The sequence below is a fragment of the Pseudomonas sp. Kh14 genome, from assembly GCF_900291005.1.
Lineage (GTDB): Bacteria > Pseudomonadota > Gammaproteobacteria > Pseudomonadales > Pseudomonadaceae > Aquipseudomonas > Aquipseudomonas alloputida.
Map to the genome: position 1 here is coordinate 114,050 of NZ_OLKJ01000029.1, position 54,866 is coordinate 168,915.

A 54,866-nucleotide genomic window follows, 5' to 3' on the forward strand; every position below is an offset into this window, starting at 1 on the left:
CCGCTCGGCACCGATCAGCGCCCCCAGCACCAGGGCAATGCTGACGCGCAGCAGAAATACTTTCCAATCCATAGCAAACCTCTTCCGCAGGCACACGCCCGCATGAACGCCATCAGTTGGCGCGGTTGAAATAACCAGAAAATTGCGCAGGACCACGAGGAGGGAAGGAGAAGCGGGGTTAAAGGAAACCACCGTCTTGCCAGCGCGGCCAGACAGTGCAGAACACTGCCGGGCTAGCGCGCCACGCGGGCCTGTCGCAAGCGACTGGGGCTACTGTCCAAGGCAGGTCTCCTGTTGAGGAAGGCAAAATTGCGTCGCGGACCATACGCCGCAGGGCAGAGCAGGTCAAGGGCAAACACATGACAATGGCTTCATCCGGGAACGGCCTGCAGCCGGTCACGCCCACATGGAAAAAAACCTGGGCAGCCGGTAACCTTGCGCCTCCCTTTGCCATCACCCGGACCGTTCCATGCTGTTCAATCTCGCCGTATTGTTCGGCACCCTGGTGGCCATGGAGGGCGTCGGTACGCTGGCTCACAAGTACATCATGCATGGCTGGGGCTGGTGGCTGCACCGATCGCACCATGAGCCACACCTGGGCATGCTCGAAACCAACGACTTGTACCTGGCGGCCTTGGGGCTGATCGCCACGGCGTTGGTGGCGCTGGGCAAAAGCGGTTATGCGCCTTTGCAGTGGGTGGGCGGTGGTGTGGCAGGGTATGGGGCACTGTATGTACTGGCCCACGACGGTTTCTTTCACCGGCATTGGCCGCGCAAGCCGCGGCCAGTCAACCGCTACCTGAAACGCCTGCACCGCGCGCACCGCCTGCACCATGCGGTGAAGGGGCGCACGGGGAGCGTGTCGTTCGGGTTCTTCTATGCGCCGCCGCTGAAGGTGTTGAAGCAGCAACTGCGCAGCAGGCGCAGCAGGCGCAGCCAATCGTGACGCATCCCTGGCACGCACGGCACCTTCCGGGCATTGGGTGACGTCAGTTCACGGTTTCACGCTTGGGCTCTGCCGCCACATGGCCGCGGCTCACCCACCAGCCAAACCCGGCCGCGGTAAAGAACATGATCAAGCTGTACAACGCAGCCGGCACTGCCATGGTCGCGTTGTTCAGCAGCGAAGGGCTCAACGCCAGGGCAATTGCCAAGGTCCCATTATGGATGCCAATTTCCATACCAATGGCAATCGCCTGGCGCTTGGGAATGTTCAACAGCCGCGGCACCCAATAGCCCACCGTCAGGCTCAGTAGGTTGAACAGCAGCGCCGCCAGGCCCACCACCGGTGCGTACTCGACCACTGTCTGCCAGTCCTTGGCCAGTGCCAGGACGATGGTGAAGGCCAGGAACAGCGCAGCCACCAGCTTCATCGGTTTTTCCATGCGCGCAGCGAACGCCGGGGCGAAATGGCGAATCAGCATGCCCAGCGCCACCGGCAACAAGACGATGGCGAACACTTGCATGACCTTGGCGAACTGCAGTGGAATAGCCTGGTCCGAGGCCATGAACCAGCTCAGTGACAGGTTCACCAGCAACGGCATGGTCAGGATCGCGATCAGTGAGTTGACCGCCGTCAGGGTGATGTTCAACGCCACGTCACCGTGGGCCAGATGGCTGAACAGGTTGGCCGTGGTACCGCCCGGCGAAGCAGCCAGCAGCATCAACCCCACTGCCAGGGCAGATTCCAGGCCAAAGCCGTTGGCAATCAGGAAGCACACCAGCGGCAACAGCAGGATCTGGCACACCAGGCCCACCACCACGGGCTTTGGATACTTCACCACGCGAGCGAAGTCGGCCAGGGTCAGCGACAACCCAAGGCCAAGCATGATGATGCCCAGGGCAAGCGGCAGAAACGCAGTGAGCAGGGGCGAGGCGGTCATGAGGGGTATCTCGGGCGAAGGATCTGAAGCAGTGTAGGTCGGCCTTGATTGATAGCTAATTGCAAAGGGCCAGCTCTTGGTAACCGTTTGTTACTACGTGCAGCGGCTGGCGAGGCTGCATGCCGCATTGCAGCAGGCATGCAGGCGAAGTAGCATTCCGTTTTTACCTTAGGATTAGCCTGATATGCCGTTCCAGCAAGGTCTGCTTGCCACCCCGGTGCCGGCCCACGCCCGTCACCTGTTCTTCACCCTGCAGTCGCCCGAGGCGTTGCCTGCCGCGCTGGATGCCTTGCTGCCGCAGGTCGATGGCAAACAGTTGCTGCTGGGCGTAGGCGCCCCCCTGGTCAAGGCCCTGGGCCGGGAAATACCAGGGCTGCGCCCGTTCCCGCTGCTGGATGCCGCGGTGGAGAACCCCAGCACCCAACACGCCCTGTGGCTGTGGCTGCGTGGCGACGAACGTGGCGACCTGCTGCTGCGCGCCCAGGCCCTGGAGCAGGCGCTGGCACCCGCGCTGGGCCTGGCCGACAGCGTTGATGGCTTCCTGCACCGGGGCGGTCATGACCTTACCGGTTATGAAGACGGTACCGAAAACCCGGTAGACGAAGAAGCGGTGCAAGCGGCCATTGCCGCAGATGGCTCCAGCTTTGCCGCGTTCCAGCTGTGGAAGCACGACCTGGATTACTTCAAGTCGCTGCCCCAGGCAGACCAGGACAACATCATCGGCCGTCGCTTGAGCGATAACGAAGAACTCGACGACGCCCCCGAGTCCGCGCACGTCAAGCGCACCGCCCAGGAAAGCTTTGAACCCGAGGCGTTCATGGTCCGTCGCTCGGTAGCCTGGGCCGACCAACGCGGTGCCGGCCTGGCCTTTGTCGCCCTGGGCAAGAGTTTCGAGGCATTCGAAATGCAGCTGCGGCGCATGAGTGGCCTGGAAGACGGCATCATCGACGGACTTTACCGCTTTAGCCGCCCGCTGACGGGGGGCTACTACTGGTGCCCGCCAATGAGCGAGACGGGTGTCGATCTGAGCCCCTTGCTGCGGGCCTGATCTCTAAACATCCAGATACAGAAACACCCGCAGGCGAGGGACAGAGCGGCTAGGCTTGAAAATTTCCGATTCATGACGGGAGATTTTCCATGTACGCACGTCGTGAAGTCCTACGCGCAGGTGCAACATTGGGATTGCTGGCCGCCGCCAGCCCTTGGCTGCACGCTGCCGTGCCGGCGGGTTTGCTGGCCCGTAAAGTCCCGTCCACCGGTGAAGCGTTGCCGGTGATCGGTGCCGGTACTTCGGGCAGTTTCGAAGTAGAAAGCGGTTCGCCCCAATACCTTCAGCTCAAAACGGTGCTGAAGGCATTTTTCGAAGGCGGCGGCCGGGTGATCGACACCTCGCCCAACTACGGGGGCGCCGACAGCATTCTCGGCCAGTTGCTGGAAGAGGGCGGCTGGCACCGCCAGTGCTTCCTTGCCACCAAGATCGCCGCCAATAGCCGGGCTGAAGCCCAAGCGCAGTGGGCCGGCAGCCTCAAGAGCCTACGTACCGACAAGGTCGACTTGCTGCAGATTCACAACCTGCGTGACTGGCAGACCCAGCTGCCTTATGCCCGCGAGCTGAAGCAGCAGGGCGGGACACGTTATGTCGGCATCACCCATTACCTGAACAGTGGCCACGACGACGTCGCCCGTATCGTGCGCCACGAGCCGCTGGACTTCATCCAGATCAACTACTCGGTCAACGCCCCTGACGCCGCCCGGGAACTGCTGCCGCTGTGCCAGGACAAGGGCGTTGCGGTGTTGATCAATCGGGCCTTCGACGATGGCCGGCTGTTCGCCCGGATCAAGGGCCAGGCCTTGCCGGGCTGGGCAGCCGAAGCAGGCATCGGCAGCTGGGCACAGCTGTTTCTCAAGTTCGCCATCAGCCACCCGGCAGTGACGACGGTCATACCCGCTACCAGTCGGCCTGACCGCCAGCTCGATCAGCTCAAGGCCGGGCATGAGCCAATGCTCACCCCGGCGCAGCAACAGGCGCTGATCACGCAGTTTGCCTGACATCATGCAAACCTGGCGGCGGCGCCTGGGCCAAGGGCTGAACATCCAGCCTGGTGAGGGGCCGGCGGTCATCGCCGGCTTGCTGCTGTTCTACCTGCTGTTCACCGGTTACTTCATGCTACGCCCGGTGCGCGAAACCATGGGCGTTGCCGGTGGCGTGGAAAACCTGCAGTGGCTGTTCACCGGCACCTTCATTGCCACGTTGGCGTGCCTGCCGCTGTTTGGCTGGCTGGCATCCAGGGTGCAGCGCAGGCATATCCTGCCTTGGACTTATGGTTTTTTCGCCAGCAACCTGTTGCTGTTCGCGGCACTGTTGGCCGGTAACCCTGACGATCTCTGGACCGCCCGGGCCTTCTACATCTGGCTGTCGGTGTTCAATTTGCTGACGATCTCGCTGGCCTGGAGCGTGCTCGCTGATCTGTTTTCCACCGCCCAAGGCAAGCGGCTGTTCGGTCTGCTGGCAGCCGGGGCCAGCCTGGGCGGGCTCAGTGGCCCTGTGCTTGGCACGTTGCTGGTGGCGCCGCTCGGCCATGCCGGGTTGCTGGTGCTGGCGGCGGTATTTCTGCTGGGCAGTATCGGCGCGACACTGTTCCTGCAACGCTGGCGAGCAGGCCAACCCGTTGCGATACAAACCGAACATCAGGACTCGCGGCGATTGGGTGGCAACCCCTTTACCGGCGCCACCGCAGTCCTGCGCTCGCCCTATCTGCTGGGCATCGCTTTGTTTGTGGTATTGCTGGCCAGCGTCAGCACATTCCTGTACTTCGAGCAGGCGCGTATTGTCAGCGAAACCTTCACGGACCGCACCCGACAGACACAGGTGTTCGGCCTGATCGACACGGTTGTGCAGGCCCTGGCCATCCTCACCCAGGTCTTTCTTACCGGGCGCCTGGCCCGTCGGCTGGGTGTCGGTGTGTTGCTGGTTGCAGTGCCGCTGGTAATGGCTGCCGGCTTCTTGTGGCTGGCACTGGCCCCGGTGTTTGCCCTGTTCGTGGTGGTGATGGTGGTGCGCCGGGCAGGTGAATACGCACTGGTACGGCCAGGGCGGGAGATGCTGTTCACCGTGCTGCCCGCCGAGGACAAGTACAAAGCCAAGAACTTCATCGACACGGTGGTATACCGTGGCGGCGATGCGCTGAGCGGCTGGGTCAAGCGTGGGTTGGACGTCATGGGCGAGCACCCGCAGTTGGCGATGCTGATCGGCGCGCTGCTTGCCGTGGGCTGGGCCGCGACGGGTGGCTGGCTGGGCCGGCGCCAGGCGCGCATGGATAGCCCGCCGCACCACTGACAAGCGCACCAAATACGGCGATGCCATTTATTTAACGCCACCGGTCCGAACCTCTCGTAATAAAGCGAATCTGCCGATATCGCCGAACTCCGAATCTGTGTACGGCATCTTGCCGTGCATTCCGAAGTCATATGAGGTTTGAACACCATGGCCACTAAAGACAACAGCCGCACCGGCAATCAACAAGGCAGCCAAGGCGGTAACAAGAACCCGGGCAATTTCGCCAATGACCGTGAAAAAGCTTCCGAAGCCGGTCGCAAGGGCGGCCAGTCCTCGGGCGGCAACATGCCCCACGACCGTGAGTCGGGCCACAAGGGCGGCCGTTCGTAACTGACCAAGGCGCAGTGCCGGGGCGACCTGGCACTGCAATTTTCCAAGGGGGTACTCCATGCGACTGACTCCACTGATCATCCTGATGGCCGCGCTGAGCTTGGTCGGCGGCTGTTTCGACCGCGACAATGACCACCCCGGCAAAGATTCCGACCCCAGCAAGCCTTCGCTGCAGATGCAGCAACCTGATTCCAAGCCTGCACCGCAGCCTGCGCCCGACCCCGAGCCGATGCCTGGCCAAAAGCCGAGCCAGTAAGAAGACAAGGAGCACGGCATGACGGTGATGAACCGCAATACTGCAAGAGCTGCGCAAATGGTCACCGAATCGACCAGCCTGCGACAACGCTACCAAGCAATGCTCGCAGGCCAGGATGCTGGCAGCGGCTCATGGCTGGAGGAACAACTGGCGGGTGCCGCGAGCATGCCGGACGACTTGCCCGACACACCGTCCGAGTTGCCGGCCTGGAGCAAGAAGCATACCGCCGAGGTCGCCACGGCCTACACCGATTACCGGGCACAACGCCGTCAAGGCATGCCCCGACGTTACTTTTCCAACCGCGCCCACGCATTGTGGTTCCTGCAACAGGTTGCGCCGACCAAGGCCGTGGATGGCGCCTGGCTACAGGGCACCCTGCATCACTGGCGCGATCCACGTTATCACGGGCTGATTCGCACCTATCTGGAAGAGCTCGGCAACGGTGATCCACGCTGCAACCATGTGCTGATCTATCAGCGCCTGCTTGGTCGCCTGGGTTGCGTAGAGGCCATGCCCCTGGATGACACGCGATATCTGCAAGGGGCCCTGCAACTTGCCCTGGGGCAGCACTGCGACACTTACCTGCCAGAGGTGGTTGGCTACAACCTCGGTTATGAGCAGCCACCGCTGCATCTGCTGATCACCACGTACGAGCTGGCCGAACTGGGCATCGACGGGCAATATTTTCAGCTGCACGTGACCATCGACAATGCCGCCAGCGGACACGCCCGCCTGGCAATTCAGGCGCTGAACCAGCTAAGCCCCGCGCATGATCCGCAGGCGTTCTACGCCAAAGCGCGCATAGGTTACCGCCTGAATAACCGGGGTGTCGCCACGCCAGACCTCATCCGCCAGTTCGACCTGCAAGGCGAACTGTTTGCAGCCCTTGAGCGCAAGCGTGTCTTTGGCCAGATGATGCATGCCGACCATTGCCGCCTGCAGCAGCGCACGGTCAATCAATGGCTGGCCGAACCCGGCGCCATGCCCGCATTCGTTGCCGCATTGCAGGCTCAGGGTTGGATCCGCAGAGGGCAGCCGCCAGCAAACAGCCGCTGGTGGACGCTGATCGACGGGCCGACTGCGGCGATGTTCGGGGTGTTCAACGCCTATGAAAAACAGCTATGGCATGACTGGATCGCCGACGATTGGCAGCCGTCCATCCGCCGCGTGTCCCCTGGCAGTTGGGGGCTGCCCGAGGAGCCTGAAGATATACCCAATGACGCCTTGAATGTGGCCCCCAAGGCCTTGATCCAGAGGATGGCCGGCAACCGCCACGCCACGCCGGACGGCTTGTGTGCCACGCGCGCCTACATGCGCGTAACCGGGCTGCGCCAGGAGGAACCGCGTTGATGATGCTCACTCACAGGCAAATCGAGGCAGACCAGGCGTTGCTACAACTGGGACAGCGCCTGCGCGCCGATGGATACCGCTTTATCTGCGTGACACCCGCCACCCACGCGCGCGTCAATGCCCGCGAGGGCTGCGGGCAGGCCAGCACCCTGCGCGATATATTCGGCTGGAGCCGACCTTTCGAGCCAGGTTTGCTGTCGGCAGATCAGTTACTGTTGCTCGAACGTGCGCAGGCGTTGGGTGCACAGGGTGAACGGCTGATCAGCACGGTACGCTGGTCCAGCCTGGATGAATTACTGTTGCTGCATTCGGCGTATCCAACCGACGCCAGCGATGCCGTGTTCTTCGGCCCGGACAGTTACCGCTTTGCCCAGGTCATTCGCGATCACCTCCAGCACTGCCCCGAGCGGGTCGAGCATGCAGTGGATATCGGTTGTGGTAGCGGGGTGGGCGCCTTGCTGATTGCCCGCGCCGCCCAGCACGCGCAGGTCAGCGCCGTTGACATCAACCCCCTGGCGCTGCGCTATACGGCAATCAATGCAGCCTTGGCGGGTGTGAGTAACCTGTCGGTCGAGCCCAGCGACTTGCTGGACGGTATCAGCGGTACGTTCGACCTGATCGTTGCCAACCCGCCCTACATGCTTGACCCCAACGCCCGCATCTACCGTCACGGTGGCGGCGTGCTAGGCGCCGACCTGTCACTGCGTATCGTGGAGCAGGCTCGCGAACGGCTGAGCCGCCACGGTACATTGCTGCTGTACACCGGCGTGGCCATTGTCGAAGGCCGCGACGCCCTGCTCGAAGCCATCCGCCTGCGCCTGGCCGGTCCGGATTGGGCTTGGGTGTATCGGGAAATCGACCCCGACGTATTTGGCGAGCAACTGGCTGAGCCAGGCTACGAACAGGTCGAGCGCATCGCCGCCGTGGCGCTCACCGTTACCCGCAGCCGCTGAGGCAGCATGATCCGGCCCTGTACGTTCGGCATCGAGGAAGAGTACCTGCTGGTGAACCTGGGCTCGGGTCAGGTTCCGGCCACACCGTCACCCGCGGTGATGGGGCGCTGCCGTGAAGCACTTGGCAGCTATTTCGCCCAGGAAATGTTCCGCAGCCAGATCGAGCTGGCGTCGCCGGTGTTCACCAACCTGTATGAAGCACGTGAGTTTTTCCAGCGCAGCCGCCAGCGGCTGCGTGTGGCCTTGGCCGAAGAGGGGATGGGGCCATACGCTGCGGCAAGCCACCCCTGCGCCGCGTGGCTGCTGCAGAAGCCTGCGGCACAAGGGCACTATAAGCAGCTGTTCGATGACTACCGCCATGTGGCAAGGCGTAGCCTGCTCAATGGCCTGCATGTGCACGTTGGCGTGCCGCCAGCTTGTGACCGCATGCAACTGATCAACCGCCTTTTGCCCTGGTTACCGTTGTTGCTGGTGTTGAGCACTTCGTCGCCCCTGTGGGCTGGCCAGCCTACCGGGTACATGAGCTATCGCCGTGTGATCTGTGGTGAGTGGCCGCACATGGGCTTGCCCGAAGCGTTGCCAGACTGGGCCGCCTATCAACGCTACCGTACCCTGTTGCAGCGAACCGGTGCACTGGCTGCCGATGGCGACCTTTGGTGGGCACTCCGGCCTTCGCGGCGCTATCCGACAGTGGAGTTGCGCATCTGCGATGGCTGCCCGAACCTGGAGGACGTTCTGTGCATTGCAGCACTGTTTCGCCACCTGGTTGAACACAGCATTGCCTACCGCCATGACCCGCTACCCTGCAGCCGCGAATTGCGCTGGATCGCCCAGGAGAACTACTGGCGTGCCATGCGCCATGGGCGCCACGCACAATTCATAGGTTGTCACGAGCAGCAGCCGGTCACGGCGCAAAGCTGGCTCGCCCAACTGCAGGCCCAGATACCCATAGACAGCGCGGACGCCGAGCGCGCCTGCCAGCACGCCCTGCACGTGCTGCGCCATGGTACCCATGCCGACCAGCAATTGCGCTGCCTGGCACAGGCCAGGGCAGACGGGCTTGGCAAAGGGCAGGCGCTACGCGCCGTGGTGGCTGCCGGGACTTGCATTTAGCCCGGGTTGACCGACAATGGCCGCGCCCTTTGCAGCCACTCGGAAACACCTGCTCCATGATGCTGATCAAGCAATTCCCCGACATTTCCCTGAATGACACGCTGTTCGTCTTTGCGCTTGAGGCCGAGGCTGGCGATGTCTTTACCGAGGTGAACACCGTGTTCACCGGCATTGGCAAGGTCAATGCCGCGATCGCCCTGACCAAGGCGATCGCAACGCGCAGGCCCAAGCTTATCGTCAACCTGGGCTCGGCTGGCAGCCAGCGTCATGGCAAGGGCGAAGTCGTGTGCTGTAACCGCTTCGTACAACGCGACATGGATGTGACCGCGCTGGGCTTTGCCCGCTATGAAACGCCCTTGTCCGATACCCCGGTGGTACTCGAACACGGGGCGGCAATACCCGGCCTGGCTGTGGAAACCTGTGGCAGCGGTGACAGCTTCGAGATCAACCATGGCGACGCACCTTACGACGTGGTCGACATGGAAGCCTACGTGCTGGCATTGATCGCGCGGGGCGAAGGTATCCCGTTCGTGTGCCTGAAATACATTTCCGATGATGCCGGCAGCGAAGCCGCAGGGGATTGGGCGGTACAAGTGCACCTGGCGGCCGAAGCGTTCAAGCGGGTGCTGTTCAGCCAGGCGTGACGGTTGCCGCAGGGCAGGGCAGCTAAACCTTTGTCGCCCGGCGCAGTCACTTCTGGTATCAGCAGGCAACCCTGGGAGCACCCTCATGGCTCGGGCAATCTGGAAAGGCGCCATCAGTTTTGGCCTTGTGCACATCCCCGTGGCACTCAATACCGCCGTGCGCACCGAGCGCGTGGACTTCGACTGGCTGGACAAGCGCAGCATGGAGCCGGTCGGCTACAAGCGGGTGAACAAAGTGACCGGCAAGGAAATAGACAAGGACAATATCGTCAAGGGCGTAGAGTTCGAGAAGGGCCGCTATGTGGTGATCAGTGAAGAGGAGATCCGCAAGGCCCGGCCCGAAGCGACCCAGACGATCGATATCTTTTCCTTTGTGGAAGCGGGCGATATTCCGCTGCAGCATTTCGATACGCCGTACTACCTGACCCCGGACCGCCGTGGCGGCAAGGTGTACGCCTTGCTGCGCGAGACGCTGGAAAAGACCGGCAAGGTGGCACTGGCCACCGTGGTATTGCATACCCGGCAGCACTTGGCGCTGCTGCGGCCTCTGGACCATGCGCTGGTGATGATCACCTTGCGCTGGCCTGAAGAGGTGCGCGGGCTGGAAACGCTGGAGCTGGATGCCAGCGTGACCGACAGCAAGGTGGAGAAGCGTGAGCTGGAGATGGCCAAGCGCCTGGTAGAGGACATGAGCGGGCCCTGGAAGCCTGAGGATTATCATGACGCCTTCCGCCAGACGATCATGGACCTGGTGGAGGAGAAGGCCAGCAAGGGCAAGATCGAGGCGGTGGAGAAGGGCGACGCAGGGGGGGGCGAGAAAGGTGCGGACATCCTCGACCTGACCGAACTGCTCAAGCGCAGCCTGGGTGGCAAGAAACCGGTGAAGAAAACGCGAAAGGCTTCATGAACACGGCCAATGCCATTAAGTTCAAGACTGCGCCTGCAACCCAGCCAGGTAGTCACCAAACCCTTGTCGGGCGCGGCTGTCACGTCGACTGCTGGTGGCCACACTATGCCTGGCGGTCCAGACGATCTGGGCGCCGCTGGCCTGCAGGTCACTGACCAGTTGCACATCTTCATGCGCCGCCAGGGGCTGGAAGCCACCCACACGCTCATAAGCATCGGCACATACCCCCAGATTCGCGCCGTGCACATGCCGATGCCCTTCACACGCCTGGTAGCGGCTCTGGTACAGCTTGCGCAGCGCAGCGGTCTGCCAGGGTTGCCAGTACTCGACATGCACGGTGCCGCAAACCACCTCGGCGCTACAGGCCAACTGCGACAGCAGCCAGTGCGCAGGGACCCGGCTGTCCGCATCGGTGCACGCCAACCACGTGGCGCCCCGCTCGACCATGTGCGCCGCACCCACGCGACGTGCCATGCCGACATTACCGGCATCCACCTCCAGTATGTGTACGCCGAAACGCCGTGCCACGGCGGCGCTGCCGTCACTGCAGCGGTCCAGTACCACCAGCACTTCCACGTGCATTCCGGCATGCTGCGCCTGCTGGGCAGCGATCAGCACTGCCCGCAGGCATCGCCCAAGGCGGCGGGCTTCGTTATGTGCAGGGATGACAACGGCAATCATGGGCACGTCTCGTCGAGATCGACAACGCTTGGCTGGCATGACCAGTACTCCAGCAAAAAGTCCGCCTCCTCATGGCGGAACTGCTGATGCAACGGCAAATGCCGGGTCAACATGCGGTGCACGTCGCGACCGTCCTGCGGGCAACCCGCGATAGGGTGCTTCCAGTGGCATGCCAGTAACGCGCCGTCGTAGGTAAGGCTGGCCACCGATTGTTCGATCACCTGCAGCCAGTCGGTGGGATCAAGGTAGTAACCCACCTCGCTGAGCACGATCAGGTCAAAGCGGCCGCCCGGCCAGTCCCCCGGTAACCGGGCCCGTTCGACCGAGGCATTGTGCACGTGAGCCAGGCGTTCACGGGCCAGGCCTACGGCCGTCGGGTCCAGGTCCTGGCATAGCAGTTCGGCGCAACGCTCGGCCAGCAGCGCGCTGAGCTCGCCATTTGCGCAAGCTGGCTCGAACACGCGCTGATAGCACTGGCGTGGCAGGCTGGCCATCACCAGCTCGCGTTTGCGCCTCTCGTACCAGCGGGTGCGAAAGGCCCAAGGGTCTTCATTGGTGGCGTATAGCTCGGCAAAATACTGTGGATCGAGGCTCATGACAGCTCCATTCAAAGAAACACCAGTTCGAAAGGTTGCAGAAGGCAATCCAGCAGGTGCGGCGGTAGCACCGGCGGCTGCTCGCCGTCCGGCTGCAGCTGGCTGACGTGGGCGGCCAAGGCCTTGCGCTTGCGTGCCAGACGGCTTTCATCGAGCTGCACGCGGTGCGCACGGGGCCATGGCAGGCGCGGGTCGTCAGGCTCAGCCCAGTGCCAGGCCCAGACCGGTACCTCAGCCAAGTGCACCCCACGGCTTGCCGCTGCCTGCGCAGCGGCGCGGCCGACGGCCTCGTGATCGCAATGGCCATCACTGCGCCAGGTGGTCATCAGCAGGTCATCGGGTCGCAGTAGCTGGATGAGGTGACGGGTCAGAAACGCTTCTTCGCGCGGCAACTGGCCGTCCTTCAGATGGAGCCTGCGCCAGTCCAGGCGTTCAAGGTCCAGGTCGAGCTGTTGCAGGGCCTGTCGGCTTTCCTGGGGACGCTGGCGGCGCAAGCGATGTTCGGTCCAGTGACTGGAGCCGGGGTGGCTGCCTTCGCCGTCGGTGGCGGAGATCAGCACCAGCTCATCCTCACGCCCCTTGAAGCCTGCCAGCAGGCCGCCGGCCATGAGAATTTCGTCATCCGGGTGCGGCGCAATCAATACCAGCCGGCGCCCCGGCGGGCACAGTTGGCGTGAGTCGAGCCAGGTCGCACGCGCCAGGTGCGCGCTTTGCTGCCAGGCTGCCCAAGGCGTGCCACCCGCGGCCTGGATCAGGTTCTGGCTCATAGTTGCCACACCCCGGCTGGCAACTGGGCCAACTGTTGGCCCAGCATCGCCAGATCGCGCTCGGCGTGGCTCTGACGCAGGAACACCGGCAGGTCGGCGCTCAGCCGGGCAAAATGACTGCTGCGACAGAACGGCGTGGCCCCCAAGGCACGCCCGACGTGGCTGATGACCTGCTCTACGGCCTGTTCTACCTGGGCGCGGGTGCGGCGAACTTCGAAACTGGCATCCACACCGGGCTGCTGATCGATCCAGGCAGCGCATTCACGCAATGATGCACGGGCGCCATGCAACGCAGCATCCACAGCGCCCAGATGCGCATCGGCATGCGGGTCTGGGCGGGGTTTGCGGCAATGTTCACGCAGGTAATCCGCCAGCGCCTCGGCCGCGCCGTACCAGCAGGCGGCGATACCCGCACCGCCTTGCCAGAAGCCAGGGCGCGAGAGGTATTGGCCCGGCGCGCCGATGAGCGTGCCTGGGGTATCGTTGAACGCCACCTCGACACTGGCGGTAGTGGCCATGCCAACGGCCTGCCAGTGCTCGATGTTCAGGCCCTGGCTCGGCTGTGACAACTCGATTGCCACCAATTGCGGCTGCTCGGCCTCATCCCAGGCAGTAATCAGTGCGCGATCGATCTGCAAGGCACCGGAACACCAGGCCTTGGTGCCACTCAGGCGCACCTGGTCGCCTTCACGCGCAGTGATGTGGACCCGCGCATCGGGCGGCTCTGCCGCCCATACGCCCCAGATGCCGTCGTTGGCGTGGTGCGCTGCGCCGCATTCCGCCAGGATCGCCAAGGCATCGGTATGGCCCTCATAGAGCTTGGCCAGTGCCAGGTCACAGCCGGCCACCCGTGCCAAGGTCTGCCAGCGACGCAAGGTGTTGCCTTGCCCCGGCAACGGTAGCAGGTCGAGGTGATCAGCTTGCAGCGCCTGGATCAGTTGCGGCAATTGGGTATCGAGGTTGAGCGGTAGCTGGCGTTCGCCAAAGGCGCGTAAAAGGCGGTCAAGGGTGGTCAGGTTGAAGTCCTGAACGATGCTCATGGGCGTGGCTCCCGGGTCGTGTCCAATCGCAGGGGCATCATCTTTCGAGCCCTAGCTGCTTGCGCATGCGCGCGGTGATCGACTGGCGTACCTTGCCCATGTCGGCCCAAGGGTCGTCGACCTCCGCCAGACGCTCGTGCAGGTTGGTGATGTTCCATTGGTTGGCGGCCTTGATTTGCGCCAGTTCCTCACGCCAGATAGGTACCGATACTGGCAGCCCGTCACGGGCTCGCAGTGAATAGGCGCACGCCGTGGTAGCGCCCTTGCCATTGCGCAGGTAGTCGATGAAGATGCGTCCCACGCGATTTTTCGGCCCCGACACCGCGCTCAGGCGCTCCGGAAACAGCTTGGCCAGGTAACTGACGATGGCGTGGCTGAAGTCCTTGACTTCGTCCCAGCCGGCGCGCCGGGTCAAGGGCACAACCACGTGAATACCCTTGCCACCACTGGTTTTCAGGAACACCTTCAGGCCCAGTTCGTCCAGCAGGGTGAGGGCCAGTTGGGTCGCCTCCACCATCGCCTTCCAAGGCAGCGCAGGGTCAGGGTCCAGGTCGAGGACAAAACGGTCCGGTTTGTCGAAATCCTTGTCCGTGGCGTTCCAGGTGTGCAGCTCCAGCGTATTCATCTGCACCGCGCCCAGCAGCGTGTCCGGGCGATTGATGACCATCGCCGCCTGGCCTGCCTCGGCCTTTTCATAACTGAGTACGTTGGGTATGTGCAGCTGGCCCGCGTTTTTCTGGAAGAACAGCTCGCCACCCAGGCCGTCCGGGGCGCGCACCAATGCCACCGGGCGGTGCTTGAGCTGGGGCAGGATCCACTGGCTGATGCCAGCGTAATACTCGGCGACTTCGCGCTTGGTCACACCCGTGGTGGGATCGATGACCCGGTCAGGGTGGGTCAGCCGCAGTTCACCCAGATTCTCAGACGCATTGGCCTGCTTGTGGCGGTTGGATACAGTTTTTGCGGGCATGGCGCGCTCCAGGTCAATGGCGGTTGCCGCCTTGTCATCGCGCAGGCCGTGGAACACCGAATGCCGCACGATGCCGTCACGGGTCATCTGGGCAAAGGCGACTTCAGCCAACAACTGCGGCCGCAGCCAGTGCACACCACGCGCTTCGGCTCCGGCAGGCGGCGAGGGCAGGGCAGGGCTGGCGATTTCCAAGGGCTTGAGCCGCGCGTGGATGCTGGCCAGTGTCGTGGTGTTGAAGCCGGTACCAACCTTGCCGGCATAGCGCAGCTCGCCACTCTCATTGTCGTGCAGGGCCAGCAGCAGGGCACCGAAGCCGCTGCGGCTGCCCTTGGGGTCGGTGTAGCCGACGATCACGAATTCCTGGCGTTGCTTGCACTTGAGCTTGATCCAGTCTGGGCTACGGCGGCCGCTGTAAACACTGTCAGCACGCTTGCCAATCAGGCCTTCCAGCTTCAGCCGGCAGGCACTGTCGAGTAGCGATTCGACAGGTTCGTCGAAGTCGGCGGAATACTTGATGACGTCGCAATGGTTGTGCTCAAGCAGTTGGCGCAACGTATCGCGGCGTTGCTGCAGCGGTAGCTGTCGCAGGTCCTGACCGCCCAGAAATGGCAGGTCGAACAGGTAATAGGTGATGCGTTCGTCGTGCTCGGTATCGAAGGCATTCTGCAACGCCTGGAAGTCAGCCATGCCATTCTCATCAGCCACCACCATTTCGCCATCGAGCCAGGCCGTGTCGATACCGAGCGCGCGCAGGGCGGCAACCTGCCGGGGCATCTTGCTGCTCCAGTCATGGCCGTTGCGGGTGAACAGGCGGATGTCCTGGCCCTCGATGCGGGCCAGAATGCGGTAGCCATCGAACTTGACTTCGTAGCGCCAGTCGCCGCTCGGTGGAGAATCCACCAACGTTGCCAGCTGTGGCTGTAGCTGTGCTGGCAAGGGTGCAGCCTGAACTTTATCGGCGCGTTTACGGCTGCTGCGCGGGGCAGTGGCTTTTTTTGCAGCGGATTTGCGTGGCACCAGCGTGCGCTCGCTGAGCACGCTGTCTGGCAGGGCCTCGACAATGCTGTACTCGGTTTCGCTGCGCGCCTGGGCGTCGTGCGACTTGACCAACATCCATTGTTCTTTCTTGCCAGCCAGGTGTGTGCGAAACAGGTTCCACACGCCGGCTAGCTTCTCGCCTTGCAGGCGGAAACGCAGCTTGCCTTTGGCGTAGGCTTCATGGGCATCGCCTTCAGGCTCCCAGATACCGCGGTCCCAGACGATCACATCGCCTGCACCATAGTGGCCTTCAGGGATATGCCCCTCGAAATCGGCGTAGTCCAACGGATGGTCCTCCACATGCACTGCCAGGCGGCGCACCTTGGGGTCCAGCGATGGGCCTTTGGGGATCGCCCAGCTTTTCAGGGTGCCGTCGAGCTCGAGGCGGAAGTCGTAGTGCAGGTGACTGGCGTCGTGTTTCTGGATGCAGAACTGCAGCGCATGAGCCCGCTTGCCACGTTTGCGTTTGCCGCTGGGCTCGGGTGTAGCGTTGAAGTCGCGCTTGCGCGCATATTCCTGCAAGGGCTTGGCCATGGCGGGCTCCGGGCAGATCACAGTCTCTAAGGTGGGAGGTGCCGGCCGAGGCGGTAGTTCAAAAAACTCTGAATCTTCCGTGAGCTGGCGTAGTCGACCGAATGAAGCCACCTGATGGAGAACGCACATGACCCGACCCGACGCACCTAAGCCATACACCCCCACCGAAATCGATGACACTGAAGACCGCATGGGCAGCGTGCATGAACTGGATTTCGATGAACGCCTGGACGAACGCGAAGGGCGTGTGGGCGACGAGCGACCCGCCGCCGAGGTCGCCCGTGAGTTCCCTCCCCAGCGCGTGGCACAAAGTGGCATGACCGGCGGCGAAACGCTGAGTGACAGCCTGCATGAAGACAATGTCACCTATGACGATTTGAGCCCGGACACCCTGCTGGACGAAACCGGCGCCCGCGACCCCCACGAGCCGGGCGGCAGTGGCGGCCCGGCAGACCAGCGTTTGCGCCAGGTGGATGCCGATGAGATCGGTGGCGGCATTGGCCTGGACGAGGCCGAACTGGCCCGATCCGCGCCGCTGGATGGGGTGCCCTGGACCGATGAAGTGATTGACGACGAGGAGAGCAAGCCATGAACGATCAACGCTGCGCGTGTACGCACTGTTCCTGCACTGTGGATGCCAATGCCTTGCAGCGCGATGGCAAGGCCTATTGCTGCGAGGCCTGCGCCAGCGGCCACCGCAAGGGTGAGCCATGCCGGATGCAGGACTGCCATTGTGGTGAAAAGCCGGGCGAGAGCGCGGTGGACAATGCGCTGGATGAAACCTTTCCAGCGAGTGATCCGATCTCGCCCTGAAGCAGATAGGCGGGCTGCCCTTGCAGGCGATCGCCCCGCCCTTTGACCTTATTCTGGGAGCGGGCTTGCGCTGGCTCCCAGCCTTTTGCCCTAGTGGGTCTGCCAGACCCCGTTATTTCGCTCACAGTCGCTACGGGCCTGGCCGAGGCTCGGGGTGTCGTAATAGTAAGTGATCACCCGCGCATCCTTGGGCAACGCTGGCTTCTTGCCACCGATTGCCTTGGGATTGGCCAATGCCTCTGTGGTCAGGGGAGCGATGCAGCTGCCGACACTCCCATCGGCACACCGCGCTACCTTGCTCTTTTCGCTATTGAGCATGTCCTTGCTTTCGTTGCTGCATGACCAGTTGATCACTTCGGCGGGCATGTTGCTGTAGCTGTAACAGGTGTGCCGCTCTACCGGCGTCACGGCGTCGCTGGAGGAGCGAGTCAGCACATTGCAAGCTTCGGCCCAGGCCTGGCCGCTGGCCAGGCTGGCAACCATCATCATCAAGGCAGGAACACGCATTTTCCACCTCCAGGGCACAAGGCCCTCGTCAGGTCTGAGCAGGCTTGTCGCGCCGGCGCATGGCTTTGGCGCGCTTTTCCAGGATCAGGTAGGTCACCACTGCCAACAGCAGCGGAATCAGGTAGTACAACGTGCGGTAGCCGAGCAGGGCAGCCACCAGCGTGCCCTGGGCCATCTGCCCGTGCAGCAGGGCCAGAAACACCGCTTCCAGCACGCCCAGCCCCGCAGGGATATGCGCCACCACACCGGCCACGCAACTGATCAGCAGGATGCCGAGAATCGATGGGTAGAACGCTTCGCCCGGCAGCAGCCAGAAGATCAGCAGCGCCATCAGTGCCCAGTTGCTGGCACCCAGCGCCACCTGGCACAGCGCCAGACGCAGCGAGGGCAGCGTCACTTCGTGGTCGCGCCAGCACCAGGTGCGCTTCTTGGCGAAACCACAGGCCAGCAGGTAGCCGCCCGCAATCGCCAGCAACAGCAGGCCGATCAGGCGCAGGCCTGTAGTGCCCACCGCCCAGTTACCGGGCATCTCCACCAGGCCCAGGGCGAATACGGTGCCGGCCAGCAGCATATAGCCCATCCAGTTGGTCAACAGCCCCAAGGTGAGGATCCGTGTAATGGTCGCGGTATCCAGGCCCAGCCGGCCATAAAGGCGGTAGCGCAAGGCAACCCCGCCTACCCAGGTAGTGAAATTGAGGTTGAAGGCGTAGCACACGAACGCGACGGGCAATACCTGCCGGGCAGGTAGCGTGTGGCCGGTGTAAGCCCGGGCCAACAGGTCGTAACTGGCAAACGCGAGGTAGCTGCTCAACGCGATCGCCAAGCCGATGGCAAGGGTGCCAGGTTTGTAGGCCAGCAAAGACTGGCGCACTTCGTTCCAGTCCAGGTTACGCGCCAGCAGGTACAACAGCACAGGGATCAGGATCAGAAACGCGAGTGTGAGCAGACGTTTGCCCCACGTTTGCCAGCTTTTGCGCGCCATCAGGAGTTGCCCTCGTGCAAGTTGCCATGAGGTTCGGCTTCCGGCTGCACCGAGCGCAAACGCTGCCGGTGCGCTGGGAACCAGCCCGCAATGCGCGGGAAGTGGCGGATCACGTGGAAGCACACGAAGATCAACGGTGCTCGCCACCAGTAGCCGCGAATCATGCGCTCCAAGGTGACCGGTTTGCATTGCTCGCTGGCCAGTGCCTGCAGATGCTGGTGCAGTTGCTGGTTGAAGGCCCGATCACGAATGAACAGGTTGGCCTCCAGGTTGAACGACAGGCTCAGGGGGTCGAGGTTGCTGGAGCCGACGGTGGCCCATTGGTCGTCCACCAGAGCCACCTTGCCGTGCAACGGCCGCTGGCAGTACTCATGGATCTTCACCCCGTCGCGCAGCAGGTAGTTGTACAGCAGGCGCGACAATGCGCGTACCCAGCGCATGTCGGGTTGGCCCTGCAAGATCAACTGAACCTCCACGCCACGCCGGGCCGCATTGCGCAGCTCGCGCATCAATCGGTAGCCTGGGAAGAAGTAGGCGTTGGCGACGACAATGCGTTGCCTGGCTTTACGAAAAGCCTGAAGGTAGTGCGCCTCTATATCAGTGCTGCGCATGCCGTTGTCGCGCTCGATCAATACAGCACTGCTGCTTCCGGCGGGCTCGGTAACCGGGCGTACCGCACTGGGTGGCTGCAGAACGGGAGACATCAGGCGCTTACTGGCTGCATGTACCTGCGCCACTACCGGCCCAGTGACCTCCACGGCATAGTCCTGCTTGGCCATGGCACCAAAGTCGCCTAAATGGTCGGCGCTGTAGTTGATACCGCCGATGAAGGCCCGTTCACCATCAACCACCACGATCTTGCGGTGCAAGCGGCGAAACAGGTTGGTGCGCATGCCCAACAAGCGCGGTTGCGGATCGAACGCATGAAAGCTTACACCCGCGTCGGTCATCGCTGAAATGAACTCAGCCGGCAGCTCGGCTGTGCCGTAGCCATCCGCGGCCACTTCCACGCGTACACCGCGCCGGGCCGCCTCGATCAACACCTGCTGCAATTGCTTGCCCACTTTGTCGTCGAAGATGATAAAGGTTTCCAGCAATATTTCTTCCCGCGCCTGGGCCATGGCCTCGAATACGCGGGGGTAGTACTGCTCGCCATTGATCAGCAACTGCACGCCGTTGCCGTCTACCCAAGGTCGGTTCACAGATTGATCTCCGCAGCCAGTGGTACGTGGTCGGACAGATGCGACCACGGGTATTTGGACAGCACCTGGGCAGCGCCCGGCACCGCGTTTCGCAAGTAGATGCGGTCCAGGCGCAACAACGGCAGGCGCGCGGGAAAACTGCGCGCCGGAGTGCCGAAGACTTCTGTCAGGTGTTCGCTGAGCACCGCGTCCGCCTTCAGCCGCCAGTCGTTGAAATCGCCGGCGATGATGACCGGCGCGTTGGGTGGCAGGCTGGCCAGCAGGTCCAGCATCAGCTTCACCTGGCGCTGCCGGTGTGCTTCGCGCAGGCCCAGGTGTACGCATACCGCATGCACCTGGTCATGGCCCGGCACCTCCAGCTGGCAATGCAGCAGGCCACGCTGTTCATTGCCCTGCACCGACACATCCAGGTTGTTGAAGCGGCTGATGGGGAATTTCGACAACAGCGCGTTACCGTGGTCGCCATGGGGATACACCGCATTGCGGCCATAGGCGAACTGCGGCCACATGCTGTCGGCCAGAAACTCGTACTGCGGTGTCTCGGGCCAGGCAGGGTGGCGCAAGGCGTGCTGCTGGTGACTGCCGTGCACCTCTTGCAAAAACACCAGGTCGGCGCCGGTGGCGCGAACAGCCTCGCGCAACTCGGGCAAGATGAAGCGACGGTTGAAGAAGGTGAAGCCTTTGTGCACGTTCAGCGTCAACACATTGAGCCGGCGTACAGCGGTCACCTTGTCGATGATGCAGCGTGGGGCGGGCAGGGTCCTGTTCACAAGGCCACCTCCGGCACCACGCCTGGCTCGGTCATCAGCTCATGGTCCAACGACAGCTTTTGCAGCAAGCGCCTGGCGTCGTATGGCGCGTGTACCTTCTGGTCGTTGTCGAAATAGCAGTAGACATCCCGTGCGGCACGCCGAGGCGGCGGCCCCGGCACGACCAGGCGGGCATCGTCCGCCTGGTTACCTTCGCTCCATAGCTGGATACGCTGCTTCCAACGCCGCAGCGCGCGTGCGGTATATCCACTGCTGTACAGCTCCACATCCCCATGCAGGCGCATGTAGACGAAGTCGGCGGTCACATCTTCGACACAAGGCCATTTGCCCGCGCTGTCGGCGACTACCAGCGCCACGCGATGCTTGCGTAAGAGCTTGATGAAGGCTTCGCAGAGAAAACTCTCGTGGCGGATTTCCACAGCGTGACGCAAGCGTGCATTACCCTTGATGGCGAGGCTGCCATTGCCCTTGAGGCGTTCGGCGCAGCCTTGGGCGCGTCCACGGGCGGCTTTGCGGCTGTGTGGCAGCAACTCGAAAAACCGGGCAAAACGGTCTTCATCGAACTTCATGTTGGGTGGGAACTGCCACAGGAACGGTCCGAGCTTTTCGCCCAACAGCAGCGGCCCGGAGGCGAAAAAATTGGCCATTGGCTCTTCGATTTCCTTCAGCCGCCGGACATGGGTGATATAGCGCGGCCCCTTGACCGCGAACACGAAGCCGTCCGGCGTTTCTTCACGCCAGCCCAGATAGCGCTCGGGCGTTTGCAGGCTGTAGAACGAGCCATTGATCTCGATGCTGTTCACCGCCCGTGAAGCGAATGCCAGTTCATCGTCCTGCTTCAGGCCTTTGGGGTAGAAGTCCTTGCGCCAGGGGCCATAGCGCCACCCGGAGATACCGATGCGAATATCGCTCACGCTGCCGTCCTCACTGCCGGTTCCTTGTTCGGTCGCTCTGAAGGTGCGACCGGCAAAGGCCGGCGAGGGTTCACAACGCTTGACCAACGGAAATGCTGACGCCGAGTTGAACTTTGCGGCAGCTGGCGTCTCCACCGCATACCCGTTTCATGGAAGGGTGCCAGGATGACATTGAAGCGTTTCTCCCGTTGCCAGATGGCCGGGTTGGGCGACGATGTGCAAAGCACAAGCAATGACCTGCCATCCGCGGAGGCAAGCATGGCCAGACATATCATCCACTTCACCGGACCGATCAATTCGTCTACCTGCGGCAACCTGATCACGACCTGCTCACGGGCATTGCAGCAGGGTGCCGAGCTTCTGCAACTGAACATCGCCACCATGGGCGGCGAGTGCAGCTATGGGTTTACCCTGTACAATTTTCTGCGTGCGTTACCCGTGGAGGTGCATACCCACAACCTGGGTACGGTGGAATCCATGGGCAATATCCTCTTCCTTGCCGGAGAGCGACGCACGGCTTGCAGTTTCAGCAAGTTTCTTTTCCACCCGTTTCATTGGACCTTGCATGGTTCGGTGGACCATTCGCGTATGTCCGAGTATGCGATGAGCCTGGATTACGACCTGCGCCTGTATGCGCAGATCGTGGCCGAGCGCACGAAAGACGCGGCCGAGGTCCTGGATGTACCGCGCTATCTAATGGCCTATCCAAGGATACTGGCGCCGCGGGAGGCGCTGGAAAACGGAATGATCCATGCAATCGACGAGATGCCGATCGCGTCAGACGCAACGCAGTGGAGTGTGCACGCCTAGCTTACCGAACGGACGCCGCCGTGCCCGCGTCACAAGCCAGCAAGGAGCGGATCAGGGCCTTGATCTCGTCCTTCATCACAGCCACCTGATCCAGGTGGGCAAAGCGGCAGTCGACAATTTCGTGCCGGGCCTTGGGCTGCGGTGCTTCGGCAAACTCCGCTGCAAACACGTAATGCACACGCTCTGGCGTTTCGTGGCGCATCAACAACACCAGCGATTCAGCCTGTAGCCCAGTCTCTTCCAACAACTCCCGCTGCGCGGCCTGCATCGGCGTCTCGCTGGGCTCGATCTTGCCGCCTGGAAGGGTCCACGGCGCCTTGGGCTTTCTCACCCACAACCACTTGTGGCGCTGCTTGCCATGCCGGCAAATGATGGTGGCGCGATGCTTGACTGGTTTCATTCCGGCTCCTGGGCGATTCCTTTATTGCATGAAGTTTCGGCCCTGGCTGGCAATAAACGTTGCGTTGAAGCTGACGAACGGTCACATCCGTCACGCAAACAGCCTGGCTGCATGTTTTTAGTGCCACCGGTCAGCTGATTGTAAAACCATTGAGCACAGCGACAGATCGGGGGCTCGGAAGCTAGGCATGGCATCGATTCATGCGATCAGCCAATCCATCGCAAGGAGAAACGACATGGCGCAGGACCAAGAGCGAACCCGCCAGCGCGGCGGCACCAAGGAAACCAACCCAGGTAACTTTGCCAATGACCGCGAGAGGGCATCGCGCGCTGGCCACAAGGGTGGCCAGGCATCTGGCGGCAACTTTGCCAACGACCGCCAACGGGCATCGGAAGCCGGACGCAAGGGGGGGCGCAACAGCCACGGCGCAGACCGCAGCCAGTGAGTGGGGGCTTGCGCTGAACGACAGCTCCCCATAGGTGCCCAGCAGCGATTTCGGGGTAGCCGCCCCGGAATCGCGCCATGACATTTTGTTAGACAAAATTTTGAATCTTCTGGCCACCGCCCGATCAATCAAAATGTCATCCATGGAGAAGAGGAGGCCCCCTGCGATGCCTAGCCCACAGCTGTACATAATCGATTACAAACTGCATGACCAGCCGCGCAGTTTCATCATTCGCCTGGAACGCCTGGACAATGCCGAGGCCTGGCATTGGGCAAGTTGTGATGCGGGCATCGGCATCATTCCCAAGTTCGGTCGCGAGAAAATCAGGAAGGTCAGTCGGCCGATGGCCGAGCGTTACGGCATTACCGCCGTGAGCTGGCGGATTTCGGGGAGCAAGCCCAACCAGTCGGTGGGCGATCCGGCGGCGATGGTTTAATAGCTCGCCTGCAACCGGTAAAAGAAACTGCAGGAACGGACGGGCCCGCTCCTGCAGGATACGCTGATACTCACCGTGTCAGGCGCCAGACTCAGGGTCGCTGGCCGGGACGCCGGGCCGGTTTTCCTCATCATCAGCCACATTGGGGTCGGTATCCGGGTCGTCTGCCCGATCATTGCGTCGATCCGGCTCCAGCTCCGGCCAGTCATCTTCAACATTGCCGCCACCCATTCGCAGTAGGGAATCCATTGTGCAGTCCTCGTTGATGGTCCTCATGAATTGAGAGCTACAGGTGCACGCCCGAGGTTCACTGAGCATTGGCAGTCGCTGACCAACGGTTTAGATGCCTGCATTCTTCACTTCAGCCACGTACGTGTATTGATCCCAGGTGCCTGAACCGCTACCGGCCTCTTCGCGGGTGAACCCGCTCCTACAAGGGCGCTGTGCCGGTCAGAGGCGGCTTGCCCGAGAAGAGGCCGTAGCTTCAACACATCATGCTGGTTTTTTCAGCACCAAGGTCAGGATGTCATAGCTGGCCACTAGCTCACCCAGCTGATTGGTCACCTCCACATCCCACGCCACCACCCCCTGCGGCTGCCCCAGCGGGCTGGTCTTGCCCTGGTCGATCTTGCGCTTGCAGGTCAGCCGCGCCTGGATGGTATCGCCAATGCCCACCGGGTTGATGAAGCGCAGGGTGTCCAGCCCATAGTTGGCCAGCACCGGTCCGGCACCGGGCGACACGAACAGCCCGGCCGCTGCCGACAGTACGAAGTAACCGTGGGCAATGCGTTTACCGAACTGCGACGCCTTGGCGGCGATTTCGTCGAAGTGCATGTAGAAATGGTCGCCTGACAGGCAGCCGAAATTGACCAGGTCAGCTTCTGTCACGGTGCGGCGATGGGTGAGCAGCGACTCGCCGACACGCAGCTGCTCGAAGTAGCGACGGAACGGGTGCACTTCGGTTTCGATCACTTCGCCGCCGCGCACGTACTCGCCGGTGACCGCCGTGAGCATGCTCGGCGAGCCTTGTACTGCAGCGCGCTGCAGGTAGTGCTTGACCGCACGCAGGCCACCCAGCTCTTCACCACCACCGGCGCGGCCCGGGCCACCGTGCTTGAGCTGCGGCAGCGGCGAGCCGTGCCCAGTGGACTCCTTGGCAGCCTGGCTATCGAGCACCAGCAGTCGGCCATGCCAGGCAGCAGCCACCGGGATAGCCTTGGTGGCCACGCTGCGGTCGGCGGTGACCAGGGTCGCCACCAGGCTGCCTTTGCCACGGGCAGCCAGTGCCAAGGCTTCGTCGAGGTCGTCATAGGCCATCAGCGTACTGACCGGGCCGAACGCTTCGATATCGTGGGCACCGCCCTCGGCATGTGGGTCGCGGGCCTGCAACAAGGTTGGCGCAAAGAACGCGCCTTCAGCCACGCCTTCGCCACGCGGGGCAAAGCCATCGCTGGCGCCGAATAGCTGATCACAAGTCTGCAGCAGGCTGCGCACCCGCTCGCCGACATCGCGCTGCTGGTCATGGGAGGCCAGGGCACCCATGCGCACACCTTCCAGCGACGGGTCGCCAACCACGACCTTGCTCAAGCGCTCGCGCAGGCGGGTGGCGACGGCATCCAGGTGCTTGGCCGGGACGATCGCACGGCGGATGGCGGTGCACTTCTGCCCGGCTTTAGTGGTCATTTCACGCACCACTTCCTTGATGTACAGGTCAAACTCTTCGCTGTCCGGACTCACGTCCGGGCCGAGGATGGCGCAGTTGAGCGAGTCGGCCTCGGCGGTGAACGGCACCGAGTTGCGAATCAGGTTGGGCGTCACACGCAGTTTCGCGGCAGTGTCGGCGGAGCCGGTGAAGGTCACCACGTCCTGCCCCTGCAGGCGGTCAAGCAGGTCGCCGGTGCTGCCGATAACAAGCTGAAGGCTGCCTTCGGGCAGCAGGCCGGAGGCATTCATCAGGCGTACCACGGCCTCGGTCAAATAGCTGGTCGAGGTCGCCGGTTTGACGATGCAGGGCATACCGGCCAGGAACGTTGGGGCAAACTTTTCCAGCATGCCCCAGATAGGGAAGTTGAACGCGTTGATATGCACCGCAACGCCTGCCCGTGGCACCAGGATGTGGCTACCGGCGAAATGGCCTTGCTTGCCCAACGGTATGGCTGGGCCTTCGTGCACCAGGTTACCCGACGGCAGCTCGCGGCTGCCGATGCCGGCATAGGAGAACAGCGTGGCGTTGCCGCCTTCGATGTCGATCCAGCTGTCAGCCCGGGTGGCGCCGCTGTGGTGCGACAGGGCGTAGAGCTGCTCTTTGTGCTCGGCCAGGTACAGGGCCAGGGCTTTGAGGCGTTGGGCACGCTGTTGGAAATCCATGCCCATCAGCGAGGCAAGACCGCGTGCACGCGCGTAGTCCACAGCTTCGGCGAAGTCCGGGCGCTCTTCATGGCTGTAGGCCAGTACGTGGCCGTCAAGGGCGCTGCGCAAGGCCTGGGCGCCGTGCTGGCCAAGCCAACGGCCGACGATGAAACTTTGCAGAGTAGGGGCGGCAGACATGCTGTTCTCCATGCTGTTCAAAAAGTGGGGGGCGCTGTTACCACAGCGCCAGGGTGTAGCCGATGATCAGGCGGTTTTCGTCCACGGCGTTGGTCAGGCCGTTGCCGGAGCGGAAGGTGACATTGCGCCAGCGCAGGCTGACGTCCTTGAACGGGCCACTCTGGATGACATACGTGATGTCGGTGTCGCGCTCGCGCTCACGGCCATTGGTCACGGTGGCAGTTTCCGCGTGGCGACCGTCGGTGTAGCGGGTCATGAAACTCAGGCCGGGGATGCCCATGGCAACGAAGTCGTAGTCGTAGCGCACTTGCCAAGAGTCCAGCCCGGCGCGGGTGAAGGTGTTGTAGGTGACCAGGTTGACGGTGAACGGGTCGCCGCCGTTGACGAACGGGAAGGCGCTGTCACCGGACATCTGCTGCCAGGTGGCGGTGAACTTGTGCGCCCGCACGCCCAGGGTGAACATGGCGTTGAAGTTACGGTTGTCGATGTTGCCGGCACGCTCGGCACCGTCGTTGCGGCTGTCGAAGTAGCGCAGGTCACTGCGCAGGCTCACACCTTCTGCCAGTGGGCGGGTGTCGATCAGACCGACGAACTGCTGACGGTAGATGTCCTGGAGCTTGGCGTAGTAATAGCTGACCGTGGTTTGTGGGGTGATGGCGTAGCTGCCGCCACCAAAGTCCAGGTGGTCACTGCTGACAGCGCCATAGCCGATGTCGTCGCGGCCAGAAGAGTCACGCAGGTTGGCCTTGGTCAGGCGTCCGGCATTGAAGGTGAGGCCATCGAGGTCCTGACTGGTGAGCAGGCCACCCTGGAAGGTGGACGCCAGCAGGCGGGTGTCGTTATACACCACCACCGGCAGGATCGGCTGCAAGGTGCCCAGCCGCAAGGTGCTCTTGGACACGCGTACCTTGCCGGTCAGGCCTAGCTCGCTGTAGTCGTCGACCGGTTCGTGGCTATTCGGGCCAAAAGGCAGCAGGCCGGTGTTGCGACGGTCGCGGCTGGAGTCGAGCTTGATGCCCAACTGGCCCATCGCGTCCACGCCAAAGCCGACCGGGCCCTCGGTGAAGCCCGATTCCAGCTTGGCGGTAAAGCCCTGGCCCCATTCCTCGGCCTTGGCCTGCGGGGCGTTGCTCTGCCGAAAATCACGGTTGATGTAGTGATTGCGCAGCTCCAGGCGTGCATGGCTGTCGCCGATGAAGTCGGCCAGCGCGGGCATGGGCAGGGCGAGGGTGGCCAGCCAGGCGGCTGACATGAAGTGTGTGCGGTTCATTGTTGTTGTTTTACCCGACATGTCTGTTCGTCCTTGAAGTCAGTGTTTGCTGGCGCCAGCCGCGCCGATACCGGTCATGGAGCGGATGAACTGGCCCAGGTAGCGACCGCGCTCTTCAACGGCACGTTCGGAGCTGTCGGTCACCGAGAACACCCAGGCACTGAGGAAGGCCAGGCTCATGGAAAACAGCGCAGGGTTGCTGTAGGGGAACAGCGCCGTTTCGTTGTGCAGTACGTTGACCCATACCGCCGGGCCCAGCACCACCAACAGCACCGCCGAGACCAGCCCGGCCATGCTGCCGCACACCGCGCCGCGGGTGGTCAGGCCTTTCCAGAACATGGAAAGGAGCAGCACGGGGAAGTTGACCGAAGCGGCCACCGCCAGCACCAGGCCGGAGAGGAAGGCAATGTTCTGCGACTCGAACATCAGGCCCAGGATCACCGCCAGCAGGCCGATGACCAGCGTGGCAATGCGCGACACACGCATTTCCTCTTGCTCGGTAGCCTTGCCTTTGCGCATCACGCAGGCATACAGGTCGTGGGACACGGCCGATGCGCCGGACAGCGCCAGGCCAGCAACCACAGCCAGAATGGTGGCGAACGCCACAGCAGAGATGAAGCCGAGGAACAGGTTGCCACCGACGGCCTGGGCCAGGTGCACGGCGACCATGTTGCCGCCACCGATGATGGCGCCAGTGGCGTCGCGGTAGGACGGCTCAGTGCCGACCATGACGATGGCGCCAAAGCCGACAACGATCAGCAGCAGGTAGAAGTAACCTATGAAACCGGTGGCGTAGAACACGCTCTTGCGTGCTTCCTTGGCATCACTGACAGTGAAGAAGCGCATCAGGATATGCGGCAGGCCAGCGGTGCCGAACATCATGCCCAAACCCAGGGAAATAGCGTCCACCGGGTTGGACAACAAGCCGCCTGGGGCCATGATCGCCTGGCCCTTGGCATGCACGGCCACGGCGCTGGCAAACATGGCCTCGGTGCTGAAGCCGAAGTGCTTGAGCACCATGAAGGCCATGAAACTGGTGCCTGAGAGCAGCATTACTGCCTTGATGATCTGCACCCAGGTGGTGGCGAGCATGCCACCGAAGGTGACATAGGCAACCATCAGCACACCGACCAGCATCACCGCGTACAGGTAGCTGATGCCGAACAGCAGCTCGATCAGCTTGCCGGCGCCGACCATTTGCGCCACCAGGTACATCAGCGCCACCACCAGGGTGCCGAAAGCCGAGGTCAAGCGCACCGGGGTTTGCGCCAGCCGGTAGCTGACCACGTCGGCGAAGGTGTACTTGCCCAGGTTGCGCAGGCGCTCGGCAATCAGGAACAGGATGATCGGCCAGCCCGCCAGGACACCGAGGGCATACAACAGACCGTCGTAGCCGTTCATGAACATCATCGCGGAAATGCCCAGGAACGAAGCGGCACTGATCATGTCGCCAGCGATCGCCAGGCCGTTCTGCATGCCGGTCAAGCCGCCGCCGGCGGTGTAGAAGTCGCTGGCCGAGCGGGTGCGCAGGGCAGCCCAGCGGGTGACCAGCAGGGTGAAGCAGACAAACACCATGAACATCGAAATGGCGGTCCAGTTCATTGTGCGCACTCCTGCTTGACCTTGTCGTTGAGCGGGTCGAGCACGTTGTTGGCGCGGTGCACGTAGATGCCGGTCAGAGCAAAGGACAGCAGCACCATCAGCACGCCCACCAGCATGCCGACCGTGGTCACGCCGCCGCTGAGGGACTGGCCGAGGGTGCTGGGCGAAAACGCAACCAGCAGCACGAAGCCGTAGTAGACCACCAGCATGGCCAGGGTCAGGCTGCCGTTAAGGCGGCGTTTGCGCCGCACCAGGTGCTGGAAGTCGGGGTGGTTGGCGATGCTTTCTATGCGTTCGGGTGTCATGGCAAGCGATCTCTTGGTTTTGTAATTGTTGTGTTGAGGTCACGCGGGGTATTGCGTTGCTGCTCAGGCCCTCTTCGCAGGTAAGGATGCCGCCCTAAGGCCCTGCGCAGGCCCTGTAGGAGCGGGTTTACCCGCGAAGCAGTCGACTCGGTCTACAGCTGGTCGAAGTCAAGCACCACCTTGTCACTCACCGGGTAGGTCTGGCACGACAGCACATACCCGGCCGCTACTTCGTAGTCTTCGAGGGCATGGTTGCTGTCCATCTCCACTTCGCCCTCGATCACTCGGCACTTGCAGGTGGAGCACACACCGGCCTTGCACGAGTAGGGCAGCTCGGCGCCAATGGCGTTGCCGGCGTCCAGCACGTTCTGGGTGTTGCGCGGCAGGTCGAAGCTCAGTGCCCGGCCGTCGCTGATCACGGTGATGTGGCTAAGTGCCGAATCCACCTGGCGTGCCGCCTCACGGGCTTCGCGGCGGGCCTCGCTGCCGGCGGCGGCGAACAGCTCGAAGTGAATGCGTTCCTTGGCCATGCCGTTGGCCTGCAGGCTGTCATGCACGGTCTCGGTCATCGCCTGCGGGCCACAGATGAACGCCGCGTCCAGGCCGGCAACGTCCAGCCAGCGCGAAAACAGCTGGCCGCATTTGTCGGCGTCGATGCGGCCGTTGTACAGGTCGACATCCTGCTGTTCACGGCTGAACACGAAAATCAGGTTCAAGCGGTCGAGGTAACGGTTTTTCAGGTCTTCGAGCTTGTCGCGGAACAGTGCCCCCGAACTGGAGCGGTTGCCGTACAGCAAGGTGAAACGGCTGTGCGGTTCGCTGGCCAGCGTAGTGGCGATGATCGACAGTATCGGGGTGATGCCGCTGCCGGCAGCTACCCCCAGATAGTTACCCTGGCGAGCCGGGTCCAGAGGTACGAAGAAGCTACCCGATGGCGGCATCACTTCCAGCTGCTGACCGGCCTTGAGCACTTCATTGGCAAACGCCGAGAAGCGCCCGCCGGGTACGCGCTTGACGGCCACGCGCAGTTCGCGGTCCTGTACGGCGCTACAGATGGAGTAGGAGCGGCGGACTTCTTCGTTGTCCAGCTGAGTACGCATCACCAGGTACTGGCCCTGAGTGAAGCGGAACTGGTCCTGCAGGTGCTCGGGCACATCGAAGGCAATCGATACCGCATCACGGGTCTCATTGCGCACTTGCTTGATGGTCAGGCTGTGAAACTGGCTCATGGTGGTCTCCACGGCTCAAATGCATTTGAAATAGTCGAATGGCTCCAGGCACTCGCGGCAGCGGTACAGCGCCTTGCAGGCCGTGGAGCCGAACTGGCTGAGCAATTCGGTATGGGCGCTGCCGCATTGCGGGCAGCACACCTGGGGCGGTTCACCGAGCAGGCTGCGCTTGCTGGCGCTGCCTTGCGGCGGCGCAATGCCATAAGCGCGCAGGCGCTCGCGGCCCAGTTCGCTGATCCAGTCGGTGCTCCAGGCCGGGGTCAGCCGGCGCTCCAGGTCTGGTGCGGTGAAACCGGCCTGTTCCAGCGCCTGGCGGATATCCCCCTCGATCACCTCGGTGGCCGGGCAGCCAGAGTAGGTCGGGGTGACCACCAGGTGCAGGTGGCCGGCGCGCCAGTCGACGTCGCGCACGATCCCCAGGTCGACCACGCTGACCACCGGCACTTCAGGGTCCATGACCTGGCCCAATACCGCCCAGGCGCGAGCCAGGTCGTCGCCTTGCTGTGCCCGCGCGCCGCGGTCGCCGGCAATCAGTTCACCAGGTTGCATCGGGGTAGGCCCTTGGCAGGAACTGCATTTCGGCCAGCAGCAGGCCCAGATGCTCGGTGTGCACGCCTTTGCGGCCATCCAGGTAGAAGTGGCTGGCGGCCTTGGGCAGCGGCAGTTCGACCGAAGCAAACGTCGCGGTGACCTGCTTCAGCCAGGTGGCGCCGACGGTAGCTGGATCGGCGCCGATACCGCATTCGGCCAGACGGACTTCGTTGTCGCTGGCAGCAGTCAGTTCTACGGTGAAGCGCCACAGTGCCGGGATAGCGGCGAGCATGCGCTGGCGGCTGGCATCGGTACCACCGCCCAGACGTTGTACCCATTCGCTGGACCGGCGCAGGTGGTAGGTGACTTCCTTCAGGGCCTTGGCGGCAATACCGGCGATTCGCGCGTCGCTGGACTCGACCAGCCCCTGCAGCACAGCGAAGTGCCACGCGTCGTAAAGGAACTGCTTGGTCATGGTCACGGCAAAATCACCGTTGGGTTGCTCGACCAGCAGCAGGTTGCGGTAGGCGCGCTCGTCACGGCGGAACGCCAGGGCATCGGCATCTCGGCCATCGTCGAGCAGCTCGGCGGCATACTCCAGCCAGTTGCGGGCCTGGCCGACCAGATCGAGGCCGACGTTCATCAGGGCCAGCTCTTCCTCGATGGCCGGGGCGCGGCCACACCATTCGCAGAGGCGCTGGCCCTGGACCAGGGCGCTGTCGCCGAGCAACAGCAGGTAGGGGATTAGGGCTTCTTTATGCATGGCCCACCTCACATGTGTCCGACTTCGTCGGGCAGCTCGTAGAAGCTGGCATGGCGATAGACCTTGTCGTCCGAGGGGGCGAACAGCGGGTCTTTCTCGTCGGGGGAGGAGGCGGTGATCAGCGCCGAAGGCACCACCCACAGGCTCACACCTTCGCTACGGCGGGTGTAGAGCTCGCGGGCGTTCTCGATGGCCATGGCGGCATCGGCGGCGTGCACGCTGCCGACATGCTTGTGGTTAAGGCCGTGCTTGCTGCGCACGAACACTTCGTAGAGGGTCCAGACAGACATTTTCGATCTCCGCATCAATCGCCGCTCAGGCGGCGTTCTTATTCTGTTGCTTGCGCGCATAGGCCACGGCGGCCTCGCGTACCCAGGCGCCATCCTCGATAGCCTTGCGCCGGGTGGCGACACGTTCCAGGTTGCACGGGCCATTGCCCTTGATCACTTCGTAGAACTCGTCCCACTGGATTTCGCCGAAGTCGTAGTGGCCGCGCTCGGCGTTCCACTTCAGCTCAGGGTCAGGCGCAGTGCAGCCAAGCAGTTCCAGCTGCGGCACGGTCTGGTCGATGAAGCGCTGGCGCAGTTCGTCGTTGGTCTGGCGCTTGATCTTCCAGGCCATCGACTGGGCGCTGTTGGGCGAGTGTTCATCGCTCGGGCCGAACATCATCAGCGCTGGCCACCACAAGCGGTTGATGGCGTCCTGAACCATGTCGCGCTGGGCTTGAGTACCCTGGCGCATCATGGTCAGCAGCATTTCGTAGCCCTGGCGCTGGTGGAAGCTCTCTTCCTTGCAGATACGGATCATGGCGCGGGAGTAGGGGCCGTAAGAGGTGCGCTGCAGTACCACCTGGTTGACGATGGCGGCGCCGTCCACCAGCCAGCCCACAGCGCCCATGTCGGCCCAGCTGAGGGTGGGGTAGTTGAAGATGCTCGAGTACTTGGCCTTGCCGCTGTGCAGTTTGGCGATTTCTTCGTCGCGGTCAGCCCCCAGGGTTTCCATGGCGCTGTACAGGTACAGGCCGTGGCCGGCTTCGTCCTGAATCTTGGCCATCAGCTGCAGTTTGCGCTTGAGGCTGGGGGCACGGGTGACCCAGTTGCCTTCGGGCAGCATGCCGACGATTTCAGAGTGGGCGTGCTGGGAGATCTGCCGGATGAGGGTCTGGCGATAGGCCTCGGGCATCCAGTTCTTGGCTTCGATCTTGATTTCGGCATCGATCTTTTCCTGGAAGTTGCGTTCCTCGGGGGACATCTCTTCCAGCGACTTGATGCGCTTGACTCCGGTTTCCACTAGCTGTGCGTACATGTGCTGCGACTCCTGCTAAGGCATGAGTCATTTGTAAGCGATACAAAAGATAACGTCAAACACATTTATGTGTATCAAGTAAGATTTGTGTATCACGTTGACAGCCAAGAGGGCTGTCGCGCAGCAGCGTTTGCCCGGCGGAACGCAGGCAAAAAAAGGCCCCGGACAATGCCGGGGCCGAAATGGCAGCCGAATGGGTCAGCTGGCCAACCGTTTGTCGAACACGTGGCAAGCCTTGCCCTCTGAGCGCTTGAGCGTGCCGCAGGGCTGCAGGTGCACCTGGGTGCTGATGCCGATGTAGGTCTTGATCTGTTTGCTCAACTCCCCGACAACCAGCTTGCGCTGACCTTCGTCAAGGTACTGGCACTCTGCGCGCAGCTCCACGTGCACCTGGACACTGTCCAGATTTCCATTGCGATACAGATGAATCTCATATAGCTCAGAAAGCTGTTTTATTTTTAGGACCTGCTCCTCGATCTGAGTCGGGAACACATTGACCCCGCGAATGATCAGCATGTCATCACTGCGGCCGGTGATCTTGCCGATCCGCCGCATCGGCCGAGCGGTGCCCGGCAGCAGCCGGGTGAGGTCGCGGGTGCGGTAGCGCACCATCGGCAATGCCTCCTTGCTGAGCGAGGTGAATACCAGCTCGCCCAGTTGGCCATCCGGCAGCACTTCACCGGTAGCAGGGTCGATGATCTCGGGATAAAAGTGGTCTTCCCAGATGGTCGGGCCGTCCTTGGTCTCTATGCACTCCATTGCCACCCCGGGCCCCATGATCTCCGAAAGGCCGTAGATATCGAGGGCATTGATGCCCAGACGCTGCTCAATTGAACGGCGCAGCTCGTCGGTCCACGGCTCGGCACCAAAAATGCCCAGGCGCAGCTTGAGGTCGTGCGGGTCGATGCCCTGGCGCTCGATTTCATCAGCCAGGTTGAGCATGTAGGACGGGGTGACCATGATGATGTCGGGCTGGAAGTCGCGAATCAGCTGCACCTGCTTTTCGGTCTGGCCACCGGACATGGGGATCACGGTGCAGCCCAGGCGTTCGGCACCGTAGTGCGCGCCGAGCCCGCCGGTGAACAGCCCGTAGCCGTAGGACACATGCACCTTGTCACCTTTGCGCCCGCCGGCCGCACGAATGGAACGGGCAACCACATTGGCCCAGGTGTCGATATCGTTCTGGGTGTAGCCGACCACCGTCGGCTTGCCGGTGGTGCCACTGGAGGCATGCAGGCGCACCACTTCTTCCTGGGGCACGGCAAACATGCCGTAGGGGTAGTTGTCGCGCAGGTCGTTCTTGCCGGTGAAGGGGAACTTCGCCAGGTCTTCCAGGCACTTGAGGTCATCAGGGTGGGTGCCGTACTCGGCAAAGCGCTGGCGGTACAACGGCACATTGTCGTAGGCGTGCTTCAGGCTCCAGCGCAGACGCTCCAGCTGGTGCTGGCGCAGGGCATCGACGCTGGCGGTTTCCATCGGGTCCAGCAGGGCACGATCGGCATCATGGTACATGTTCATGGCTTCACTCGAATTGTTCTTGTACGCCGCGCGCCAGCGGTTGCAGGCCACGCGGTGAGTGTCATGGAGGCAGCATATACGGCTGCGTTCAGTTCGGTAACAAGCGCAGGGTCTGAACCGCTCAGAGGCGCTCGATGATCATGGCGATGCCTTGGCCTACGCCAATGCACATGGTGCACAGGGCGTAGCGGCCGGCCGTTTCTTCAAGCTCGTGCAAGGCAGTGGTCACCAACCGGGCACCGCTCATGCCCAAGGGATGGCCCAGGGCGATGGCGCCGCCGTTGCGGTTAACTCGCGGGTCGTCGTCGGCCAGGCCCAGCTCGCGCAACACGGCCAGCCCCTGGGCGGCAAAGGCCTCGTTAAGTTCGATGACATCCATGTCATCCAGCGCCAGGCCGGTGAGCGCCAGCACCTTGCGGGTCGCAGGCACCGGACCAATGCCCATCAGCCTGGGCTCCACCCCGGCCACAGCCATGCCGACGATGCGGCCGCGCGCCTTCAGGCCATGGCGGCGGGCCGCGGCGCTGCTGGCCAGCAGTAGGGCGCAAGCGCCGTCATTCACGCCGGAGGCATTACCCGCCGTTACGCTGCCGCCTTCACGAAACGGCGTCCCGAGCCGAGCCAGCTGCTCCAGCGTGGTGTCGCCGCGCGGGTGCTCGTCATGCTCGACCACTTTGGCAGGGCCTTTGCGTTGCGGGATTTCGACCGACACGATTTCCCTCGCCAGGCGGCCGCGGGCCTGAGCGGCTGCGGCCTTGTGCTGGCTGCGCAGGGCAAAGGCATCCTGGTCGGCGCGGGAGATGCCGAACTGCTCGGCCACGTTTTCGGCGGTTTCCGGCATCGAATCGATGCCGTAGGCGGCCTTCATCAGCGGGTTGACGAAACGCCAGCCGATGGTGGTGTCGAACAGCTCGGCCGCACGCCCGAATGCCTGCTCCGACTTACCCATCACAAACGGCGCACGCGACATGGACTCCACACCACCGGCCAGCATGAGCCCTGCTTCACCACAACGCAGGGCACGTGCCGCATTGCCGATGGCATCCAGGCCGGAACCGCACAGGCGGTTGATCGTGGTCCCTGGTACTTCGACCGGCAGCCCGGCCAGCAGGCTCGCCATGTGAGCCACGTTGCGGTTGTCCTCGCCGGCCTGGTTGGCGCAGCCGAAGATGACGTCATCAATGGCCTTCCAGTCCAGTTCGGGGTGGCGCTGGATCAAGGCTTTGAGCGGGATGGCCGCCAGGTCGTCGGCGCGCACGCTGCTCAGGGCCCCGGCATAGCGGCCAATGGGGGTGCGCACGGCGTCGATGATCAAGGCATCGGCGTGGGTCGGTTCATTCATCTTGCGTCTCCTGCGCCAGCACGGTGCCGCGCACTTTGTAGGATTTGCCATGGAACATCGCCACCAATTCACCGCGCTGGTTGTCGATGCGCACGTCATACAGGCCGGTGCGGCCTTTGCGGCTGACTTCGCTGGCGTGGGCGGTGAGCACGTCATCGCGCAGCGCCGGGGCCAGGTAGTCGATGCTGCAACCCAGCGCCACCGTGGCCTGGTCGTAGCTATTGCAGGCGAAGGCGAACGCCGAATCGGCCAACGCGAACAGGAAACCGCCATGGCAGGTGCCATGCCCCTGGATCATGTCGGCACGCACCGGCATGCGCAGGCTGGCCCGACCTGGGCCGGCATCCAGCAGGGTAATGCCCAGGCCCTGGGTGGCCGGGTCGCGGGCGTACATGGCGTCGGCACAGGCTTGTGCCAGTTCCACTTCAGTCATGCAGGGTGCCTCCTTTGGCTTCACAGCGGCGCAACAACAGGGAAGGGCGGTAGCGGCTTTCGCCATAGCTGCGCTGCAGGTTGTCGAGCACGGCCAGGGTGTGGGCAAGGCCGATGTCTGCGGCCCAGGCCAGCGGGCCACGGGGGTAGTTGACGCCGGCGCGCATGGCCAGGTCGATGTCGGCGGCACTGCCGACGCCCTGGAGCACCGCATCGGCGGCCTCGTTGGCAAGCATTGCCACGGTGCGCAGTACCACCAGGCCGGGCAGGTCGGCGACACCGGTCACTTTCAGGCCGGCACGCTGCAGCAGGGCTACGGCTTGGTCGCGGGCGCTGTCAGTGGTATCGGCGGACCAGCTGATGGCAAGGCGGGTGGCGCTGCTGTAGTCCAGCGCAAGGTCGAGCAGCACCAGGTTGCGCAGCCCGTCCTCACGGGCACGTTGGCTGGCCAGCCGGCCGTCGGACAGGGCCAGGGTGGCGTCGCCCACCTGGATCAGGCCACTACCGGCGCGCTGGGTCACGGCAATGCCGCTTTGGCGCAGGCGCTCGACCAGCGGCTGCATCACCCCCAGGTTGCCCTCGACAACGCAGGCCTCTGCGCAGGCGGAGCTGTGCAGTTCGGCCGGCTGCGGGCGCTCGACGCCTTCGGCATAGCGATAGAAGCCTTGGCCGGTCTTGCGACCCAGGCGGCCGGCGTCCACCAGTTCCTTCTGCACCAGCGAAGGCTGGAAGCGGAAATCGCCATAGAAAGCATCGAATACGGAACAGGTAACAGCGTAATTGACGTCATGGCCAATCAGGTCGGTCAGCTCGAACGCCCCCATGCGGAAGCCACCCGCGTCACGCATCAGCGCATCCAGGCTGGCGCAGTCGGCGGCACCTTCCTGTAGCAGGCGCAGGCTTTCGGCATAGAACGGCCGCGCTACCCGGTTGACGATGAAACCGGGTGTAGAGCGCGCATGGACCGGCTGCTTGCCCCAGACCTGGGCCGTGGCGTAGATGCGTGCGGCCACTGCCGGGTCGGTTGCCAGGCCCGACACCACCTCGACCAGCGCCATCAGCGGTGCCGGGTTGAAGAAGTGCATACCGACCACGTGCTGCGGGCGTTCAAGGCCTGCCGCGAGGCTGGTGATGGACAGTGACGAAGTGTTGCTGGCAAGGATACAGTCGGCTGCGCACAGGGTTTCGAGCTGACTGAACAACGCTTGCTTCACCTGCAGGTTTTCGACGATGGCTTCAATGACCAGGCCGGCATCAGCCAAGGCTTCGAGTGTATCGACGGGGCACAGGCGGGCATTGATCGCTTCGCGTTCAGCGGCCAGCAACTTTCCTTTGTCCACCAGCCGGGCCAGGTGGCGATCGATACCCGTCACCGCCTGGGCGGCAGCACCCGGGCGGTTGTCGTAGAGCTTGACGGGGTGGCCGGCCTGGGCCGCGACCTGGGCGATACCGGCGCCCATGGCACCGGCACCGATCACCGCCACCTGCACATTGCTTGCGAGTGCGCCCATGTTCAGCGCCCCTTGAAGGCTGGCGTGCGTTTGTTCATGAAGGCGCTTACGCCTTCGCGGTAGTCCTCGCTGCGCCCGGCCAGGCGCTGCAGGTCGCGCTCCAGCTCCAGCTGCGCCTCAAAACCGTTGTCGAAACTGGCGTTGAGGCTGCGCTTGATCAGTGCCAGGCCGTAGGTGGGCTGGGCGGCGAGCTGGCGGGCGAGGGTGAGGGCTTCATCACGCAGCGCCGCATCATCCACCACGCGGTGGATCAGCCCCCATTGCTCGGCCTGTTCGGCGCCAAGGCGCTCGCCCAGCATGGCCAGCGCCTTGGCCCGGGCCATGCCGACCAAGCGCGGCAGCAGCCAGGTACCGCCGGAGTCCGGCACCAGGCCGATCTTGCAGAAGGCCTGGATGAAACTGGCCGAGCGGGCGGCCAGCACCAGGTCGCAGGCCAAGGGAATGTTGGCACCGGCACCGGCCGCCACGCCGTTGACCGCACAGATCACCGGCAAAGGCAGGTCGCGCAGGGTACGTACCAGCGGGTTGTAGAACTTGTCGATCGATTGGCCCAGGTCTGGCATTTCGGCGCCTGGGGCAACGTTGCGGTCAGACAGGTCCTGGCCGGCGCAGAAGCCGCGGCCTTCAGCCGTCAGCAGCAACACCCGCGCGTCACTGCTCTGGCGCACTTGCCTGAGCGCTTCGCGCACCTCCAGGTGCATGGCCGTATTGAAGCTGTTCAGCTGCTCGGGGCGGTTCAATGAAAGGAAGGCAACGCCGTCCTCGATGGAAAACAGGATGTGCTGGAAAGTCATGACAGACTCGCTCCGTCAGTCGAGAGAATGAAGTTCAGCGCCCTTGGAAGCGGGCCTGGCGCTTTTCCTGGAAGGCGCGGATGCCTTCATCGCGGTCGGCGGTGCCCGCCAGCAGGGTGAAGGCATGGCGCTCGAAGCGCAGGCCGCTGGCCAGGTCGGTATCACCGGCCTTCAGTAACGCCTCCTTGGCCAGGCGCACAGCCAGCGGCGCTTTGGCGGCGATGCTGCGAGCAACCTGCATGGCGCGTTCTACGGTGAGTTCGGGCTGGGTGATTTCGCTGACCAGGCCGGCCTGCTGGGCGCGGAGGGCAGTGATGGCTTCCCCCGTCAGCACCATCTGCATGGCCAACGGCTTACCGACGGCACGTAACAGGCGCTGGGTGCCGCCAGCACCGGGGATGATGCCAAGGTTGATTTCCGGCTGGCCGAAACGAGCGTCGGTACTGGCGATGACGATGTCGGCGCACATTGCCAGTTCGCAACCGCCACCCAGGGCATAGCCGTTGACTGCAGCAATCAGCGGTTTGGCGAATGCGGCGATGCTTTGCCAATGCGCTACGCGCGGGTCATTGAGGATGCCGACCAGGTCGCGATCAGCCATTTCGCGGATGTCGGCGCCTGCGGCGAATGCCTTGGCGCTGCCGGTAATCACTGTGGCACGGACATGCTCGTCGTTCCCGGCAGCCTGCAGCGCAGCAGCCAGTTCTGCCAGTAGCTCGGTGCACAGGGCATTCAAGGCCTCGGGCCGTTGCAGGGTAATGAGCTGAACGCCATGTTCGGGCGCCTGCACATCGATAAATCGCGGCATCTCGGGTTCCTCTGGCTGCACGCACGGCACATCGCGTGGCCGGCATTTTTTGGAATTGTTTGCAGGGGCGTAATGCGGGATCACGACCAGGTGAGACGAGTATATGCTCTATGCGATACATTTATGCAAGGTCAAAATTGTATTTGCGTATCCCTTTTTTGTTTTTCTGTGATCACAGCTCCAGTGCGATGCTGGCAGAGGAATCGTTTAACCTAGGCTTTTTCTAGCAATAAGAGGTATTTTTTGCCCTGCAGCATGAACTCAAACCAAGTGATACACGATTGACGACCAAATAGATTCTGATACAAGATCGACTGACATTTAAAATCATTTCAAGAGTGTTGCCATGCCTTGCTATCAACTGGACGGCCTGACGCCTGTGGTTCACCCGACAGCCTACGTGCACCCCAGCGCAGTCCTGATCGGCGACGTCATCGTCGGCCCCCGCTGCTACATTGGCCCGCTGGCATCGCTCAGGGGCGATTTCGGCCGCATCGTGCTGGAGGAGGGCGCCAACTTGCAGGACACCTGCGTGATGCATGGTTTCCCGGGGGGCGACACCGTAGTGGAACGTAACGGGCATGTCGGCCATGGCGCCGTGCTGCACGGCTGTCGCGTGGGCGAAGATTCATTGATCGGCATGAACGCCGTGGTGATGGATGGCGCCCATGTAGCACCACGCAGCATCGTCGCGGCCACAGCCTTCGTCAAAGCTGGCTTCGAATGCGCGGCGCAGAGCCTGGTGATGGGGTCGCCAGCCCAGGTCAAACGCCCACTGACCGATCAGGAGCTGGCCTGGAAACAGCGCGGGACGGCGGAGTACCAGCACCTGGCGCAGCGCTGCATGAACAGCATGGTCGAATGCCCACCGTTGGCCGAGGCAGAGCCGGGACGCCCGCGTATGGAAGACACCGGGGTCAGGCCCAAGGGCCAGGCGAGCGCATGAGCCTGGCAGCGACACGCAATGGCCAGGCGGCCCACCGCACAGGTATAGTCGGTGCTTTATCCGCGCACAGTTCGCCCATGAGCAATCTCGCCCCACTGAACCACTTGATCACCCGCTTTCAGGAGCAGACGCCGATCCGCGCCAGTTCCCTGATCATCACGTTGTACGGCGATGCCATCGAGCCGCACGGCGGTACAGTCTGGCTCGGTAGCCTGATCAACCTGCTGGAACCGATCGGTATCAATGAACGGCTGATTCGCACGTCGATCTTTCGCCTGACCAAAGAAGGTTGGCTCACTGCAGAAAAGGTTGGCCGACGCAGTTACTACAGCCTGACAGGCACTGGCCGTCGGCGTTTCGAAAAAGCCTTCAAGCGCGTCTATAGCCCGAGCCAGCCAGCCTGGGACGGGGCCTGGACGCTGGTGTTGCTGTCGCAACTCGAGGTGGGTAAACGCAAGGCGGTGCGTGAAGAGCTGGAGTGGCAGGGGTTTGGTGTCATGGCGCCGAACCTGCTGGGTTGCCCCCGGGCAGACCGTGCCGACCTGGTGGCCACTTTGCGTGACCTTGAGGCCGGCGACGACAGTATCGTCTTCGAAACCCACACCCAAGAGGTACTCGCGTCCAAGGCGATGCGCGCCCAAGTGCGGGAAAGCTGGCGTATCGACGAACTCGGGCAGCAATACAGCGAGTTTATCCAGCTGTTCAGGCCGCTTTGGCAAGGTTTGAAAGAGCAGCCGTTGCTGGATGCTCAAGATTGCTTCCTGGCGCGCACGCTGCTGATTCACGAGTACCGCCGCCTGCTGCTTCGCGATCCGCAACTGCCCGATGAGCTGCTACCAGGGGACTGGGAGGGAAGGGCTGCGCGACAGTTGTGCCGTAACCTCTACCGACTGGTGTTTGCCAAAGCCGAAGAATGGTTGAATGCAGCGCTGGAGACAGCAGATGGCCCATTGCCGGACGTGAGCGAGAGTTTTTACAAGCGTTTTGGCGGGTTGGCTTGAGGGGCGCGCTCGCCTCACAGCGCCGCGGCCAACATTCACGGCGTCGAGCAGGGTGCTTTCAGGGGGACTTTGACCTCACATTCCCCGCCACCTTGTTCCAGTGCCATGAGTGCTGGCATATCGAGAATTTCTACCAACCTGCCATGCAGGTCGACGATACCCAGCGCGCGCAGACGGGCGACGGATCGGCACACGGTTTCCAGGCGTAACCCCAGGTACGAAGCCATGTCTTCACGAGACATGCGCAACATGAAGCCATGGGCAGAGTAACCGCGGCTGACGAAGCGCCTGGAGAGCCCCACCAGGAAGCTGGCCAGCCGCTGTTCTGCTGTGAGGTTGCACAGCATCAGCACGCGCCCGTGCTCACGCACGATCTCCCGGCTCATCAGGCGATTCAGGCTTTGCTGCAGGTCTGGAAACTCACGCGCCAAGGTTTGCAAGCGGCGATAGGGGACGGGGCAGACTTCGCTGTCTTCCAGGGCAATGGCGTCACAGACATGGTGCTCTGTGGCAATGGCATCGAGGCCGAGTACATCGCCCGGCATCCAGAAGTTGATCACCACGCCTTGCCCCTCGGCGGTGTTCAGGCTGGTCTTGAAACTGCCGCAACGTACGGCATAGAGCATGGTCAGCGGATCGTTGGCATTGAACAGCGCAGCGCCCTTGCGAATGCGCATGCGTGGGCCTATCAACGCGCCCAGGCAGCTGTTGTCGTCAACCGGCAGACCAGTGGGGAGGCACAGGCCGCTTACCCGGCAACCCATGCAGTGGTTCGCCAGCGGTTTCAGGTGAATCGGGTTTGCCTTGGACAATGCGTTGGGTGAGTCGAGCAGGGTGACCTTAAGCTGGCCAGGCATTTTCAGGCCTCCTTCGCATTTTTCAGGCCGCCTTGGGCCCCTGCGCCATTACGCGCACCGAGCCCGACGGTCACCCCGGTATAGGGCGACCAATCAGCCAGCATGTCACGCGAGTGGGGGGCTTTGAGGCGGCTTGTAAGCCGTTCGACAAACCGCTCGGCTTCGGCAGCCGTACTGAAACCCACTCGCCAGTCATCCATGTGTACCCAACAGCGTCCCTGCCCTGTGTTCTTCTCGACGTAGACGTTCATCAGGGCCTCCAAAGCATGTATCGGTCGACAATGCAGAATGAAGGCGTCCCTGCCGGCAGCGCAGGTGAAACTCAGGGCGGGGTCGCCATGGGACGCCTGCGGGGCCTGAAGTTGCGGTGATCTGGGTACAGGGTGCGCCGGGGAAGACCCGAGGTATTGATCCGCGTCAACTTCTTGCGCCATGGGCAATGCCATTGGTCGGTAGGTGCCTCCAGTTGATAAACATCAAGTTCGCAACACGTAGGTGGCAGATGCTTTACCTACGTATCGCAACCTCAGAGGTGTGCCATGGAAACTCCGCAAAGACTGCTGCTGATCGCCTCCCCCCTGATGCGCCGAACCCCGGTCTATGACCGGGCTGCTGCGCTGGCCAAGGCCAAGGGGATGGCGCTGCACATTGTGGCTTTCGACTACGTGGAAGGGCTGGCTACGGCGGGCTTGGTGAATGACCAGGCGCTCGCAGTGATGCGCGACGGTTACGTGCAGCAGCACCGTGAATGGCTGGAAACCCAGGCGTTGCCGATGCGGCGCAATGGTGTCACCGTCACAACCGAGGTGGTGTGGGTGCAGCAGCCCTTGGATGAGATCCTGATACACTTGCGTGAGCAACCGTTTGCGATGCTGATCAAAGAGCTCGAGCATGAGCCTTGGTGGATGCGCGCAATGTTCACCTCGCTGGATATCCAGTTGCTGCGCGAAACGCGAATACCCTTGCACTTGGTACACAAGGCCAGCCATGCGTTGCCACGCAGGATTCTGGCGGCGGTGGACCTGTCCAGGCCTGAGGATCAGTTTGAAGGTTTCAACGACCAGATCATCAGCGAAGCGCTGAAGCTGACATTGCAGTGCAATGCCCAGATCGAGTTGCTGTACACCTACGACTTGGGTTCCATGTACCTGGACGCCAGCGGCAGCCGGGAGCATTCGTTCCTGTTCGATTCGAACCAGGCCCAGACCTTGCACGACGTTCAGAGCGCTGCCTTCCAGGCGCTTGCCGAACGCAACGGGATCGCCGTCGAACACCGCCATATGCGTATCGGCGACCCGGCTAAGGCCCTGGCGATGTTCATGGATAACAATGATATCGACGTATTGGTCATGGGTAGTTATCACCACCGTGGCATCGGCTGGTTCATCGGCAGTACTGCCGAGCGCGTTATGCATCGGTTGTCCAGCAGTGTGCTGGTGATTTCTCCAGAGCGCTCCAAAGGCTGAAGCACAAGGCCCGCAAGGGCCTTGTTTTTCAAAGCCGCAGGTCAAGTTCGTGCAGGATCTCGGTCACATCGCCGCCCGGGTAGCGTGAGGTGAAGCCCAGTGCCTTGACCAGCCGGTGCATCGCATAGTTGCTGGCCAGGTCCCTGGAGACCATGCACTGAAAGCCATTGCGTCGTGCGGCTACAATCAGGTGTTGCATCAGGTGCTTGCCCAACCCCTTGCGCTGCCAGTCTTCGCTGACCGCCACTGCACATTCGCACCGCTGACTGCCAGGTATACCTGCATAGCGGCTGACGCCGATTTGTTGCAATTGACCATCTACATGAACCAAGGCGACATAGGCCATGCGCTGGTGATAGTCCACGGGCATGTCTTGCGTGTCCAAGCTAGGCAAGCCACCGCTGAGTCCTGCAATGAAGCGAAAGCGCCGTGATTTATATGCGATTGTGCTCAGAAAACGCTTGTCCCGTTCGCGGTCCTCCTCGCGCAGTGGGCGGATCAGCACCGCCGAACCGTCCTCGAGGTTTTCGACCCAGTGTTCGCAGGTCTGTGGCTGTGCTCTCTGCTGCCCGTTCATGACGCCTCCCGTTGCCTGATCAGTATCTGGTGCAGCTGTTTTAACGTGGCGGGCCGGTTCGGTTCTGACAATCATCAAGTTCAGGCTGGGTAGCGGTTTTCTGATCTGCATCAAGCAGCAGCGATCCTTCGCGCGGAATATCGTCAGCATTACACCCATTCACGAAAGCGCGGAGGTTCACCATGGGGCAATATCGACAATTGCTGGTGCTGCTGACCGAGGTGCAACCGCATTCCGCCGCTTTGCGCCGAGCCCTTGCCTTGGCGCAAGTCAGCGGCGCCAGCGTGCATGTGCTGGGCCTGTTCGAGCCGAGCGAGGAACACCTTCTGCGCGAAGAGCGGCTGAACGAGGCCGATATCAAGCGCCAGTACGAGCACTATCGCGTTCAGTTGACGGGATTGGGCGAGCGGCATCGCGGCAGCGGTATAACGCTGACGGTCGACAGCCTGAATGCGGAGGATATCCGCAGCCAGGCGCTCGATTACATCAGTGAACTGCAGCCCGATATGGTCATCAAGGACAACGAAGCCGCGTCACCCCTGGTGCGCGTGTTCGGCACCCCACTGGATTGTGCGCTGATGCGAGGTTTCAAAGGCGTCAGCCATTTCGTGCCAGCAGGGGCCATCTCATTGCCGCGGCGTGTGCTGGTCGCAGTGGATACGGCGTTCAGTGAGACGCCTGCCGTCCAGGCGTGCTTCAATCGTGGTCTGGTTCGTGCTGCCCAGGCGCTGGCGTTGCAGTGTGACGCGCACCTGCATCTGCTATCGGCCTACAACCTGGCAGGGATATTTGCCTCGGACATGAATGTCACCCAGGCGTGGATCGACGAGATGCGCGAGGCACTGCAGGAACCTTTCGAAGCGCTGGCCGATGCCGAAGGCGTCGCGCCTGACCGCCGACATTTCATGGAAGGAGGCCCGGTGCAGGTGATCCGTGAACAGGTCGCGGCCCTGGACATCGACACGGTGGTGATGGGCGTGGTACAGCCCAAGGGCCTGGACAAACTGCTGGGTGACACCACCGAACGTATCGTCAGCCACCCACCGTGCAGCGTGATCGCCGTTCATTCCCAAATAGCCGAAAGTTGGGAGCCTTGGCCATGCAACTGACTTTTCTTGGCGGCACCGGCACCGTGACCGGCAGTAAATTCCTGTTGAGCCGTGACAGCACGCGGGTATTGGTCGACTGCGGACTCTTCCAGGGTTTCAAGCAACTGCGCCTGCGCAACTGGCAGCCACTGCCCCCGGCGTTGCGGGCGCTTGATGCGGTGGTGCTCACTCACGCCCATCTTGACCACAGTGGTTATTTACCAGTGCTGGTTCGGGAAGGCTACCGCGGGCCGATCTACGCCACGCCGGCGACTTGCGCCTTGGCGGAAATCCTCTTGCTCGACAGTGCGCGGCTGCAGGAAGAGCAGGCAGAACATGCCAATCGCCACGGTTACTCCAAGCATGCGCCGGCGCAACCGCTCTATACTGAGCAGGATGCCAAACGTGCCCTGGCACTCTTTCGCCCCGTAGCGTTACACCAGGTGACCATGATCGCCGAGGGCATGGAGTTACTGTTGCGTACCGCCGGGCATATTCTGGGAGCGGCCACGGTCCAGATCAGCGCCGAAGGGCAGACCGTGCTGTTTTCGGGGGATCTCGGCCGCCCTCAGGATCCGATCATGCGTGCGCCTGAACTGGTCAGGACGGCGGACGTGCTGTTGATCGAGTCTACCTATGGGGATCGCCAGCATTCCGCCGAATCGACCGAGCAGTACCTGGCCAAGGTCATCAACGAAACGCTCCTGGGCCATGGCATTACCCTCGTACCCTCGTTCGCCGTCGGCCGCGCGCAATTGCTCATGTATTACCTGTACACGCTCAAGCGCGACCGGCTGATCCCTGATATCCCGATCTACCTGAACAGTCCGATGGCCACCGACGCCACCGTCTTGTACCAGCAGTACCGCAGTGAACATCGGCTGACCGCAGCCGAGTGCGCCGCGATGTGCAGAGGCACGCACATCATCCGGACGGTCGATGAGTCCAGGCACCTGGACCAGCTGCGCGAGCCCGCAGTGATCATCGCCGCCAGTGGCATGGCGACCGGGGGACGGGTGCTTCACCATCTGAAGGCACTGGCCCCAAACCCGCGCAACAGCATTCTGTTCTCCGGCTTTCAAGCCGGGGGGACGCGGGGTGCCGATATCGTCGCGGGCGCCCACAGTGTGCGGTTGCACGGCGAGGATGTGCCCATCCGTGCACAGGTACACGCGATGGAGAATCTTTCTGCGCACGCCGATGCCGATGAAATCATGGAATGGTTGCGCGGGTTCACCCGGCCACCCCGTCAGACCTATGTGATTCATGGCGAGCCACACGCTGCCGACACCTTGCGGCGGCGGATCAGCCTCGAACTCGGCTGGCAGGTGTGCGTACCTGAATATCAGGAAACGGTTGCCATCGACCCTGTTCGCTAGAGGCTGTTTTCAACGCAACATCACCGAGTATCAAGGCTTTCCATACAGAGCCTAGGCTGGCACGGGAGGTATTCATGAACACACAAGCCAGGGCGAAACTCAGAGCGTGGTTGCATCGCCCCAAGGGCAGCCTGGGGTGGATCGTAGCGATCCTTGTGTTACTCCTCGCCGCATCGGCCTACCGCGGGCTGAGCCCGACCTGGCGCCTGCCCATGCACAATCCGGCCGTGATGCTGGCCTTGCTGACCTTGAGCGTGGCGCTAGGCTGGGCGGTGCAGCGGGGCGTGAAGCGCACCGTTGGCAAAGCCATTTTCAACGGCCAGGAGACAGGCTGGCAGGCTAGACTGGCGTTCCTTCGCTCAGTGGCTCGGGAATCGAACATCCTGCTGGTGGTGCTGTTGTGCCTGGCCCTGCTGGGCACAGGCACCTTGTGGTTGGCAGGGCACTCAGTGACGCAGATCGTAGCGAACTGCGAGGCCAACCTGCAGGCTCAAGTGGATATACCCGAAGATGAAAAACTCACCGCGCTTGTCGGCAAACCGGTGTGCACGTGCCTGGCGCAGACCTTCATGGAGCGCAACGGGGTGCTGCGCATGGCCTTGTTCGAAACCCCCATGCAGGAAGTGAGCGGCTTGAAGGTCCTCACCGCCGATGATGAGCAGCGCTGTCTTGAACAGTTCGACCTGCTGCCCGAGGAGCCCCAGGCAACCGCGCCTTGAACCGGCCCGCCTGTCGGTGCCCTGGCACTGGACGCCGCAGCCAGACGACTGAACCGCCGCTATTTGGCTTTCCAGTACTTCTGCATTTCCAGGAAGAGAAACGAAGCGGTCCAGGTGATCAGCACCAGGCCGGTCAATGCCTGCAGGCCAGTCAGGTATTTCAGGTGCCCGCTAGGGGTGATGTCGCCGAAACCGATGGTGGTATAGGTGGTGAAGGAAAAGTACACGCAGTCCAGGAAACTCCCGTCGAAATTGCCGCTGAGTGTGCCCCAGCCGTCGGCATGGGCCATCAGGTAATACACCAGGGCAAAGCACCAGACCTCAATGGCATGGGCCAGCAGTGCGCCAAACACACCCGCCACGATGCGAAACCGGCTCCAGAGCTTCAGGCGGGGTAGCCAGTCATTCAGGCGCAGCAAGCATTCGTAGTGAATGATAACCACCAGGATCACGACCAGCATGTTGATCAGCGTGACAATGAGCATCGCCTGCACTCTTGCCCTGATGGGCGGTTCATTTCAAGTTGTCGACCAACGCATGGATGGTAGCTCATTGGCCTGCGGCAGCAACGGTGGGAACTCAGCGCGCGATTGACAAATGTCAGGCTGCTGCAGGCGGCGCTACCGATACTCAGGGTGACTTGGCACGCACGAGGGTATGGACATGCAACGCTATCTGCTTTTGGGGTGGACGAGCCTGTTACTGGCGACGGGGTCAGGCTGCAGCCCTTGGCACACCGAAGAATACGATGCGCGCCTGGCGTCAGCAGAGGACAATGCTGCCACTGCGCGGTTGCGTGCCGATCAGGTGTGCTACCGCATCGATCTGGTAGAGCAGACTGCCAACGAGGCACTGCGTAGGGCGACCCAGGCTCAGGATCAGGTTCAACAACTGTTGCAGCAGTCCAGACCCAAGTAGCCGCCATGGCACAGTGATGGTCGGACTCTAGCCTGTTGTTGGTGTGTGTTGGCTTTGCTGACTGGCGGCTTGGCCTACCTGGCGCCACAACCCGCTTGGGCGACGCTGGCCTGGGCGACTGGCGGCGCCGTCATGGCACTGGTACTGGTGGTGGAAATGGCCAGACGCCTGGCCAGGGGGGAGGCGGGCATCGATCTGATAGCCCTGTTGTCGATAGGCGCAGCCTTGGTCCTCGAGGAGATGCTGGTCGCCGCGCTGGTTGCGTTCATGCTGGCCACCGGCCGTGCGTTGGAAGCCTTCAGCTAGCGTTAAGATGGAATCTGTTTTTGTCTCTAATTCGACAATGGAGTGCTGAGATGTTTGTTGATATGGCTGCCTTCACGCCGTGGTCGGCATTGGCAGGCGGGGCACTGATCGGTGTGGCCGCCGGGCTGTTCGCCGTTGCGAACGGGCGCATCGCGGGCATTAGCGGTTTGCTCGGCTCTCTGCTGCAAAGTGGCGGGGAAGGGCGGGGTGAAAAAGTGTGCTTCTTGTTGGGACTCATTGCCGCGCCACTTTCATGGCAACTGTTCTCGGCAATGCCTCCGGTTCACTTCAGTATGGCGCCTTGGCTGCTTATAGTCGCGGGAGTTCTGGTAGGTCTCGGTACTCGCTATGGCGGTGGCTGCACCAGTGGCCATGGCGTTTGTGGCCTGTCACGCCTGTCGCCCCGTTCGGCAGTGGCGACTCTGTGCTTCATGGCCGCCGGCTTTGCCATGGTCTTCGTGGTCAGGCATCTTTTTTCAGGAGCGTGAAATGAAGCGGATCAGTGGCTTCATTGCAGGGTTGCTATTCGGCATGGGGATACTGCTATCCGGCATGGCAAACCCCGCCAAGGTGTTAGGTTTTCTCGACATTGCCGGGCAGTGGGACCCGTCGCTTGCACTGGTCATGGTGGGCGCGATAGGTGTCGCACTGTTGCCTATGACCTGGGCGCGGCGTCACACCACGGCTGTGCTGGGAGGTAAGGTACAGCTGCCTGCCAGGCGTGACATCGACCGTCGACTTGTCGGCGGGAGCCTCGTCTTTGGCATAGGCTGGGGGCTTGCCGGCGTTTGTCCGGGGCCGGCGCTGGTGTTGCTCGCCGGGGGGTACTGGCAAGCCTGGCTGTTCGTGATCGCGATGCTCGTCGGTATGGGGTTATTCAATGTTGCGGAAAGTTTTCGCAGTCGTCAGGGCAGGGTTTGACGATACACAAAACCAGGCACTTACTGAGTGCAACTCTACTAAATGAATATTTAGTGGAGTTATAACCACATGAGGAGAAAAGAGGCTGGAGGAGGTTAGCTTACTCCCTCAAGTGATCGATCATCTTAGCGAAGTACCTGACAACCAACCCCCTGGTGCGCAGTACAGACCTACAGAATCTGCCACGAGGCGTGGGGGCTAATCTGCAGAGCTACGTTAGCACGCCATACTGCACCGTTCAAAATACAACCCGTACGACAACAAGTAGCTGGTGGCCATGGCGACGTAAAAATTCACACTGTAAATCACTTTTTTACGTGTTAACTACAGTGGTTTACACGTAAAAAAGTGATTTACAACCCCCATAGATAGGCCTCCAAACCGGCATTTCACTGTGAAACGCGCCCATCGGAGAGCACAACGCTCTGATGCCAATTAACGGAGCTGTCCACCATCAAATCTAGCGCTCATGAGATCCCTCCGTGGGTGAAGACATGCTTAAAGCCTCACAGCCAGCCCAAAGCATGCTCCCCACATTCCGCAGCACCCCCGAGGTTCTAGTCATCTGCTTGCGACCTCAAAAGACCAATGCACTGGCGAAATCGATTACTGGTGGTACGAACGTAGTCGTGGACAGTGAATTTTCGCATGTGCGGACTCGGTTCAGCATTGTGCCGGCTTGGACAGCAGATGGTGGATACAGCGGTAACAGAAACTAACTCATGAAACAGGAGGAAAAAGCGCCAGCACGTGAGCGACGGTCACACGAACGGCCCGCTGGCTGGAAGTAATTTTTGAACTCGGAGGGAAAACACCGCAGTTCCTGGATTAGTTCCGAAAACGTCCTAAGAATTACTTCCGAGGACTGCTGCGGCTCATCAGCATCTGCAAAGCGTTGACAAACCAGCCGTAAAACCCCTGATAAGCACGATCTGTTGACGTTGTTCCATGCGATGCCCGAAGCGATTCGTAGCAGCTTGGCCCTGAACAGCCTGGAAGATTCCTTCGAGAGATATCGCGACGTTTTCACCAACAGCCGGTATCCATACGAGTCGAGCAGCTGGAAATTTTCCGATCCGGTGCTGATGAGGTTACTGCGGTGGACGCTGGCCAGCGTGGTTGACTATTACAAGGTGCAAGGTTCTCCGGAACCGTTTGTCTTGGATTACATCGCTGAGGTGCAGGCAGGAGCTGCCGGCCCACGGCACGGTACCTTCATACGCAGGTGCTCATAATGCATATTATGTTAAACCAGTTGCCATGTCAGAAATGTTCATGAGCCTTGTAAGACACTGATTCGACAAACCCGCTTCTGGCGTCCACTCTCTCAACGGGCCATGTCCTTCGTGTTCATGGCAAGTCCTTGAATGAGGTGACTGACAATGAAGCTGATTCAGTGCCGTTTCTCTTCAGGTCAGCGTGTACCGCTGCTCGTGCAAGCTGGTAACGCAGCGCCGTTGCCCAAACTCATTCCGTTCATCTACGTCCAACTCAAGCTCAGACACCGCGCATATAGCACTGCTGCGGCTCATCTACGCGCGATTCAGGCTTTCTACAGCTATGCCGAAAGTCGAAACCTAGATATCGATGAGGCCATCGTTGCCTGCCACTTCGAGGCGATTCTGGCGCTACTGGACGGTTACGCCATCTGGCTCCAAAGTGGCATTTGCAGATGTCGCCGACGTCATTGAGCGACGCTTTGAGAGCCATATCATCAACGCTCGGCAGGACCACGCTCGTTACCGCAGCCTGACGGATACGCAACTCCAGATCATTCGCACACTGATTCGCCCGGGCGCTGCGGAATTCGCGCATTATCTAACGTTCTCGATCGACTCTTTCTGACGATTGAACTGGCGCATCCGGGTTTGTTGCCTACTCTTTCTGCGCATGACTTTCGCCACACCTTCGCCGACCGTTTCTTGGCTTACCTGGTCGAGCAGCGTGGGCACGACCTGGAGCGCGCCACGGACGAACTCCGGCGAGTCTGCGGTTGGACTGAGACCTCGGCGATGCCACGTCGTTATGCAAGTCGTTATCTAGCCGAGTCTGCGAACCGCCATAACGCACAGCGTGCCTCGGCCGCTTGGGGCCGACTTGACAGTTAAGAAGGTTCGTCGTGACTAAATCAGCCGATCGCGAACAGGCATCACCCTCCTCCTCTCCTCCGGCCTACGTGTTCGAGGGCCCGGCTCTGGTTGCGATTCGAACTCGCACCACTGATCAGCCAAAGTACGCTGAAAGCGAGATCTCATGCAAATTTCCTTGGACAAGGCAAGAAGTGGTCACGATAGTAAGTACATGGACAAAATCTCGCGAAAGCATCATCTTTTTTAGAACCTTCTATAGATGTGCGCTTGGTCGAGGAATATTAGGCTTCGACAAAGAAACATATCTCGCACTTAAAGAGATAAAGACAAACCGCGTTGATCCTTATGAGCGGATATTCTTATCCCAGTCCGGCCTAGCCCTTAATGAAGAGATTCGACTCCTTAAGCGCATTGAACGAGACCTTTCATCTGATTCTTGGGAGGAGTTCCAGCTAAATATAATTCTTCACTTAGGATTCGAGCTCGCGCCGAGGTCGATCTAATTTCATTCACTAGACGTTACGGATTTTGAGTTCATTGAAAGCGCTGATCATGAGAAGTACTACACCCTATGGCTACCCATGGCTAAAAAGGTCGGCCAGCGTAGACCTGAGCTTTGGTAGCGAATGTGGACCATTATTCGTCAATCCTTGTGGACGGCGTCTCTCGGTTATTGAAATCGGTTCAGGCCTCAAACACGAGCTGGGTGAAGCTGGGATAGATCTGCAAAGCCCGGTAACGACCGGGCTTTTGCCTTTCTGCTGTGTTGCACTGAACTCTCGTAAGACGTTCCCTCGTATTCACCCTTTTATCGCTGTTGTGTATTCAGCCAGACGCGGATTGCTCAGGGCTCTTCGTACTCGGTCTCAGTTTTAGGGCAACGAGGTATCTACAAAACGCAGGGCGATTCAAACTGATCATTCGAACAACCATCCAGACGGTGGCGTGCAACACGGCTAGGTAGGCGGCAACTCAACTGGCAGATCCCTGGCTCGCTCGCGGTCAGCAACGCTCACTACGCAGCGCTCAATGAACTGGAGCTCTTGGGTGAGCTCAATGGCGCGCTTTTCCAGCGCCTTTAATCCGGCCTGATGTTCTTGCTGCACCTCTTCCGGAGCCTTGGCGAGTCCTACCAATTTCCTGCGGCCCTTCTCGATTTTTTCATTCACCTCTGCAAGGTACCTTTCTCCTGACTCTCTCTTTTTGTCCATGAAGAGCTGGCATTCCAGAAAGCGGATGGCATCGTAGATTTTAAGGACCTCACCACTTGTCTTGGAGTGCACAAAGTTCAGGCTTCCTTCATCAAAGGCGTGGTGCTCCTGGTTTTGGCCACTCCAGTTCACCAAGTCATTCTTGATGAAATTGAAATGCGAAAGGTCGTAGTCAATGAAGGGCTCCACCAGCTTGAAGGTGTGCTCCAGGCTCACCTGCAGGTACATACTCTTCTTTAGCTGCGATTTGTTGAAATTCGCGGTCACCTGAACGCCGTTTTCAATGCAGAACTCTAGCACCATGGACTCGAACCAGATCCGGCAATACAGCAATGCTTGCCGAACGTCGTAGACCGACAGCGCCACGTGCACCTTTCTCTGAAAACCGCCTGCATGATCAATGACCACGATGCCTTTGTTCGTATAGCTGAGCACATGGTTTGCATGCTGGTCGGATTGAGGATGGCGATCAGCGATGATGCAGAAGCGCTCCCAGAAGAGGCGATCGTGGGTCGTCACCACCATCTGGATCCGGCGCAGGTAGTCATCATTGAAAAACAAGTCGATGATATTGGATCGGTGATCCGTATCGATCGCGTTGACGACGTCATCAAAAACGATGAGCGGAAAATTGTTTTTCTCAGCCATCGCCAAGAGAATCGACAAGCCCAGCGCCCTCAGATGCCCTTCGCTGAGCACAGCAAACGCATCCAGCAGGGATCCGTTCACGTTGGTGATCTTGATCCGGTAGCTCTCCGTAAACTTTTCAAAGGCCAGCGTCTCTATCTGCTCATGGTCATCGTCGTGGTTATTGATCGCTCGGTAGTACTCGGCAGCCTTGGCTTCGATCCCTGTAATGCGCGCCTTTTCAAGCTCCAGCTTGTAGTCCAACAGGTCGCCGTAGAGCGTTCGGTATTCAGCCTCAAGATCCTTGAGCAACTGGTTGAAATGGCTGTTATCCACCGAGTCATTGAGCAAAGCCGTTCTCTGCCCTATCAGCGCAAGCATCCTGTTATTGGCGTCCGTGAACCCGGTTAGCGCCTGGGTTTTGAGGTCAAACTGTCGTTTCAGCGACTCATCGACCTGCTTGAGGTGTTCGATGAGCGCATCCAGACGAGCCGCTTGAACCTCCGCCTGATCAACCTCCCGTTGCTTGCGCTCGCAGGCACGCAGATAGGCCTCGATCTGGACTGTACTGTCAGCGCAGAGCGCGATGAAAGCATTGAGGACAGACCCCGCCACTGTCGCGCGGTCGGTCGCCGTATGGAACTCGATGAGCACCGCTTCCAATGCGTCCATCGCCATTGGGCAGGGTACATCGGCATAGGCATTGGCCTTCACGGCATTGACCCCAGTCGCGATCCTTGAAGCCCAGAGGACAACCTGAGCGTCATTTTTCAGTTTGGATTGCTTCAGGGCCTCCAGAGCTTCGAGCGCCTTGATCTGATCACGAGCCCTTTCAAACGGGTTCACTGTGACTTGGTCAAGTGGGGTCAAACAGGCGGGACAGGTCTGCTCAGACGGCTGTTCGGCGGCTTCCAACGCTTCCAAGGCTTCAAAAACAGCGCGATAGTTAACGTCACTGGCCATTTGCAGAAACAGTGTTTCGACCTGCTTCTTGCGGCTGAGCAACCGCCTGGCGATGGCAGATGCACGTGCAACATGCTTGATGGGAATGACCACCGGTGCTTTGGCTGCTCGCAGTCGCTCGGCCCCACGGATGTGCATGTCTATCGTCTTGCGCAGCCGCTG

General features: G+C 61.6%; 61 protein-coding genes (2 of these 61 running past the window's edge). 27 read left to right on the forward strand and 34 right to left on the reverse strand.

The genetic code is table 11. The features are described from left to right. Positions 1–72: the beginning of an MgtC/SapB family protein gene (locus FQ668_RS15270; RefSeq protein WP_019438605.1), read on the reverse strand. The gene continues 642 nt to the left of window position 1, outside the view; the window shows 72 of its 714 coding nt (coding positions 1–72); it begins with the start codon at positions 70–72; its stop codon lies beyond the left edge, outside the window. A 397-nt stretch (positions 73–469) separates the two neighbouring features. On the opposite strand from FQ668_RS15270, the gene FQ668_RS15275 reads away from it, so the two are divergent. After that, the gene (locus FQ668_RS15275) at positions 470–946 is read left to right on the forward strand and encodes a sterol desaturase family protein (RefSeq protein ID WP_019438604.1); all 477 of its coding nucleotides are present in this window, start codon (positions 470–472) and stop codon (positions 944–946) included. A gap of 43 nt (positions 947–989) precedes the next feature. On the opposite strand, the gene FQ668_RS15280 is transcribed toward FQ668_RS15275, so the two are convergent. Then, a complete protein-coding gene (locus FQ668_RS15280) occupies positions 990–1,883 on the reverse strand; it encodes a bile acid:sodium symporter family protein (protein WP_014590970.1) in 894 nt (297 codons plus the stop codon). Between the two features lie 184 nt (positions 1,884–2,067). Between FQ668_RS15280 and FQ668_RS15285 the strand changes: the two genes are divergently transcribed. The 10 genes from FQ668_RS15285 to FQ668_RS15330 all read left to right on the forward strand — a co-directional run bounded on the left by FQ668_RS15285 (position 2,068) and on the right by FQ668_RS15330 (position 10,773). Then, the gene (locus FQ668_RS15285; RefSeq protein WP_144180398.1) at positions 2,068–2,931 is read left to right on the forward strand and encodes a Dyp-type peroxidase; all 864 of its coding nucleotides are present in this window, start codon (positions 2,068–2,070) and stop codon (positions 2,929–2,931) included. A gap of 89 nt (positions 2,932–3,020) precedes the next feature. After that, positions 3,021–3,932, forward strand: a complete 912-nt coding sequence (locus FQ668_RS15290; protein WP_023389572.1) for an aldo/keto reductase — start codon at positions 3,021–3,023, stop codon at positions 3,930–3,932. A 4-nt stretch (positions 3,933–3,936) separates the two neighbouring features. Next, positions 3,937–5,220, forward strand: coding sequence for an NTP/NDP exchange transporter (locus FQ668_RS15295; protein ID WP_019438601.1), 1,284 nt, complete (start codon positions 3,937–3,939; stop codon positions 5,218–5,220). A 147-nt stretch (positions 5,221–5,367) separates the two neighbouring features. Next, complete coding sequence (locus tag FQ668_RS15300) at positions 5,368–5,550, forward strand: general stress protein (RefSeq protein WP_004374456.1); 183 nt, start codon at positions 5,368–5,370, stop codon at positions 5,548–5,550. Between the two features lie 58 nt (positions 5,551–5,608). Next, positions 5,609–5,806 (forward strand): hypothetical protein, encoded by a 198-nt coding sequence (locus FQ668_RS15305; protein WP_014756700.1) that lies wholly within the window; start codon positions 5,609–5,611, stop codon positions 5,804–5,806. Positions 5,807–5,824: 18 nt separating this feature from the next. Then, complete coding sequence (locus FQ668_RS15310; protein WP_144180400.1) at positions 5,825–7,156, forward strand: iron-containing redox enzyme family protein; 1,332 nt, start codon at positions 5,825–5,827, stop codon at positions 7,154–7,156. After that, on the forward strand, positions 7,156–8,109 hold the full coding sequence (locus FQ668_RS15315) for a class I SAM-dependent methyltransferase (RefSeq protein ID WP_019438599.1): 954 nt from the start codon (positions 7,156–7,158) through the stop codon (positions 8,107–8,109). The genes FQ668_RS15310 and FQ668_RS15315 overlap by 1 nt, the downstream gene beginning before the upstream one ends. A gap of 6 nt (positions 8,110–8,115) precedes the next feature. After that, entirely contained in the window at positions 8,116–9,222 is a 1,107-nt protein-coding gene (locus FQ668_RS15320; RefSeq protein ID WP_019438598.1) for a carboxylate-amine ligase, read from the forward strand. A gap of 56 nt (positions 9,223–9,278) precedes the next feature. Then, entirely contained in the window at positions 9,279–9,866 is a 588-nt protein-coding gene (locus tag FQ668_RS15325; RefSeq protein ID WP_012052320.1) for a nucleosidase, read from the forward strand. Between the two features lie 85 nt (positions 9,867–9,951). After that, entirely contained in the window at positions 9,952–10,773 is an 822-nt protein-coding gene (locus FQ668_RS15330) for a Ku protein (RefSeq protein ID WP_019438597.1), read from the forward strand. Positions 10,774–10,794: 21 nt separating this feature from the next. On the opposite strand, the gene FQ668_RS15335 is transcribed toward FQ668_RS15330, so the two are convergent. The 5 genes from FQ668_RS15335 to ligD are packed head-to-tail and all read right to left on the reverse strand — an operon-like array spanning position 10,795 to position 16,399. After that, on the reverse strand, positions 10,795–11,454 hold the full coding sequence (locus FQ668_RS15335) for a glycosyltransferase family 2 protein (protein ID WP_019438596.1): 660 nt from the start codon (positions 11,452–11,454) through the stop codon (positions 10,795–10,797). Then, a complete protein-coding gene (locus tag FQ668_RS15340; protein ID WP_014590962.1) occupies positions 11,451–12,050 on the reverse strand; it encodes a bifunctional 2-polyprenyl-6-hydroxyphenol methylase/3-demethylubiquinol 3-O-methyltransferase UbiG in 600 nt (199 codons plus the stop codon). Before FQ668_RS15340 ends, FQ668_RS15335 begins: the two co-directional genes overlap by 4 nt. 11 nt (positions 12,051–12,061) lie before the next feature. After that, positions 12,062–12,817, reverse strand: coding sequence for a PIG-L deacetylase family protein (locus FQ668_RS15345; protein WP_019438595.1), 756 nt, complete (start codon positions 12,815–12,817; stop codon positions 12,062–12,064). Next, on the reverse strand, positions 12,814–13,857 hold the full coding sequence (locus tag FQ668_RS15350; RefSeq protein WP_014590960.1) for an acyl-CoA dehydrogenase family protein: 1,044 nt from the start codon (positions 13,855–13,857) through the stop codon (positions 12,814–12,816). Before FQ668_RS15350 ends, FQ668_RS15345 begins: the two co-directional genes overlap by 4 nt. 37 nt (positions 13,858–13,894) lie before the next feature. Continuing rightward, the gene (gene ligD / locus FQ668_RS15355; RefSeq protein ID WP_019438594.1) at positions 13,895–16,399 is read right to left on the reverse strand and encodes a DNA ligase D; all 2,505 of its coding nucleotides are present in this window, start codon (positions 16,397–16,399) and stop codon (positions 13,895–13,897) included. 127 nt (positions 16,400–16,526) lie between these two features. Between ligD and FQ668_RS15360 the strand changes: the two genes are divergently transcribed. Together FQ668_RS15360 and FQ668_RS15365 are read left to right on the forward strand one after the other, a co-directional pair. Further along, positions 16,527–16,991 (forward strand): hypothetical protein, encoded by a 465-nt coding sequence (locus tag FQ668_RS15360; RefSeq protein WP_019438593.1) that lies wholly within the window; start codon positions 16,527–16,529, stop codon positions 16,989–16,991. Next, on the forward strand, positions 16,988–17,212 hold the full coding sequence (locus tag FQ668_RS15365; RefSeq protein ID WP_004576227.1) for a metallothionein: 225 nt from the start codon (positions 16,988–16,990) through the stop codon (positions 17,210–17,212). Before FQ668_RS15360 ends, FQ668_RS15365 begins: the two co-directional genes overlap by 4 nt. A 90-nt stretch (positions 17,213–17,302) precedes the next feature. On the opposite strand, the gene FQ668_RS15370 is transcribed toward FQ668_RS15365, so the two are convergent. From FQ668_RS15370 to FQ668_RS15390, 5 genes are read right to left on the reverse strand one after another with little or no spacing between them, the layout of a single operon-like run. Next, entirely contained in the window at positions 17,303–17,719 is a 417-nt protein-coding gene (locus tag FQ668_RS15370; protein ID WP_014590957.1) for a hypothetical protein, read from the reverse strand. A 28-nt stretch (positions 17,720–17,747) separates the two neighbouring features. Then, positions 17,748–18,701 carry a lysylphosphatidylglycerol synthase domain-containing protein gene (locus tag FQ668_RS15375; protein WP_012052312.1) on the reverse strand — a complete coding sequence of 318 codons (954 nt, stop codon included), beginning with the start codon at positions 18,699–18,701 and terminating at the stop codon, positions 17,748–17,750. Next, entirely contained in the window at positions 18,701–19,903 is a 1,203-nt protein-coding gene (gene clsB, locus FQ668_RS15380) for a cardiolipin synthase ClsB (RefSeq protein WP_053867985.1), read from the reverse strand. The genes FQ668_RS15375 and clsB overlap by 1 nt, the downstream gene beginning before the upstream one ends. Continuing rightward, positions 19,900–20,673, reverse strand: a complete 774-nt coding sequence (locus FQ668_RS15385) for an endonuclease/exonuclease/phosphatase family protein (RefSeq protein WP_014590955.1) — start codon at positions 20,671–20,673, stop codon at positions 19,900–19,902. The genes clsB and FQ668_RS15385 overlap by 4 nt, the downstream gene beginning before the upstream one ends. Next, positions 20,670–21,722, reverse strand: a complete 1,053-nt coding sequence (locus FQ668_RS15390; RefSeq protein ID WP_014590954.1) for a DUF72 domain-containing protein — start codon at positions 21,720–21,722, stop codon at positions 20,670–20,672. Before FQ668_RS15390 ends, FQ668_RS15385 begins: the two co-directional genes overlap by 4 nt. 123 nt (positions 21,723–21,845) lie before the next feature. Between FQ668_RS15390 and FQ668_RS15395 the strand changes: the two genes are divergently transcribed. Further along, a complete protein-coding gene (locus FQ668_RS15395; protein WP_026031947.1) occupies positions 21,846–22,397 on the forward strand; it encodes an ATP-dependent Clp protease proteolytic subunit in 552 nt (183 codons plus the stop codon). A 1-nt stretch (position 22,398) separates the two neighbouring features. Here the strand turns inward: FQ668_RS15395 and FQ668_RS15400 are convergent, their stop codons facing one another. Next, complete coding sequence (locus FQ668_RS15400) at positions 22,399–22,797, reverse strand: NUDIX hydrolase (RefSeq protein ID WP_014590952.1); 399 nt, start codon at positions 22,795–22,797, stop codon at positions 22,399–22,401. 235 nt (positions 22,798–23,032) lie between these two features. Here FQ668_RS15400 and FQ668_RS15405 point away from each other — a divergent pair, with 235 nt between their 5' ends. Then, entirely contained in the window at positions 23,033–23,242 is a 210-nt protein-coding gene (locus FQ668_RS15405) for a general stress protein (protein WP_014590951.1), read from the forward strand. 166 nt (positions 23,243–23,408) lie between these two features. Beyond that, the gene (locus FQ668_RS15410; protein ID WP_004374494.1) at positions 23,409–23,678 is read left to right on the forward strand and encodes a DUF6555 family protein; all 270 of its coding nucleotides are present in this window, start codon (positions 23,409–23,411) and stop codon (positions 23,676–23,678) included. A 78-nt stretch (positions 23,679–23,756) separates the two neighbouring features. On the opposite strand, the gene FQ668_RS28565 is transcribed toward FQ668_RS15410, so the two are convergent. The 16 genes from FQ668_RS28565 to paaF form a co-directional block, all read right to left on the reverse strand. Continuing rightward, positions 23,757–23,927: a hypothetical protein gene (locus tag FQ668_RS28565; RefSeq protein ID WP_155295797.1), complete on the reverse strand. Its 171-nt coding sequence runs from the start codon at positions 23,925–23,927 to the stop codon at positions 23,757–23,759. Between the two features lie 243 nt (positions 23,928–24,170). Continuing rightward, the gene (gene paaZ / locus FQ668_RS15415) at positions 24,171–26,225 is read right to left on the reverse strand and encodes a phenylacetic acid degradation bifunctional protein PaaZ (protein ID WP_019438589.1); all 2,055 of its coding nucleotides are present in this window, start codon (positions 26,223–26,225) and stop codon (positions 24,171–24,173) included. A gap of 37 nt (positions 26,226–26,262) precedes the next feature. Further along, positions 26,263–27,495, reverse strand: coding sequence for an OprD family porin (locus tag FQ668_RS15420; protein WP_019438588.1), 1,233 nt, complete (start codon positions 27,493–27,495; stop codon positions 26,263–26,265). Positions 27,496–27,534: 39 nt separating this feature from the next. Next, positions 27,535–29,097, reverse strand: coding sequence for a cation acetate symporter (locus tag FQ668_RS15425; protein WP_014590948.1), 1,563 nt, complete (start codon positions 29,095–29,097; stop codon positions 27,535–27,537). Beyond that, positions 29,094–29,402: a DUF485 domain-containing protein gene (locus FQ668_RS15430; protein ID WP_004374508.1), complete on the reverse strand. Its 309-nt coding sequence runs from the start codon at positions 29,400–29,402 to the stop codon at positions 29,094–29,096. The genes FQ668_RS15425 and FQ668_RS15430 overlap by 4 nt, the downstream gene beginning before the upstream one ends. A gap of 152 nt (positions 29,403–29,554) precedes the next feature. Beyond that, positions 29,555–30,631 (reverse strand): 1,2-phenylacetyl-CoA epoxidase subunit PaaE, encoded by a 1,077-nt coding sequence (gene paaE, locus FQ668_RS15435; RefSeq protein WP_019438587.1) that lies wholly within the window; start codon positions 30,629–30,631, stop codon positions 29,555–29,557. A gap of 15 nt (positions 30,632–30,646) precedes the next feature. Continuing rightward, on the reverse strand, positions 30,647–31,180 hold the full coding sequence (gene paaD / locus FQ668_RS15440; RefSeq protein WP_014590946.1) for a 1,2-phenylacetyl-CoA epoxidase subunit PaaD: 534 nt from the start codon (positions 31,178–31,180) through the stop codon (positions 30,647–30,649). After that, positions 31,167–31,925: a 1,2-phenylacetyl-CoA epoxidase subunit PaaC gene (paaC, locus tag FQ668_RS15445; protein WP_014590945.1), complete on the reverse strand. Its 759-nt coding sequence runs from the start codon at positions 31,923–31,925 to the stop codon at positions 31,167–31,169. Before paaC ends, paaD begins: the two co-directional genes overlap by 14 nt. A gap of 8 nt (positions 31,926–31,933) precedes the next feature. Next, complete coding sequence (paaB, locus tag FQ668_RS15450; protein ID WP_004374528.1) at positions 31,934–32,215, reverse strand: 1,2-phenylacetyl-CoA epoxidase subunit PaaB; 282 nt, start codon at positions 32,213–32,215, stop codon at positions 31,934–31,936. Between the two features lie 25 nt (positions 32,216–32,240). Further along, on the reverse strand, positions 32,241–33,230 hold the full coding sequence (gene paaA, locus FQ668_RS15455) for a 1,2-phenylacetyl-CoA epoxidase subunit PaaA (RefSeq protein ID WP_010954157.1): 990 nt from the start codon (positions 33,228–33,230) through the stop codon (positions 32,241–32,243). A 198-nt stretch (positions 33,231–33,428) separates the two neighbouring features. After that, positions 33,429–34,748 (reverse strand): phenylacetate--CoA ligase PaaK, encoded by a 1,320-nt coding sequence (gene paaK, locus FQ668_RS15460; protein WP_026031946.1) that lies wholly within the window; start codon positions 34,746–34,748, stop codon positions 33,429–33,431. 121 nt (positions 34,749–34,869) lie between these two features. Next, entirely contained in the window at positions 34,870–36,090 is a 1,221-nt protein-coding gene (gene pcaF / locus FQ668_RS15465; protein ID WP_076403077.1) for a 3-oxoadipyl-CoA thiolase, read from the reverse strand. Then, a complete protein-coding gene (gene paaI, locus FQ668_RS15470) occupies positions 36,083–36,523 on the reverse strand; it encodes a hydroxyphenylacetyl-CoA thioesterase PaaI (RefSeq protein ID WP_014590942.1) in 441 nt (146 codons plus the stop codon). The genes pcaF and paaI overlap by 8 nt, the downstream gene beginning before the upstream one ends. Further along, on the reverse strand, positions 36,516–38,033 hold the full coding sequence (gene paaH, locus FQ668_RS15475) for a 3-hydroxyacyl-CoA dehydrogenase PaaH (RefSeq protein WP_014590941.1): 1,518 nt from the start codon (positions 38,031–38,033) through the stop codon (positions 36,516–36,518). The genes paaI and paaH overlap by 8 nt, the downstream gene beginning before the upstream one ends. Positions 38,034–38,035: 2 nt before the next feature. Further along, the gene (gene paaG / locus FQ668_RS15480; RefSeq protein ID WP_014590940.1) at positions 38,036–38,827 is read right to left on the reverse strand and encodes a 2-(1,2-epoxy-1,2-dihydrophenyl)acetyl-CoA isomerase PaaG; all 792 of its coding nucleotides are present in this window, start codon (positions 38,825–38,827) and stop codon (positions 38,036–38,038) included. Positions 38,828–38,861: 34 nt separating this feature from the next. Next, positions 38,862–39,635: a 2,3-dehydroadipyl-CoA hydratase PaaF gene (paaF, locus tag FQ668_RS15485; RefSeq protein ID WP_019438584.1), complete on the reverse strand. Its 774-nt coding sequence runs from the start codon at positions 39,633–39,635 to the stop codon at positions 38,862–38,864. Between the two features lie 346 nt (positions 39,636–39,981). Between paaF and paaY the strand changes: the two genes are divergently transcribed. After that, the gene (paaY, locus tag FQ668_RS15490; RefSeq protein WP_019438583.1) at positions 39,982–40,581 is read left to right on the forward strand and encodes a phenylacetic acid degradation protein PaaY; all 600 of its coding nucleotides are present in this window, start codon (positions 39,982–39,984) and stop codon (positions 40,579–40,581) included. 77 nt (positions 40,582–40,658) lie between these two features. Next, positions 40,659–41,582: a phenylacetic acid degradation operon negative regulatory protein PaaX gene (gene paaX, locus FQ668_RS15495; protein WP_076403081.1), complete on the forward strand. Its 924-nt coding sequence runs from the start codon at positions 40,659–40,661 to the stop codon at positions 41,580–41,582. 35 nt (positions 41,583–41,617) lie between these two features. Here the strand turns inward: paaX and fnrC are convergent, their stop codons facing one another. Next, positions 41,618–42,439 (reverse strand): Crp/Fnr family transcriptional regulator FnrC, encoded by an 822-nt coding sequence (fnrC, locus tag FQ668_RS15500; RefSeq protein ID WP_019438582.1) that lies wholly within the window; start codon positions 42,437–42,439, stop codon positions 41,618–41,620. Between the two features lie 2 nt (positions 42,440–42,441). Then, the gene (locus FQ668_RS29020; protein ID WP_223279059.1) at positions 42,442–42,690 is read right to left on the reverse strand and encodes a hypothetical protein; all 249 of its coding nucleotides are present in this window, start codon (positions 42,688–42,690) and stop codon (positions 42,442–42,444) included. A 288-nt stretch (positions 42,691–42,978) separates the two neighbouring features. Here FQ668_RS29020 and FQ668_RS15510 point away from each other — a divergent pair, with 288 nt between their 5' ends. Continuing rightward, entirely contained in the window at positions 42,979–43,905 is a 927-nt protein-coding gene (locus tag FQ668_RS15510) for a universal stress protein (RefSeq protein WP_014590935.1), read from the forward strand. 28 nt (positions 43,906–43,933) lie between these two features. Here FQ668_RS15510 and FQ668_RS15515 read toward each other — a convergent pair whose 3' ends face one another. After that, positions 43,934–44,482 (reverse strand): GNAT family N-acetyltransferase, encoded by a 549-nt coding sequence (locus FQ668_RS15515; protein WP_014590934.1) that lies wholly within the window; start codon positions 44,480–44,482, stop codon positions 43,934–43,936. Positions 44,483–44,664: 182 nt separating this feature from the next. Here FQ668_RS15515 and FQ668_RS15520 point away from each other — a divergent pair, with 182 nt between their 5' ends. The 3 genes from FQ668_RS15520 (at position 44,665) to FQ668_RS15530 (ending at position 47,668) form a co-directional block, all read left to right on the forward strand. Then, positions 44,665–45,591: a universal stress protein gene (locus tag FQ668_RS15520; RefSeq protein WP_144180404.1), complete on the forward strand. Its 927-nt coding sequence runs from the start codon at positions 44,665–44,667 to the stop codon at positions 45,589–45,591. Further along, a complete protein-coding gene (locus FQ668_RS15525; protein WP_144180406.1) occupies positions 45,582–46,949 on the forward strand; it encodes an MBL fold metallo-hydrolase RNA specificity domain-containing protein in 1,368 nt (455 codons plus the stop codon). Before FQ668_RS15520 ends, FQ668_RS15525 begins: the two co-directional genes overlap by 10 nt. 74 nt (positions 46,950–47,023) lie before the next feature. Beyond that, entirely contained in the window at positions 47,024–47,668 is a 645-nt protein-coding gene (locus FQ668_RS15530) for a hypothetical protein (RefSeq protein ID WP_023389566.1), read from the forward strand. 59 nt (positions 47,669–47,727) lie between these two features. Here FQ668_RS15530 and FQ668_RS15535 read toward each other — a convergent pair whose 3' ends face one another. Then, on the reverse strand, positions 47,728–48,153 hold the full coding sequence (locus tag FQ668_RS15535) for a potassium channel family protein (protein ID WP_019438576.1): 426 nt from the start codon (positions 48,151–48,153) through the stop codon (positions 47,728–47,730). 178 nt (positions 48,154–48,331) lie between these two features. Here FQ668_RS15535 and FQ668_RS15540 point away from each other — a divergent pair, with 178 nt between their 5' ends. From FQ668_RS15540 to FQ668_RS29025, 5 genes are all read left to right on the forward strand, one after another. Then, complete coding sequence (locus FQ668_RS15540; protein ID WP_026031943.1) at positions 48,332–48,586, forward strand: hypothetical protein; 255 nt, start codon at positions 48,332–48,334, stop codon at positions 48,584–48,586. A 48-nt stretch (positions 48,587–48,634) separates the two neighbouring features. Continuing rightward, the gene (locus tag FQ668_RS15545) at positions 48,635–48,892 is read left to right on the forward strand and encodes a hypothetical protein (RefSeq protein WP_070383939.1); all 258 of its coding nucleotides are present in this window, start codon (positions 48,635–48,637) and stop codon (positions 48,890–48,892) included. A gap of 50 nt (positions 48,893–48,942) precedes the next feature. Next, a complete protein-coding gene (locus FQ668_RS15550; protein WP_019438573.1) occupies positions 48,943–49,380 on the forward strand; it encodes a YeeE/YedE family protein in 438 nt (145 codons plus the stop codon). Between the two features lies 1 nt (position 49,381). After that, positions 49,382–49,813, forward strand: a complete 432-nt coding sequence (locus FQ668_RS15555; protein ID WP_019438572.1) for a YeeE/YedE family protein — start codon at positions 49,382–49,384, stop codon at positions 49,811–49,813. 1,382 nt (positions 49,814–51,195) lie between these two features. After that, positions 51,196–51,504, forward strand: a complete 309-nt coding sequence (locus tag FQ668_RS29025; RefSeq protein WP_019437128.1) for a hypothetical protein — start codon at positions 51,196–51,198, stop codon at positions 51,502–51,504. A gap of 1,355 nt (positions 51,505–52,859) precedes the next feature. Here FQ668_RS29025 and FQ668_RS15575 read toward each other — a convergent pair. After that, positions 52,860–54,866, reverse strand: partial view of an AAA family ATPase gene (locus tag FQ668_RS15575; protein ID WP_256677204.1) — the 3' portion only. The gene runs 672 nt beyond the window's last position; only the last 2,007 of its 2,679 coding nucleotides appear in the window; its start codon lies off the right edge, out of view — the gene reads right to left on this strand; it ends in the stop codon at positions 52,860–52,862.

Bases quoted from the DNA above. Each gene is read 5' to 3' on its own strand.
- FQ668_RS15405 (WP_014590951.1), top strand. From the start codon at position 23,033: ATGGCGCAGGACCAAGAGCGAACCCGCCAGCGCGGCGGCACCAAGGAA.
- paaH (WP_014590941.1), bottom strand. From the start codon at position 38,033: ATGGGCGCACTCGCAAGCAATGTGCAGGTGGCGGTGATCGGTGCCGGT.
- pcaF (WP_076403077.1), bottom strand. From the start codon at position 36,090: ATGAATGAACCGACCCACGCCGATGCCTTGATCATCGACGCCGTGCGC.
- paaZ (WP_019438589.1), bottom strand. From the start codon at position 26,225: ATGTCTGCCGCCCCTACTCTGCAAAGTTTCATCGTCGGCCGTTGGCTT.
- FQ668_RS15515 (WP_014590934.1), bottom strand. From the start codon at position 44,482: ATGAACGGGCAGCAGAGAGCACAGCCACAGACCTGCGAACACTGGGTC.
- FQ668_RS15335 (WP_019438596.1), bottom strand. From the start codon at position 11,454: ATGATTGCCGTTGTCATCCCTGCACATAACGAAGCCCGCCGCCTTGGG.
- FQ668_RS15525 (WP_144180406.1), top strand. From the start codon at position 45,582: ATGCAACTGACTTTTCTTGGCGGCACCGGCACCGTGACCGGCAGTAAA.
- FQ668_RS15425 (WP_014590948.1), bottom strand. From the start codon at position 29,097: ATGAACTGGACCGCCATTTCGATGTTCATGGTGTTTGTCTGCTTCACC.
- paaX (WP_076403081.1), top strand. From the start codon at position 40,659: ATGAGCAATCTCGCCCCACTGAACCACTTGATCACCCGCTTTCAGGAG.
- paaI (WP_014590942.1), bottom strand. From the start codon at position 36,523: ATGACTGAAGTGGAACTGGCACAAGCCTGTGCCGACGCCATGTACGCC.
- FQ668_RS28565 (WP_155295797.1), bottom strand. From the start codon at position 23,927: ATGGATTCCCTACTGCGAATGGGTGGCGGCAATGTTGAAGATGACTGG.
- FQ668_RS15555 (WP_019438572.1), top strand. From the start codon at position 49,382: ATGAAGCGGATCAGTGGCTTCATTGCAGGGTTGCTATTCGGCATGGGG.
- FQ668_RS15290 (WP_023389572.1), top strand. From the start codon at position 3,021: ATGTACGCACGTCGTGAAGTCCTACGCGCAGGTGCAACATTGGGATTG.
- FQ668_RS15285 (WP_144180398.1), top strand. From the start codon at position 2,068: ATGCCGTTCCAGCAAGGTCTGCTTGCCACCCCGGTGCCGGCCCACGCC.
- FQ668_RS15280 (WP_014590970.1), bottom strand. From the start codon at position 1,883: ATGACCGCCTCGCCCCTGCTCACTGCGTTTCTGCCGCTTGCCCTGGGC.
- FQ668_RS15510 (WP_014590935.1), top strand. From the start codon at position 42,979: ATGGAAACTCCGCAAAGACTGCTGCTGATCGCCTCCCCCCTGATGCGC.
- FQ668_RS15430 (WP_004374508.1), bottom strand. From the start codon at position 29,402: ATGACACCCGAACGCATAGAAAGCATCGCCAACCACCCCGACTTCCAG.
- FQ668_RS15535 (WP_019438576.1), bottom strand. From the start codon at position 48,153: ATGCTCATTGTCACGCTGATCAACATGCTGGTCGTGATCCTGGTGGTT.
- FQ668_RS15400 (WP_014590952.1), bottom strand. From the start codon at position 22,797: ATGAAACCAGTCAAGCATCGCGCCACCATCATTTGCCGGCATGGCAAG.
- FQ668_RS15360 (WP_019438593.1), top strand. From the start codon at position 16,527: ATGACCCGACCCGACGCACCTAAGCCATACACCCCCACCGAAATCGAT.
- paaG (WP_014590940.1), bottom strand. From the start codon at position 38,827: ATGACTTTCCAGCACATCCTGTTTTCCATCGAGGACGGCGTTGCCTTC.
- FQ668_RS29025 (WP_019437128.1), top strand. From the start codon at position 51,196: ATGAAGCTGATTCAGTGCCGTTTCTCTTCAGGTCAGCGTGTACCGCTG.
- paaK (WP_026031946.1), bottom strand. From the start codon at position 34,748: ATGAACATGTACCATGATGCCGATCGTGCCCTGCTGGACCCGATGGAA.
- FQ668_RS15300 (WP_004374456.1), top strand. From the start codon at position 5,368: ATGGCCACTAAAGACAACAGCCGCACCGGCAATCAACAAGGCAGCCAA.
- ligD (WP_019438594.1), bottom strand. From the start codon at position 16,399: ATGGCCAAGCCCTTGCAGGAATATGCGCGCAAGCGCGACTTCAACGCT.
- FQ668_RS15370 (WP_014590957.1), bottom strand. From the start codon at position 17,719: ATGCGTGTTCCTGCCTTGATGATGATGGTTGCCAGCCTGGCCAGCGGC.
- FQ668_RS29020 (WP_223279059.1), bottom strand. From the start codon at position 42,690: ATGAACGTCTACGTCGAGAAGAACACAGGGCAGGGACGCTGTTGGGTA.
- FQ668_RS15550 (WP_019438573.1), top strand. From the start codon at position 48,943: ATGTTTGTTGATATGGCTGCCTTCACGCCGTGGTCGGCATTGGCAGGC.
- FQ668_RS15325 (WP_012052320.1), top strand. From the start codon at position 9,279: ATGATGCTGATCAAGCAATTCCCCGACATTTCCCTGAATGACACGCTG.
- FQ668_RS15395 (WP_026031947.1), top strand. From the start codon at position 21,846: ATGGCCAGACATATCATCCACTTCACCGGACCGATCAATTCGTCTACC.
- FQ668_RS15320 (WP_019438598.1), top strand. From the start codon at position 8,116: ATGATCCGGCCCTGTACGTTCGGCATCGAGGAAGAGTACCTGCTGGTG.
- FQ668_RS15540 (WP_026031943.1), top strand. From the start codon at position 48,332: ATGCAACGCTATCTGCTTTTGGGGTGGACGAGCCTGTTACTGGCGACG.
- FQ668_RS15420 (WP_019438588.1), bottom strand. From the start codon at position 27,495: ATGAACCGCACACACTTCATGTCAGCCGCCTGGCTGGCCACCCTCGCC.
- paaA (WP_010954157.1), bottom strand. From the start codon at position 33,230: ATGTACGCACAGCTAGTGGAAACCGGAGTCAAGCGCATCAAGTCGCTG.
- paaB (WP_004374528.1), bottom strand. From the start codon at position 32,215: ATGTCTGTCTGGACCCTCTACGAAGTGTTCGTGCGCAGCAAGCACGGC.
- FQ668_RS15350 (WP_014590960.1), bottom strand. From the start codon at position 13,857: ATGAGCATCGTTCAGGACTTCAACCTGACCACCCTTGACCGCCTTTTA.
- paaF (WP_019438584.1), bottom strand. From the start codon at position 39,635: ATGCCGCGATTTATCGATGTGCAGGCGCCCGAACATGGCGTTCAGCTC.
- FQ668_RS15310 (WP_144180400.1), top strand. From the start codon at position 5,825: ATGACGGTGATGAACCGCAATACTGCAAGAGCTGCGCAAATGGTCACC.
- FQ668_RS15375 (WP_012052312.1), bottom strand. From the start codon at position 18,701: ATGGCGCGCAAAAGCTGGCAAACGTGGGGCAAACGTCTGCTCACACTC.
- FQ668_RS15275 (WP_019438604.1), top strand. From the start codon at position 470: ATGCTGTTCAATCTCGCCGTATTGTTCGGCACCCTGGTGGCCATGGAG.
- FQ668_RS15315 (WP_019438599.1), top strand. From the start codon at position 7,156: ATGATGCTCACTCACAGGCAAATCGAGGCAGACCAGGCGTTGCTACAA.
- FQ668_RS15345 (WP_019438595.1), bottom strand. From the start codon at position 12,817: ATGAGCCAGAACCTGATCCAGGCCGCGGGTGGCACGCCTTGGGCAGCC.
- FQ668_RS15520 (WP_144180404.1), top strand. From the start codon at position 44,665: ATGGGGCAATATCGACAATTGCTGGTGCTGCTGACCGAGGTGCAACCG.
- fnrC (WP_019438582.1), bottom strand. From the start codon at position 42,439: ATGCCTGGCCAGCTTAAGGTCACCCTGCTCGACTCACCCAACGCATTG.
- FQ668_RS15530 (WP_023389566.1), top strand. From the start codon at position 47,024: ATGAACACACAAGCCAGGGCGAAACTCAGAGCGTGGTTGCATCGCCCC.
- paaD (WP_014590946.1), bottom strand. From the start codon at position 31,180: ATGCAACCTGGTGAACTGATTGCCGGCGACCGCGGCGCGCGGGCACAG.
- FQ668_RS15340 (WP_014590962.1), bottom strand. From the start codon at position 12,050: ATGAGCCTCGATCCACAGTATTTTGCCGAGCTATACGCCACCAATGAA.
- FQ668_RS15365 (WP_004576227.1), top strand. From the start codon at position 16,988: ATGAACGATCAACGCTGCGCGTGTACGCACTGTTCCTGCACTGTGGAT.
- paaY (WP_019438583.1), top strand. From the start codon at position 39,982: ATGCCTTGCTATCAACTGGACGGCCTGACGCCTGTGGTTCACCCGACA.
- FQ668_RS15295 (WP_019438601.1), top strand. From the start codon at position 3,937: ATGCAAACCTGGCGGCGGCGCCTGGGCCAAGGGCTGAACATCCAGCCT.
- FQ668_RS15410 (WP_004374494.1), top strand. From the start codon at position 23,409: ATGCCTAGCCCACAGCTGTACATAATCGATTACAAACTGCATGACCAG.
- paaC (WP_014590945.1), bottom strand. From the start codon at position 31,925: ATGCATAAAGAAGCCCTAATCCCCTACCTGCTGTTGCTCGGCGACAGC.
- FQ668_RS15305 (WP_014756700.1), top strand. From the start codon at position 5,609: ATGCGACTGACTCCACTGATCATCCTGATGGCCGCGCTGAGCTTGGTC.
- FQ668_RS15330 (WP_019438597.1), top strand. From the start codon at position 9,952: ATGGCTCGGGCAATCTGGAAAGGCGCCATCAGTTTTGGCCTTGTGCAC.
- paaE (WP_019438587.1), bottom strand. From the start codon at position 30,631: ATGAGCCAGTTTCACAGCCTGACCATCAAGCAAGTGCGCAATGAGACC.